The organism is Nocardioides sp. Z21_20 (genome assembly GCF_059766585.1).
Genome location: NZ_JCBAJX010000008.1, coordinates 1 through 56,109, shown reverse-complemented (window position 1 = coordinate 56,109; position 56,109 = coordinate 1). Strand labels below are relative to the sequence as shown.

Sequence of the window (56,109 nt, the reverse complement as noted above, 5' to 3'; positions counted from 1 at the left end):
TGATCGACCGGGTCGGGGCCGTGGTGGAGTCGCCGAAGTTCTCCCCCGGCCTCACCGGACGCCAGAACCTCGCCCTGCTCGCCGGCTCGATCGGCGTGCCGCGCACCCGCGTCGACGCCTCGCTGGAGACGGTCGGGCTGACCGCCCGGGACCGGGACCGCTACCGCGGCTACTCGCTGGGCATGAAGCAGCGCCTGGCGATCGCGGCGACGCTGCTCAAGCAGCCGGATCTGCTGATCCTCGACGAGCCCACCAACGGGCTCGACCCGGCGGGCATCCGCGAGATCCGCGAGACGATCCGCGGGCTCGGCAACGCCGGCGTCACCGTGCTGCTGAGCTCCCACATCCTGGCCGAGGTGCAGCAGGTGTGCACCTCGGCGACCATCATCGGACGCGGCCGGCTGCTGGCCTCGGGCACGGTCGACGAGCTGATGGGCGCCGGCGTCGGCCGGCTCCGGGTCCGGGTCGCGGACCCGCAGGCGTCCACCCGGCTGCTGCGTGCGGCCGGCTTCGCGGTCAAGCCCGACCCCGACCCGCGCTCCGCCGCGGACGAGCCCGGCGCCACGCTGCGCGTGGACACCGACCGACCGCCCCACGAGGTCACCCGGGTGCTCGCCGACGGCGGCGTCTGGCTCTCGGAGCTGACCCCGGTACGCGCCGACCTGGAGAGCGTCTTCCTCGACCTCACCGCCGGGGACAGCCTCGGCGCCCCGACCGGCGAGGGGGCGCTGCGATGATCCGGCTGATCCGCGTCGAGCTCACCCGGTTGCGGTGGCGACGCGCCGTCCTCATGCTGCTCGCCGCCGCGGTCGTCGTTCCCGTGTGCATCGGGGTGGGGCTGGCTTACCAGACCCGTCCGTTCACCGAAGCCGATCACGACCGCGCCGAGCAGGAGGCGGCCACCTTCGCCGCGGAGCCCTGGGTCGAGGACGAGGTACGCCGCTGCGTGCAGCGCCGCACCGCAAAGGCCGCGGACGCAGGAGACCCGGCCGCGGTGGACCCAGCCGCGGTGGAGACGGCCTGCCGCGAGCGCAGTGTGCCCAGCGCGGAGGACTTCCTCTACCGGCCCACGCTCTCGCTGATCCAGCAGAGGTACGAGACCGGCACCGCGGTGGTGCTGGTGCTGGCGGTGCTGGCCATGCTGATCGGCACGACGTTCGCCGGTGCCGACTGGAACAACGGCTCGATGAGCAACCAGCTGCTCTTCGAGGTCCGCCGTACCCGGGTCTGGGCGGCGAAGGCCGCGGTGGTGGTGCTGGCCACCCTGGCCACCTGCACCGTGGTCCTGGGCGCCTACTGGACCGCGCTGTGGGCGCTCGCACGCTCGCGTGACCAGGAGATCCACGACGACATCGTCCGGATCCTGACCGGGTTCAGCGGTCGCGGTGTCGTGCTGGCCGTCGCGGCTGCCCTGGGCGCCTACGCCCTCACCATGCTCTTCCGCAGCACGGTGGCCACGCTGGGGGTGCTGTTCGCCGCGGTCGTGGTGGGCGCGTTCCTGGTCGGCGCGCTGCCGTTGCCGGACCCCCAGCGCTGGATGCTGCACAGCAACGTTCTCGCGGTGCTCTACGACGGCGTCGAGTACTGGGACGACAGCCTGTGCGACGGGGCGCGGGGGGCCGAGGACTGCGGCGAGCAGGTCCTCACCACCACCGAGGCGACCCGCTACCTCGGCACCCTGCTGGGCGCCTCCGCCCTCCTCTCGCTGCTGGCATTTCGGCGCCGTGACGTGCCCTGACGGCAGCGGCGGACCGCTTCCGGGACGGGCGTACAGTGGGGCAACGTGACCCAAGCTCCCGCCCCTGAAGGCCGCAAGCTCCTCCGTCTGGAGGTGCGCAACGCGGAGACCCCGATCGAGCGCAAGCCCGAGTGGATCAAGACGCGCGCCAAGATGGGCCCGGAGTACAAACACCTGCAGAGCCTGGTGAAGTCCGAGGGGCTGCACACGGTCTGCCAGGAAGCCGCCTGCCCCAACATCTATGAGTGCTGGGAGGACCGGGAGGCGACGTTCCTCATCGGTGGCGACCAGTGCACGCGGCGCTGCGACTTCTGCCAGATCGACACCGGCAAGCCGCAGCCGCTGGACCGCGACGAGCCGCGCCGGGTCGCGGAGTCCGTGCAGACGATGGGGCTGCGCTACGCCACCATCACCGGCGTCGCCCGCGACGACCTGCCCGACGGTGGCGCCTGGCTGTACGCCGAGACGGTCCGCGCCATCCACGAGTTGAACCCGGGCACCGGCGTGGAGAACCTGATCCCCGACTTCAACGGCAAGCCCGACCTGCTGCGCGAGGTCTTCGAGTCCCGCCCCGAGGTCCTGGCCCACAACGTCGAGACGGTGCCGCGGATCTTCAAGCGGATCCGGCCGGCGTTCCGCTACGAGCGCTCCCTCGACGTGATCACCCAGGCCCGCGACTTCGGCCTGGTCACCAAGTCGAACCTGATCCTGGGCATGGGCGAGACCCGCGAGGAGATCTCCCAGGCGCTGCGTGACCTGCACGGCGCGGGCTGCGAGCTGGTCACGATCACCCAGTACCTGCGCCCCTCGGTGCGCCACCACCCCGTGGAGCGCTGGGTCAAGCCCGAGGAGTTCGTCGAGCTCAAGGACGAGGCCGACGCGATCGGCTTCTCCGGAGTGCTGTCCGGGCCCCTGGTTCGTTCGTCGTACCGGGCCGGGCGGCTGTACCGTCAGGCCATGGACGCGCGATCGGGCTCGGTCGCGACGTCCCTCTGACAGCGCCCCCGGGCGCTGTCACCTCCCTCTCGACCACCCGCACGAAGCAAAGGCACTCGCATGTCGACCCCCGTCGCTCCGGCCAACATGAACCGGCGCCAGCAGTTCGCCCAGACCTACCGGATGGCGAAGAAGTCCGATCCGCGCCTCGGCCTGTGGATCCTGGGCTCCTTCCTCCTCGGTGCCGTGGTCGGCTTCGTGCTGTTCCGGATCCTTCCCGGCAGCGGCATCCTCGAGTGGGTCATGAGCATCGTCGGCGCCCTGATGCTCGGCATCCTGGCGGCGCTGATCGTCTTCGGCCGGCGCGCCCAGCACGCGGCGTACACCCAGATGGAGGGTCAGCTCGGGGCGGCCGCCGCGGCGCTGCAGATGCTCAAGCGCGGCTGGAAGACCGACCCGGTGGTCGCGTTCACCAAGCAGCAGGACGTGGTGCACCGCGTGGTCGGCCCGCCCGGCATCGTGCTCGTCGGTGAGGGCAACCCCAACCGGGTGCGCTCGCTGATGATCAACGAGCGCCGCAAGCACGAGCGGGTCGTCGCCGACACCCCCATCCACGAGGTGATGGTGGGCAACGCCGAGGGCCAGGTGCCGCTGCCCAAGCTGGTCCGCCACATCACCAAGCTCAAGCGTGCGGTCAAGCCCGCCGAGCTCACCGACGTGCTGAACCGGCTCAAGGCCCTCGACGCCAACCGCTCCAACATCCCGCTGCCCAAGGGTCCGATGCCGAACAACATGAAGGGCATGCGCCAGAACATGCGCGGTCGCTGAGCCTGCGCGGTCGCTAGCGAGAACGCGAGAGGGCGCCGGGCCATGGCCCGGCGCCCTCTGCTGTGCGGTGCTGTGCGGTGCTGTGCGGTGCTGTGCGGTGCTCAGGGTGCGGTCGTGCTGCCCGGCATCTCGACGATCTCGCTCTCGTCGGGGGCCTCGATGCTCACCGGCTCGCCCCAGCCGTCCATCTCGGTGACGAACGAGCCGGTCTCCTTGCCCAGGTCCATCTCGGTGCGGCTGGTCCGGTTCTCCTCGTCGAGCCACACGTCGTAGGTGAGCTTCTCGGGCAGGTCGCCCTTGGCGTCGCCGGTGCCGCCACCCATCTGGCCGGCCAGGTCCTTGATGGCGTCGGTGTCCAGCGTCATCTCGTAGTGGCGCAGGCTCTCGCCGTCGACGTCCTCCTCGCCCACGAAGACGACCTTGTCGATGTGCTCGCCGAAGCCCTCGAAGGTCTTGCGGGGGTCGAACTGCTCGGTGAACAGCTCGCCCATCGGGTTGTTGGGGTCGTCGCTGTCGAGGGCGAGGAACTTGCCGTTGGTCATCCCGGGCACGGAGGCGTAGATCGTGCCGTCCACCAAGCGCACGTCCATGGCCTCCTCCCCCATTGTCGAGCTCTCCATCTTGATCGCCACCGACGGCGGCTCGGTCTGGTAGTCGACGTCGCCCTCGGCGGTCACCTCCATGGACCCGCCCTCCATCGTCACCTCGACGTGGCCGGTGGTCAGGTCCTCGAGGCCGGCGGCGATGTCGTCGACGAAGGTCTGAGGGTCGACCTCCTCACCGGCGGCCACATCGGCGGCGGGCGCAGTGCCAGCCCCCTCGGAGTCACTCGAGTCGGACTCGCTGGAGGAGGCGGAGCTCTTCTCCGCGGTGTCGGCCTCGTCGGAGCCACACGCGGTGAGCCCGACCAGCAGCACGGGGGTCGCGGCGGCGAGGGCCGCCCGGCGTACGAGTGTGGTGCGTCGCATGGAGTGCCTTTCTTCGCAGGTGCCGAGCCTGCGCCCGGCCGGGGCTCCTCCAGCGTACGACCCTGCCTACAGCCCGGTCGGACGCTCGCCGCGCACGGCGGACAGCGGCACGGTCACCGTGCCCGCCACGATGTCGTGCAGACCGCGACCGTCGGGGCGGAAGACCAGCGGCGGGATCACCAGCGCGATCATCACCTGGCGCACCAGGATCAGCAGCGGCGAGAGGGGGCGAGCGCCGGCGTCCACGCGCACGACGCGCAGGCGGGTGACGAGCTTGCCGAAGGAGCCGCCCGCCAGCAAGGTCAGGACGGTCGACTCGACCACGTAGAGCAGGAGCGTCAGGATGCCCGGGACCGGGTCGCCGGGCTCGCCGAAGTAGGCGTCGGCACCGAGGATGAACAGGGCCACGGCCATGCAGGCGAACCAGTCGATCACCAGGGCCAGCATCCGGTGGAACCAGGACGCGGTCTCCAGGGCGGGGTCAGTCACGGGAGTCAGGCTATCGAGTCGCTGTGAGCGGGTAGACCGGCACCACCTGTTACCTGGGTGAAACAATGTGGATATGGTCCAGAAACTGCCCCTGAGTAGTTTTCGAGGCAACGTTCGGTGCACCGCCGCACCGGAATCTCCCATCGCACTGCATGCCGGCCGCGAGGCGATCCAGATCGTGGCCAAGGAGGACGAATGTTCGCAAACAGCGACGAGCTGCTGAAGTACATCAAGGACGAGCGCGTCGAGATGGTCGACGTCCGGTTCTGCGACCTGCCGGGCGTGATGCAGCACTTCACGGTCCCCGTCTCGTCGTTCGACGAGTCGGTCTTCGAGGACGGCCTCGGGTTCGACGGCTCCTCGATCCGTGGCTTCCAGGCCATCCACGAATCGGACATGCAGCTCTTCCCCGACCCCAGCACCGCCTACATCGACCCGTTCCGGGTCGCCAAGACGCTGGTGGTCAACTTCTTCATCCACGACCCGATCACCGGCGAGGCCTACTCCCGCGACCCGCGCAACATCGCCCGCAAGGCGATGGCCTACATGGCCAGCACGGGCATCGGCGACACCGCGTACTTCGCCCCCGAGGCCGAGTTCTACGTCTTCGACAACGTGCGGTTCGAGACCAAGGCCAACGCCGGGTACTACCACATCGACTCCGAGGCCGGCGCCTGGAACAGCGGCTCCGAGGACAACAACCGCGGCTACAAGGTCAAGTACAAGGGCGGCTACTTCCCCGTCGCGCCGTACGACCACTTCGGTGAGCTGCGCGACGAGATGGTCATCGAGATGGAGCGTGCTGGCCTGCACGTCGAGCGCGCCCACCACGAGGTCGGTACCGCCGGCCAGGCGGAGATCAACTACAAGTTCGACGAGCTGCTCAAGGCCGCCGACGACGTGATGAAGTTCAAGTACATCGTCAAGAACGTCGCCTGGCGCAACGGCAAGACCGCGACCTTCATGCCGAAGCCGATCTTCGGCGACAACGGCTCGGGCATGCACGTGCACCAGTCGATCTGGAACAACGGCGAGCCGCTGTTCTACGACGAGACCGGGTACGCCGGGCTGTCCGACATGGCGCGCTACTACATCGGCGGCATCCTCAAGCACGCGCCGTCGCTGCTGGCCTTCACCAACCCGACGGTGAACTCCTACCACCGCCTGGTCCCCGGCTTCGAGGCCCCGATCAGCCTGGTCTACAGCCAGCGCAACCGCTCGGCCTGCGTGCGGATCCCGATCACGGGCTCCAACCCCAAGGCCAAGCGCATCGAGTTCCGCTGCCCCGACCCGTCGGCGAACCCCTACCTGGCGTTCTCCGGCCTGCTGCTCGCCGGCATCGACGGCATCAAGAACAAGATCGAGCCGCCGGCACCGGTAGACAAGGACATCTACGAGCTTCCGCCGGACGAGATGGCCGAGATCAACCAGGTCCCGACCCGTCTCGACGACGTGCTCACCAACCTGGAGAACGACCACGAGTTCCTGACGGCCGGCAACGTCTTCACGCCGGACCTGATCGAGACGTGGATCGACTACAAGCGGACCCAGGAGATCCTGCCCGTGCAGCTGCGCCCGCACCCGCACGAGTTCGAGCTGTACTACGATATCTGACGGACGTCGTAACCCCGAAAGGGCCTCTGAACTGCATGTTTGCAGGCTCAGAGGCCCTTTCGCTTGCCCTCTGGCGGCCCAAATACCGCAGGAGATCCGCGGGAGCGGTCTTCGGCGGCTCGTGACGACTGCCGTGCCCACTGATCAGGTGAGTGGATCGCACCAGTCCTCGTAGGAGAGTTCCAGGTCGGATCACACCCACTACGGCGAAGCCATCAACACCTGGGCCGAGCGCCACTCAAGCGTCTGGTCGTCCCGCGTGCGCGCGCAAACCGGGCCCCGGCTTGGGTCTGTGACGCTTGGACAGTATCTCTTTGAGCCATACAATCCAAGCATGAAGTCGACGGACGCCCTTCGCGTGGTCGCCGAGGTCACCGCCCACCAGTGGGGCATGATCACCTCAGCCCAAGCCCGCAGGCACGGCGTCTCCCGTCTGGATCTGTCGAGACTCGCCGCGGACGACTTCCTGGAGCGCCTGGCCCACGGCGTCTACAAGATCGCCGGGGCCCCGGGAGACCATGTCGACGACATGCGCGCCGCTTGGCTGAGCACCGATCCCTCACGTCTCGGCTTCGAGCGTGGCAAGGACCTCGCAGGCGGGGTCGTCTTCGCTGGCGCTTCCGCGGCCCGCCTGCACGGGATCGGGGACCTGTGGGATCGGCAGCACGACTTCATCGCACCCACCCGTCGGCAGAGCCAGCGCGCCGAGCTCCGCTACCGCCAGCGCGCTCTCGACTCGCGCGACATCACCGTGGTCGAGGGACTCCCGGTTTTGACGCTGGAGGCGACCATCGCAGACCTCTTCAACGCCGAGGCCGACCTGAGCCATATCGCCGACGCCCTCCGCGACGCCGCGGGCCAGCGCGGTCTCGACCTGGCCCGCCTCGAATCACTGCTGGCGCCCCACGCCAGCCGCCATGGACTGCGCAAGGACGATGGCGCCGGACTCCTCCAGCGCCTCCTTGAGATCGCCGGTCTCGACGTGGACTCACTGGCTCGATTCCTGGCCCGATCACCGACGTACGCCTCGCTCGCATATGTCACCAAAATCGTCGGGAATCTGGGGGCAGCCCCCCGATACGATGAAGCCATGACCGAGATCGCCACGCCCACCCGGCGGCCGCTCAGCGGCCCCACGGGCCGTCGCGTCGCCGCACACCGCGGCGAGGCACGCGAGGTGTTGCGCCGACACGGCGTCACCGACCCCGAGATCTTCGGAAGCGTCGCACGGGGTGACGATCGCGAAGACAGCGATCTGGACCTGCTCGTCGACTTTGCCCCTGGGACCGACATCATCGACATCATCGGCATCCAGCGCGAGCTGCAAGAGGTGCTCGGTGTGCCCGTCGATCTGGTGCCCCGCACCGGCCTCAAGGAGCGCGTACGCGAGCGGGCGGCCAAGGACCTGTTGCCGCTGTGAGCCGCTCAGACTCCGACCTGCTCGACGACATCGCCGAGGCCATCACCTCGATCCACTCGCACCTTCACTATGGCCCCATCTCCGTCGAGATCGTCATGGACGCCGTCGCGATGCGACTCCTGGAGATCGGCGAAGCGGTCAAAGGCATCAGCCATGAACTGACTGCTACGGAGCCGGAGATCCCGTGGAGCAACATCGCGGGTATGCGCGACTTCCTCGCCCATCACTACTTCGCCACGAATCCCGAGATCATCCAGGTCACCATCGACAAGCGCCTCCCGCCTCTCGCTGAGGCGGTCGACCGGCTGAGGGCCCGCCTGACATCCGAGGGCTGAGAGCCCTACATCGCCAGCCCGCGGCGCTCACCGTTCGACACCGAGGGCCCCGGCTTATGCCGGGGCCCTCGTTGCATCTCAAGTCGCGCCGCGGTCAGTTCGTTCGCCTGCATCTGGCGCGTCAGTGCCGTGGCTGGATCGTCGCGTTGGGGAGGACTGGTGCAGACAGGGGGTCGCCGTCGTACCCCCTGACCACGCCGAATCGCCCTGCTGGGTCGGCCCCTCCGATGACCTCGGACTGCCACTCCTGACGGAAGGTGACGATCTCGTCGTGGCTCCGGCCGACGAAGTTCCACCACATGACGATCTCCTCGCCCAGTGGCTCCCCGCCGATGAGCACCCCGCGTACGGCTGCGTCACCCGCGCGGATGACGAGCTCTTCGGATCCTGGAGGGACGTAGCACAGCTGGTGGACGCCGACCTCGACCCCGTTCAGCGCCGGCTCCCCGGCGTCGATGAGCAGACCGTGCTCGAAGGCAGGGTTCGCCGAGAGGCGGACCTCGCCGCCGGCAGGCAGGTCGATCTGTGCCGCTACGAGTGGACTGAACGTCGTCAGAGGGACCGACTGCCCGAGCAGCTCACCGAGGAAGACGCGCACTGTGGCGTCCCCGTGCGTGACCGGATGCGCCACGTGATGCTCGAACAGCGGTTCGGTCCATCGGTGGGCATCCGGCAGAGCGACCCACAGCTGCACGCCGTGCAGGCCTCGGGCGTCCTCGGTCGAGACCTCCGAGTGCTGGATGCCCCGCCCCGCGGTCATCAGGTTCACCTGGCCGGGAACGACGTAGGCCAGGCTGCCCAGGGAGTCGCGATGCTCGACCTGGCCTGCGTACAGCCAGCTGACGGTCTGCAGCCCGGTGTGCGGATGCGGACGGGTGTCCATGGTCCGCGCCGCGGATGCCGGTGTGGGACCGAAGGAGTCCGCGAAGCACCATGCGCCGATGAGGCTGCGCGCGCGTTGCGGCAGTGTGCGCCGGACCATCAACGCACGCTGACCTCCCAAGGGGACCTCACGCGGCTCGAGTACCTCAGGTCGATCAGCAAGGTGCGTCACGCTCACCTCTTCATCCGGGTGCTGCTCGAGGTTGCTCACGCGGCACCCCTGCCGAGTGCTTGCTGAAGGTCTTCGACGACGGTGACTCGGCCCCCATCTCCGGGCTCGGGATCTGGAACGAGCGCTTCAGGGTCGATGAGAAGGACATCGTGACCATCCAACGTGAGCCGTCGCGCAACCTCCAGCAACATGCGTCGTGCCACGTCATCGATCGAAAAGACCATGGTGAGATCCAGAGCCACTCCGACTTCGGGGGGTGCCGTGTCCAGGATCTCTCGCAGGATCCTCTCGGCTCCGGCAAAGCGAATCCCACCCTGCAGCTGGATGACCCGGATAGCGAGCGGGCCGCCGCCAGCCACGTGGTTGGAACGTACGACCGCGGGCGCAGACGCCGGTACCTCCATCACGTGCAGACCCATGTCGGAGGAGAAACGCTCGAACAACGACACCCCGCGAACGCTGTTCCCGTGCGCGTCCAGTCGGGGTGAGAACGTGGCGATCCCGAGCTGGCCAGGCAGCGCGCCGATCAGTCCGCCGGCCACCCCGCTCTTGGCCGGGATGCCGACCTGGGTCGCCCAGTCACCGGCCGAGTCGTACATCCCGCAGGTGGCCATGACGCTGAGCACCTGACGCACCACCCGTTCGCCGACCACCCGCTCGCCCGAGACGGGGTTCACGCCCCGGTTGGCCAACGTCGCGGCCATCATCGCCAGATCCCGCACGGTGACGAGCACGGAGCATTGACGGGTGTAGCCGTCGACGACGCCCCGCGGGTCCTCGGTGAGGATGTTGTAGCTGCGGAGCATGTGCGCGATGGCAAGGTTCCGATGGGCGTGCTCCATCTCGGAGGCGCATACTGCCTCGTCGATGCTCAGCCGGCGCCCCGCGAACGCGGACAGGCCGTCGACCACACGCTCCACGCGTCCTGTCGAATCGAGCCCCCGCGAGCCCGCCAGCGAGTGCGCGGTGATGGCGCCAGCGTTGATCATCGGGTTGAGGGGGCGTCCGCTCTCACGCTCGAGGGAGATCTGGTTGAACGCCTCTCCCGAGGGTTCCACCCCGACTTTGGCGAGCACGGGGCCGAAGCCGCGATCTGCCAGCGCCAGCGCGTAGGTGAACGGTTTGGAGATCGACTGGATCGTGAACTCGGTATCCATGTCGCCGGCGCCGTAGATCTTCCCGTCGAGGGTGGCAAAGACCGCACCGAGACGACCCGGATCGGCTGCCGCGAGCTCGGGGATGTAGCCCGCCGGCTCTCCGGAGACATCCAACTCGACATCTGCGAGTGCCTCGGTCAGATAGTCAGGAATGACTGATTGCATTGATCCGCCTCCTTCATGCTCGGCCTCGTGCCGCCCGTGTGACGAGTGCGATGTCCGCAGGGGTCGGCCGGCGGAACACGCCGCCTTGCGCGGTGAACTCACTTCCGTGCCGCTTCAGGTGTCGGGCGAACACCGGACATACCGGCACGACGGTGACCTTGCGGCGGAGGCTGTCCTCAAGCGCCTCGCGGACCAGGAGCCCCGCCAGGCCTCGCCCCGCGAACTCCTCGTCCACCTCGGTGTGGAAGAAGATCCGCTCCTGGCCTGTCCCAGGAGAATCGACGAAGTCGGCATGGCCAACGGTTGATCCATCGTCGAGGCTCACTGTGTACGAACTGATAGGGCTGCCGATCTCGAGCCTGACCTGCACGGTTGCACCGGACTTGTCCGTCAGCGTCTTGGTCATGTGGCGTCCTTCCCTTGTGGCAGGTTCACGCCGTACACCATCGGCACGTACTCACGATGCCGTCCGATCCAGCCCTTGATGAAGGGGCACAGCGGCATGACCTTGCGTCCGCCTGCCGCACGGACTTCGTCCAGCGCGAATCGGGCGATGGCCGAGCCGACACCCGTGCCCTCGAACCGTGGGTCGACGTCGGTGTGGGTGAAGACGATCAGCTCGTCGGTGAGGATGTACTCGGCGAAGCCGGCGGCTTCGCCACCGATGCTTGCTCGGTAGCGCAGGCGGGAGGGGTCATGGACAACCTGGATGTCTGTCATGTGTCGGTCCTTTCGGAGCCTCAATCGGTCGGCGATCAGCCGAGGAAGGAATGCAGCGCGGCGTTGACCTCGTCGGCGTGGGTCCAAAGCAAGCCGTGCGGCGCGCCTTCGATCTCGACGTACTCGGCGTCCGGGAGGAGCTTGCGAAAGCGGCGCGCTGTGGCGTCGATCGGCAGGATGTTGTCGGCCGTCCCGTGCAGGATCAGAGCGGGCTTGCCGCTGGCGCGGACCGCCGCGACGTCGTCGCGGAAGTCCTCGATCCAGCTCGGGACGACCTCGTACGCCGCAACGGGGGCGCTGGTGGCGGCGGTGTTCCAGTTCGCCCGGACGACGTCCTCGCTGATCCGCGACCCGAGGGTCTCGTCGAGGTTGTAGAAGTCCCGGTAGAACTGGGTGAACCAGGCGTAGCGGTCGGTCCTTGCCGCGGCCTCGATGCCGTCGAAGACGTCCTGCGGCAGGCCTTCGGGGTTGTCGTCGCGCTGTACCAGGAACGGCTCGAGCGAGGCGAGGAACGCCAGCTTCGCGACCCGCTCGTGGCCGTACCGCGAGACGTAGCGGGCGAGTTCGCCCGTGCCCATCGAGAAGCCGACGAGGACGACCTCGCGCAGGTCGAGGGTCTCCAGCACGGTGGACAGGTCGGCGGCGAAGGTGTCGTAGTCGTAGCCGGACCCGACCTTCGAGGACTGGCCGAAGCCACGACGGTCGTAGGTGATCACGCGGTACCCGGTGGCGAGCAGCGCGCGCGTCTGGCGCTCCCAGCTGTGCCCGTCCAAGGGATACCCGTGGATCAGGACCACGGGCTGTCCTGAGCCCTGATCCTCGTAGTAGAGCTCGATGGGGGCGCTGTTCTCGTTCCCGACGGTGATGAATGCCATGACGTGGTTCCTCTCCTCGTTGTCCTGTCTCGTGGGTGCCGGTCAGCAGCCCAGCTCGGCCAAGCCGGCGGGGTCGCCCAGCGCGAGTGCGACGCGCGCGTCGTCGTCGAAGGCGCTCGCCAGGGCGCCGTGAGGGATGTGGACGGTGTCCTTCGCCGCAGCCAGGAGCGCCTTCCTGAACGAGCGCGCGTCCCGGAACCGGTCCTCCGGCTCCTTGGCGAGAGCCTTCGCGAGGACGGCGTCCAGCGCCGCAACGGCGGTGCCGAGCCGTGCGGGCTGCTCGTGGACGTGCTGGTAGGCGACGGAGATGGGGTCGTCCGCGACGAACGGCGGTCGGCCAGTCAGGAGCTCGTAGAGCACGCAGCCTGCGGAGTAGAGGTCGCTGCGGGCGTCCAGGGTCTGACCGCGCGCCTGCTCGGGAGAAACGTAGGCCGGAGTTCCGAGGAACGCCTGCGCCTGGGTCAGGGTCGCGGCGGGGTCTCCACCGGCACGCGAGATCCCGAAGTCCACGACCTGGAGCGTCTCGTTCAGCGTGGGCCGGCGCATCCTGAGGAGGTCCCGCAGCGACCGCCCCGCGACGTACTCCATCACGATGACCGGGACCTCGACCTTGCCTGCCGAGCCTGCGTCGACCTCCTCGTGCCCGGTGTCGTAGACGGCGACGATGGCGGGATGGCGCAGACCCGCCACGGTCATCGCCTCACGCTGGAAGCGGGACCGGAACATGGGGTCTCGCGCCAGGTCCTGGCGGAGCACCTTGATGGCGACCGGACGGCCCGAGTGGAGGTCGCGACCGCGATGGACGTCGGCCGTGGCGCCCCACCCGATGACCTCACCCACCTCGTACCGACCGTCGACGACCCGGTCCGTGCTCATCGGCGCGGCTCCCAGCGGAAGAGTCGACCAGCCAGGGCGACGGCGACGACGACCCAGCCCAGGGTGGGGACCAGGAGGGGCAGCGAGTCTGCGACGGGTACGCCGCCGTCCCAGGCGTTGACGACCAGCTCGGTGGCCGAGCCGCCGGGAAGAAGCCGCTTGAGGTAGGCGAGGTCCTCGGTGCCGGTGATCCCCACCCAGCTGGCCACGGCGATCACCGCCAAGCTCACCGGCAGGGTGGTCACCTGGGCGTGCTCGGGTGAGGTCGTGACCCCCGCGGTGGCCAGCGCCAGAGCCCCCATCATGGCCGTCGTGGCCAGGATCGCCACGGCCAGCAGTGGGACATCGGCGGGGCCGGTGACCACCACACCGAGAACGGCCAGGATCGCGACCACCTGGACGAGCGCGACGACGGTGATCGGGAGGACCAGCCCGGTGAGGATGCTGGGGTCGCTGGCAGCGGTGGAGCGCAACCGCTTGAGGAAGAGGTCCTGCCGGCGTGCGGCCAACGTGGTCACCGCGGTGGTGTAGAGGCCGAAGGCCATCACGGTGACCATCACGATCGCAGCGACGAAGCCGAGGCTGCCGAGGTCGGAGTACACCTCGTGCTGGTAGACGAAGTAGCCGCCGACGGCCACCGGGATGACCAGGCCGGTGACCAGGACCAACCGGTTCCGGAACATCTGAACCAGCTCACTGCGAGCGATCTCGAACATGGCGGTACTTCCCTTCATGGTGGTGCGCGTGGTCCCGGACAGGTCGTGGGCTCAGTCGGCGTCGAGGGTGCGGAAGACGTCGTCTAGGCGGGTGGGGCCGGCCGCCAGGTCCACCAGCTCCACCCCGGTGTCGTGCGCCCAGCCCAACAACCGGTACAGGTCCTGCTGCAGGCTGAACGTCTCGACGTGGAAGGCGCCGTTGAGCGCACCGACGATCGGTGGCTCGGGGGCGCCGGGTGACAGCGCGAAGCTGATCACCGACGGCAGGGTCTGCGTCAGCTCCGCGACCGTGCCCTCCTGCCGCAGCGTGCCCTCGTGCATGAGCCCGATGCGGTCGGCCCGCTGCTGGGCCTCCTCCAGGTAGTGGGTGGTGAGGACGACCGTGGAACCCTCGTCGCGCAACCGGTCCACGGCGGCCCAGAGGGCGTCGCGGGACTGGATGTCCAGCCCGGTGGTCGGCTCGTCGAGGACGACCAGCTCGGGCCCGCCGTAGACGGCCGTGGCGAAGTCCAGGCGCCGCTTCTCGCCGCCGGACAGCTGGGAGACCCGGGTGCTCGCCTTGCGGGTCAGGCCCGAGACGCCGAGCACCCGGTCGACGTCGTCCTGCCTCCCACTCAAGGCGCCGATCAGGCCCACCGACTCCCGCACCGTCAGGTCCGGGGAGAAGCCGCTCTCCTGCAGCATGATGCCCACCCGCGGCCGCACGGAGCGCCGGTCCTGCGGACTCTCACCGAAGATCCGCACCGTGCCGGACGCGGCCCGGCGATGACCTTCGACCACCTCCAACGTGGACGTCTTGCCGGCTCCGTTCGTGCCCAGCAACGCGTAGAGCTCGCCGCGCTGGACGTGGAAGGACAGGTCACGGACGGCCGCGAAGGCACCGTAGGTGACGTTCAGACGTTCGACGTCGATGACGGAAGAGGCGGACATGGTGGTTCCTCTCATGCTCCACGAGCCGGATCCGGCTGATCCGGTCCGTGCGGGCTGGTGCTGCCCCACCAGACTCGCGCTACGCGGGGTGCCTTCGCGTCGGTGGAATCCCCGATGTCTCGCCGCTCATCGCGTCGCCGCGGCGGGCCGGATCTGGCAGGCTGGGCTTCGCAACGGTGAAATCCACCTATCCGTGCCGCCCAGAGGAGAGCGAAGTTGACACACCTCCTGGGCCGTCGCGCGGAGCGCGAGATCGTCGAACAGCTGCTCACGCAGGCACAGGCCGGGCGCAGCGGTGCGCTGGTGGTGCGCGGGGAAGCGGGCATCGGCAAGACCGCACTGGTGGAGCAGGCCCGCGACGCCGCCGCAACGTCGGGGTTCCTGGTGGAGTCCTCGGTGGGGGTGGAGGCGGAGATGCAGTTCCCGTTCGCGGGTCTGCACCAGCTGTGCGATCCCCTGCTGGACCGGCTCGGAGCGCTGCCCGACCCCCAGCAGGATGCCTTGGGGGTGGCGTTCGGACTGCGCGCCGGTCCCGCGCCGGACCGCTTCCTGGTGGGATTGGCGACCCTCCACCTCCTGGCCGAGGTCGCCGAGGAGGCACCGCTGCTGTGTCTCTTCGACGATGCGCAGTGGCTGGACGAGGCGTCCGCACAGGTCCTGGCATTCGTGGCGCGGCGGGTATCGGCCGAGCGGGTGGCGCTGCTGTTCGCGCTGCGCGACTCCGGCGCAGGCGAGGACCACCCGTTCGCCGGGTTGCCCGAGCTACGTCTGGAGGGGCTCGGTGCGACCGACGCGCGCGCACTGCTGGTCGCCGCCGTCCGCACACCACTCGACGCCGCCGTGCGCGACCGGATCGTCGCGGAGGCGCGGGGCAACCCTCTGGCCCTGCTGGAGCTGCCCCACAGCACGCGGGCCGCACACCTGGCCGGCGGCTTCGAGCTGCCCGGTGTGCTGAGCGTGCCCCGCCGCATCGAGGACGGCTTCCGACGCCGTTCGGCCAGCCTCCCGGCAGAGACCCGGCTGCTGCTGCTGGTCGCCGCCGCCGACCCGACCGGCGATGCGGCCCTGCTGTGGCGCGCGGCCACCCACCTGGGCATCTCCCGCGAGGCGGCCGCACTCGCGGAGGCCAGCAGGCTGCTGGAGATCGACACCCGGGTGCGGTTCCGTCATCCGCTGGTCCGTTCGGCGGTCTACCAGGCGGCCACACCGCCGGACCAGCGTCGCGCCCATGATGCGCTGGCGGTGGCGACCGACGCCCAGGCCGACCCCGACCGGCGTGCCTGGCATCGGGGGCAGGCGGTGCTGGGCACCGACGAGGAGGCCGCCGCCGAACTGGAAGGCTCGGCAGGCCGGGCCCGCGCTCGCGGCGGGGTAGCAGCCTCCGCCGCGTTCCTGCAACGAGCGGCCGAGCTGACGCCGAAGCCAGAAGTCCGTGCACGACGAGCCCTGGACGCCGCTCAGACCCTGCACGAGGCGGGAGCGTCCGAGGCCGCCCTGGAGTTGCTGAGCGTCACGGCGGCTCAGCCGCTGGACGACCTGCGATGCGCCCGGCTGCAGCTGCTCCGGGCCAAGATCGCCTTCCACCTCACGCGCGGGAGCGAGGTGCCCGATCTGATGCTGGAGGCTGCCGCAACGCTCGCCCCGCTGGACGCGTCGCTGTCCCGTGACACCTACCTGGACGCCATCGACGCGGCGCTCATCATCGATGGACGCGACACGGCCCGTGTTGCGGCAGCTGCCCTGACGGCTCCCGAAGCCACCAAGCCACCACGGCCTTCGGACCGGCTCATGGACGGTCTCGTGACGACGTTCACCGCGGGGTACACGGCGGGGACGCCAGCACTCAGACTCGCATTGCAGGCGTTCTGCGACGAGGCGCACACTGCCCGGGCACTCGAGGCCCGCAGCGACCGCTGGCTGTGGCTGGCCGGTCGCTGCGCCGTCGGGATCCTTGATGACGAGCTTGCCCACGCTCTGGCGAGCCGTCACGTGAAACTGGCTCGCGAGACCGGCGCCTTGGCCACCCTGCCCGCTGCCCTCAGCTCGTTGGCGAACGTCTTGGTCTTGGCCGGCGAGCTCACTCGCGCCGGCGAGCTGGCCGCCGAGTCCACGGCGATCGCGGAGGCCACCGGCGGAGTGCCGCTGCGGCACACCCTCGTCGCGCTCACCGCGTGGCGCGGCGATCATGCAGCCGCTTCCCACCTGAACGAGGCAATCATCCGGAGTGCCGCCGACCCCGATAGCGACACTGAGGTCGCCGTGGCCCAGTACGCGATGGCCGTGCTGCACAACGGTGTGGGCAACTACGCTCGAGCGCACACGGCGGCGAGGCGGGCATGTGAGTCCGGTGAGCTGGGGCTCATCAACATCGGCCAGCCGGAGCTCATCGAGGCGAGCATGCGTGCCGGTCACCCCGACATCGCGGCGAGTGCCCTGGAGCAATTCAACTCACGCGCGCTCGCCTGCAACACGTCCTGGGCGCTCGGCCTCGCGGCCCGATCCCGCGCGCTGACCAGCGCGGGGCCCATCGCCGAGGACAACTATCGTGAGGCGATCGAACGGCTGAGCCGGTCCCGGATGACCGGCCAGACTGCCCGCGCACACCTCGTGTACGGCGAGTGGCTGCGCCGTGAGGGCCGTCGCCAGGACGCCCGGGAACAGCTGCGCACCGCCCACCAGCAGCTGTCGGACATGGGGATGGAGGCGTTCGCCGAGCGCGCCGCCCGCGAGCTGCGCGCCACCGGTGAGCATCCCCGCAAGCGGACCGCCCAGCCGGCCGATGCCCTCACCGACCAGGAGCTGCACATCGCGCGGCTGGTGGCCACCGGCGCGACCTCCCGGGAGGTCGCTGCGCAGCTCTTCCTCAGCCCCCGCACGATCGAGGCCCACCTCCGCAGCATCTTCCGCAAGCTGGGCATCACCTCCCGCCGGCAGCTCAGGGAGCTGGCGCTTCCCTGACCCGACAGTGCGGGACTCTCAGTCGCCCCAGCGCAGGTGATAGGCCACGAGCGGCTGCATCGCCGTCAACAGATCACCACCGCGTGGGGTGAGCCGGTAGCGCACCGAGACCGGCGTCGTCGCGATCACCTCGCGCTCGACGAGGCCATGTGCCTCCAGCTCGCGCAGTCGGGCGGTGAGCAGGCGTGCGGAGAGTCCGTCGACGGCCGCTTCGATCTCCCCGAACCGTGACGCGCCGCGGCCGAGCGCGAGCATGATCGCGCCGGTCCAGCGGCGGCCGATGAACTCCAGACCCACCGTGGCCTCCCGGCAGGTGGCGTCGTCGATCCGGTGCTGGCGGTCGGGCGTCGAGCTCCTCCTAGTCACTTACCCATAGTAACCTACTTACCACCAGTTGAGCCGCGTCGTCGCGCGGCGCATGCTGGTGGCATGCCCGACTATGGTCACCCCCTTCGCTTCGGATCCTTCATCACTCCGACAGCCGCCTCGCCTCAACGACCGGTGGACCTCGCGCTCCTCAGCGAGGAGCTCGGCTACGACCTTGCGACGTTCCAGGACCACCCCTACCAGCCGTCGTTCCTCGACACCTGGACGCTGATGTCGTACGCCGCCGCACGCACCGAGCGGATCCACCTCGCCGGCAACGTGCACAACCTGCCGTTGCGCCCGCCCGCCGTGCTGGCAAAGTCGGTGGCCAGTCTCGACCTCCTCTCCGGCGGCCGCGTCGCGCTGGGGCTGGGCGCCGGTGGCTTCTGGGACGCGATCGAGGCGTACGGCGGAACCCGCCTGACGCCCGGCGAGGCGGTGGACGCGTTGGCCGAGGCGATCACGATCATCCGCGGCATCTGGGACACCGCCGACCGGTCGGTCCTCGCCGTCGAGGGCGCCCACCACCGGGTCCGCGGCGCCAAGCGTGGTCCGGCGCCCGCGCACGACGTGCCGATCTGGCTCGGTGCCCTCAAGCCGCGGATGCTGCGCCTGATCGGCCGCGCGGCGGACGGCTGGCTGCCCTCGATGCCGTACCTCCAGCCCGGGGATCTCGAGCGCGGCATGCGCGTGATCGACGAGGCTGCCCGTGAGGCCGGCCGGGACCCCGCCGAGGTCGTGCGGCTGCTCAACATCGCTCCCGAGACCGACGCCGACGAGCTGGTGCGCCTCGCTGTCGAGGACGGCGTCAGCACTTTCATCGTGATGGGCGACGACGAGGGCGGGCTGCGTCGCTTCGCCGCACTGACCGACGAGGTGCGCGACCGGGTCGCCGAGGCCCGCGCCGGCTCCGGGGTGCGCGAGCGCGCCCGGGTCCGCGGCTCCTCTGCCCTGGCGAGGCGCCTCCCCGGCATCGGCTACGACGACCTGCCGTCCGGGCTGGCCGAGCGCGCGGTCGAGCCCGGCGACCCGGCTTACGCGCGCTACACCTCGAGCTACCTGCGTGGCGGCGCCCCCGGTCTCGTGCTCCGGCCGCGGACCGTCGCCGAGGTACAGGCCGCGGTCGCGGTCGCCCGTGAGCACCGCGAGCTCCCGCTCGGCGTCCTCAGCGCCGGGCACGGCATCTCCGGCCGCTCCCTCAACCACGGCGGGCTCGTCATCGACGTCAGCGCCCTCGACAGCGTCGAGGTGCTCGACCCCGACACGGGCCACGTCCGGCTCGGCCCCGGCGCCCGGTGGGCCGACGTGGCCCGCACGCTCGCGGCGTACGGGCTCGCGATCAGCAGCGGCGACTACGGAGGCGTGGGCGTCGGTGGGCTCGCGACCGCCGGTGGGATCGGCTGGTTCGCGCGCAGCCACGGCCTGACCATCGACCACCTGAGGGCGGTCGAGCTGGTCCTGGCCGACGGCCGGGTCGTGCGCACCGACGCCGATCAGGAGCCCGACCTCTTCTGGGGCGTGCGCGGCGCCGGGGCCAACTTCGGCATCGCCACCTCCTTCGAGCTCACCGCAGCCCGGGTCGGCACGATCGCCTTCGCCCAGCTCGCCTTCGACGCCAGCGACACCGCGGCCTTCCTGGAGCGGTGGGGGCGCGAGGTCGAGTCCGCGGACCGCAGCGTCACCGGCCAGGTCATCCTCGGTGCTCGCCGGGGCGGGCGGCGGATCGCCCAGGCGATGCTGGTCGTCGACTCCGACGACCCCGACACCGTCATCGAGCGCCTGCAGCCGATCGCCGAGATCGCGCCCCTGGTGCAGCAGCAGGTCGCGCTCACGACCTACGACCAGGTGATGGGCCTGTTCGGCAGCGACGCGCCGCAGCAGGGCCGCGGCGAGCCGCACACCCACTCCGGCCTGGCCGACCACCTCTCCCCCGGACTCGCGGCCGAGATCGCGGACCTACTCGACGCCGGCACGTCGTACTTCTTCTCGATCCGCGCGGTCGGCGGCGCGGTCGCCGACGTACCGAGCGGCGCCACGGCGTACGCCGGGCGCAGCGCCGCGTTCTCGCTCTCCGGGTTCGGCGCCAGCCCCGCGTTCGACGCCGCCTGGGAGCGGCTGGTCCCGCACCTGTCGGGGAGCTACCTCAGCTTCGAGACCGGCACCGGAGCGCAGTGGCTGGAGCGCGCCTTCCCGCCCGCCCACCTCGCCCGGCTGCGCGAGCTGAAGCGCCGCTACGACCCCACCGGCCTGTTCCGCGACAACTTCTTCATCGACCCGACGGCCGCCGCAGTGGAGGGCCCGGCCGCCTGAGCAGCCGACCTCCTCGTCAGGCTCGGTCCAGGACCGAGGCCGGGAGGTCGATGCCTGGGATCAGTTCGACCAGCAGGTCGCGGACCCGTGCGTCGAGGTCGGCGATGATGACCCGCACGGTGTCCTCGTCCTGACCACCCGGGTCGGCGATCGGCCAGTCGACGTACCTCACGCCGGGGACGTAGGGACACTCCTCGCCGCAGCCGAGGGTGATCGCCATGGTGCTGGTCGCGATGGTGTCGCGGGTCAGGAGCTTCGGTTCTTCGGCGGAGGTGTCCAGGCCGAGCTTCTCGAGCACCTCGGCGACCTCGGCGTGGATGTGCTCGCCGGGCTGGGTGCCGGCGGAGAGGGCACGGACGCGGCCGCCGGCGTAGTGCTCGGCGAGGACTCGGCCGATGACTGAGCGGCCGCCGTTGCGCACGCAGGCGAACACGACCTGCGGGACATCGGCGGAAGGGTCGGTGCCGGTCATCGTGGCGCTCCTGGGGAGTCGGTCGCAGAGGCGGGAGTCGGTGCCGGTGCGCGCTCGGGGAAGAACTTGCGTGCCCACAGGCTGACGTAGACGAGACCGACGAGGACGGGGACCTCGATGAGTGGGCCGACGACGCCGGCCAGTGCTTGACCGGACGCGACACCGAAGACACCGATGGCCACGGCGATGGCGAGCTCGAAGTTGTTGCCGGCGGCGGTGAAGGAGACCGCGGTCGCGCGCTGGTAGTCGAACCCGAGGACCTTGGTGAGCAGCATGGAGCCGCCCCACATGAGGGCGAAGTAGACCAGCAGCGGCACGGCGATGCGGACGACGTCGAGGGGCTGGTGGGTGATGGTGTCGCCCTGGAGCGCGAAGAGCAGGACGATGGTGAACAGCAGCCCGTAGAGCGCCAGGGGCCCGATGCGGGGCAGCAGGGTGGTCTCGTACCAGTCGCGGCCCTTGGCGCGTTCGCCGAGGGTGCGGGTGAGGAAGCCGGCGGCCAGCGGGATGCCGAGGAAGACCAGTACCGACTTGGCGATGCTCCACATGGAGACGTCGAGGTCGGTCTCGTCCAGGCCGAGCCAGCCGGGGAGGACCTGGAGGTAGAAGTAGCCGAGGACGGCGAAGGCCAGGATCTGGAAGACCGCGTTGAGCGCGACCAGGATCGCGGCGGCTTCGCGGTCTCCGCAGGCGAGGTCGTTCCAGATGAGCACCATCGCGATACAGCGGGCGAGCCCGACGATGATCAGGCCGGTGCGGTACTCGGGCAGGTCCGGCAGCAGCAGCCACGCGAGCGCGAACATCAGCGCCGGCCCGAGGACCCAGTTCAGGACGATCGAGGTCGCCAGGAGCCGGCGGTCGCCGGTGACGTGGCCGAGCTCGTCGTAGCGGACCTTGGCGAGGACCGGGTACATCATCACCAGCAGGCCGATGGCGATGGGCAGGGAGACCGAGCCGATCTCCACCTTCGCGAGGGCGTCGTCGAGCCCGTCGACGAGCCGGCCCAGCAGGAGCCCGGCGACCATGGCCACCCCGATCCAGGCCGGGAGGAACCGGTCCAGGGTCGACAGGCGCTGGAGTACGGCGTTCTCGGCGCCGGCCGAAGGCGTTTCGCGGACGGTGTCGCTCATGCCGACGCTCCGGCGGGCTCGGCGCGGGTCGCGGTGGCGCCCGTGGTGTTTCCCGTGGCGAACAGGGCGCCGAGCGCGCTCATCGCCTCAGGGCGGGCGATGTAGTAGACCCAGGTGCCGCGCTTCTCGCGGTTCAGGAGCCCTGCCTCGTGGAGGACCTTGAGGTGATGGCTGATCGTGGGCTGGGACAGCTCGAAGTGCGGCAGCAGGTCGCACACGCAGGCCTCGCCACCCTCGTGGGAGAGCACCAGCGACAGCAGCCGCAGTCGGGCGGGGTCGGCGATGGCCTTGAGCATCGAGACGACGCCGGCCGCCTGCTCGGCATTGATGGGCTCGCGGGCCAGGGGGACGCAACACGCCAGACCGTCGGCCGTGAGCGGTCCGCACTCGTTCTGCGAAGACATCGACATGCGTCAATGTTGACATACGTCGATACCGGGACGCCACATTGGCCGCCATCGATAGCGATAGCGCCGGCGCGGCTGCCACGAAGGTCGGTTACCCGCAGGAGTTGCCGGAGCCGCTGCCGAGGGTGATCAGCTGCGGCTCGGCGGCAGCCGGGGCGCAGCACCCGCTCGCAGGGGCAGAGGCGTCCGCGAGGTCTTCGGGGTCGCCAAACGCGCCGGCGCCGTTGCACACGCCCGTCTCGGGCAGGACCAGGTCCACTCGGTCGGCGGACTCGAGGTCTCCATCGAGGGCTGCGACCACGGAGCGGACCTGCTCGTAGCCGGTCATGGCCAGGAACGACGGAGCGCGACCGTAGGACTTCATCCCGACCAGGAAGAGGCCCTGTTCAGGCTGGGCGAGCTCGCGGTGGCCGTGCGGAGCGACGTCGCCACAGCTGTGGTGGTCGGGGTGGATCTGGTCGGCGAGCACGCGTGCGGCCCCCAGGGCAGGGTCGAGGTCGAGGCGGACCTCGGAGAGGAACCCGAAGTCGGGGCGGAACCCGGTGACGACGATGACCTCGTCGACGTCGGACACCGTCTGGCCGTTGAGGGAGGAGATGCTCAGGCGCCCGTCGGACTGGACCGCCACCGACTCGGTGCGGAACTGCGTGACAGTCGTGACCAGTCCCCCGGTCGCGGCGGCCTTGGCGTCCTGGCCGAGCCTGCCGCGCTGCTCGAGCTGGTCGTTGTCGCCACCGCCGAACGCGTCACCCACGGACGGGCGGCGCAGCAGCCAGGACACCCGGGTGTCTGCCCCACCCTCGGACGTCGCCAGCTTGGCCAGGCCCACGAGGACGCCCTGAGCGGAGGCGCCCTTGCCGGCGACGGCGACGTGCTTGCCGGCGTAGCGGGCAGCCACGGCCGGGTCGGAGAGGTCGGGGATGCCGTAGCTGATGCGGTCGGCGTGCTCGCTCTCGCCGAGGGCGGGGTAGCCGTCGGCGCCGAGCGGGTTCGGTCGGCTCCAGGTGCCGGAGGCGTCCACGACCGCACCGGCCAGCAGCCGCTGGTGACCCTGAGGGGTCTCCACGTGGACGGCGAACGGGTCGTCCCCGCGGCCGGAGTCGACCATCAGGTCCCGGCCGGCGCGGGCGACGCCGACGACGCGGGACCCGTAGCGGATCCGCCCCTCGCCCGTGGCGGCCAACAGGTCGGCGAGCGGCTGCAGGTAGGCGCTGCGCCACTCGCCTCCCGTGGGGTAGGCGGAGTCGTCGGGGGCCGTCCAGGTGCCGGCCGCCTCGAGCAGGCGTCGCGCGGCCGGGTCGACCAGCTCGGACCAGGAGGAGAACAGCCGCACGTGCGCCCACTCGCCCACGGCCGCCCCCGCATGCGGTCCAGCCTCCAGGACCACGAAGTCCATTCCCCGCTCGGCGGCGTTGGCGGCGGCCGCCAACCCGATGGGGCCGGCGCCGACGATGACCACGGGGTGCTGCAAGACCTTCTCCTCTGACTCTTCGGAAGTATCGAGACGTGTCGATGCGAGAAATGTATCGACCGGCGACGATGAAAGCAAGGTAGTCTGAGGACATGCCGTCCTCACCGGCCGTCGCGCCCACGCCCCAAGCCCCCCAGTCCGCTCCGAGCCTGGGTCAGCAGGAGGCCGAGGGCTACGCCGAGTGGTTCGCCGTGCTGGCCGACCCCACGCGGGTCCGCCTGCTCCACACGGTGTCCACGTCATCGACCGGGGCCATGCGTATCGGCGACCTCGCGGCGGCTCTCGGAGTCAGCCAGTCCACGTGCTCGCACCACGTCGAGCTGTTGAAGAGGGTCGGCTTCGTCGCGGTCGACAAGGTCGGCCGGGCGAGCATGGTCTCGGTCAACACCGCCTGCTGCACGGGCCTGCCGCACGCGGCCGACGTGATCATGGGGACCCTGTCCTCCCCGCCCTGCTGTCCCGAGGACCTGCCCGCCGACGTCACCACCCGTCTGGTGACCGACGACGACATGGCGGCGGTCCTCGCCATCTACGACGAGGGCCTGGCCACGCGCGACGCCACCTTCGAGACGACACTGCCCACCGCCCAGCAGTTGCGCGACCGTTGGCTTCCCGGCCTGGCGTGGGTCGCCGAGCTCGACGGGCAGGTGGTCGGCTGGAGCGCCATCACCCCCGTGTCGGGCCGGTCGTGCTACGCGGGCGTCGGCGAGAGCTCGGTGTACGTCGCTGCCGCGGCCCGCGGTCGCGGCGTCGGCAAGTCGCTGCTGTACACCCAGGTCATGGAGGCCGATCGGGCCGGTCTGTGGACGCTGCAGACCTCCGTCTTCCCCGAGAACCGCGCCAGCCTCGCGCTGCACCACTCCGCCGGCTACCGCACCCTGGCCGTACGCACCCGCATCGCCCAGCTCGACGGTGTCTGGCGCGACACCGTCCTGCTCGAACGTCGAAGCGACGTCAACTGAGCACCTTGCGCCCTCGGCGACGACCTCACCCGGGCTGGCGGCTCGGGTTCACCTGGCTGCGGGCACCGGGTCCAGCGTCGCGGTTCCGGGCCGGCACCGACGCAGGCGCTTGACGGTGAGGATCGCGCCACGCAGGGCGCCGTGGGTGTGGAGAGCGTCCAGGGAGTAGCGCGAGCAGGTGGGCGTCATCGGGCAGCAGGGAGGACGGTTCGCCGAGACGTAGAGCTGGTAGGCGCGCACCCGGCGCCACAGCAGGGAGGCGAACCAGCCCTGAGGCCCGCCGGCGACTGCGGGCATCGGACGCAGCATCATGAGCGCCACGGAGAACAGGCCGATCATGCAGGGGCCTCCCAGGTCGACGCTGCAACAGTCGCTCAGGTCGCAGTTGTCGCGCTTGCGCTTGGCGTTCCGGTTGTGGCGGCGGTGGGGGTGGTTCACGTCGGCGTTCTCCTTGGTCGGGCCGGGTGCTCTCGAGCGCGGCCAGCATGCCAGGTGTCTGCCGCTGCCGTGACGACTTCGGCGAAGGACGCACACAGAAGCCGCCGCGCGACCTTCGGGTCGCGCGGCGGCGCTTGTCATGTGTCTGCTGGGGCGTCCCAGCCCTAGAGGATCAGCGAGCCGAACAGGAAGCCCAGACCGACCGCGATGGAGATGTTGATGGCTCCCGGCAGCAGGAACGGGTGGTCGAAGACGTACTTGCCGATCTGCGTGGTGCCGGTGTCGTCCATCTCGACCGCCGCGAGCAGCGTGGGATAGGTGGGGAGGACGAACAGGGCCGAGACTGCCGGGAAGGCAGCGACCGCCGCGAAGGGCGCGACCCCGATGAGCAGGGCCGTGGGCATCAGAGCCTGCGTCGTCGCGGCCTGCGAGTAGAGCAGGGCGGAGGCGAAGAACAGGACCACGGCCAGCATCCACGGCTGGTTGCTGAGCAGGTCACCGGAGAACTCGGTGATCTCCTCGACGTGGGCGCTGACGAAGGTCGTGCCCAGCCAGGCCACTCCCAGCACACACATGCTCGCGCTCATACCGGACTTGAACGTCGAGGCGGAGAGGATGTCGGGGGTGGGTACGTCGCAGAGGATGACGATCGCCGCCGCGATGGACAGCATGAACGTGATGATCGCGGCGTCGCGCGGCATCACCGGGTCGGTGATCAGACCGACGTTCTCACTGATGGCCGTGGCGTAGGCCATCACGCTCACCAGGCCGATCAGGAAGATCACGACCGAGAGCCGGGCCCGGGGCCGGATCACGCGTGCGGTCGACGGGGCCGCCGTCACGGTGCCGCCCGCCATCCGGTGCTCGTCCCCGGACTGCGAGCCCAGCTCCGTGGTGCCGCGCGCCTTGTCGACGGCCACCATCTCGGCGGCCGCCATCCGGCGCTGGTACTCGGGGTGCGAGGCCAGGTCCGTGGTGCCGCGCGCCTTGTCGATGGCCATCATGATGGCCGCGGTCGCGATGCAGGCCAGGAAGGTCGAGGGGATCGCCACCGCGAGCAGCTCCAGGTAGTCCACTCCCCCCGGCTCGAGCAGGTCGGCGAAGATCACCACGGCGGCCGAGACCGGTGACGCGGTGATGGCGATCTGGGAGGCGACCACGGCGACCGACAGCGGCCGCGACGGCCGGATGTTGTTCTCCTTGGCCAGCTCGACGATCACCGGCATGGTCGAGAAGGCCGTGTGCCCGGTGCCGGCCATGAAGGTCATCAGGTAGGTGATCACCGGGGCCAGGAAGTTGAGGTGCTTCGGGTTCTTGCGCAGGATGCGGTCGGCCAGGTCCACGAGGTAGTCCATGCCCCCGGCCACCTGCATCGTGGCCACGGCGGCGATGACGCTCATGATGATGGACACGACGCCCAGCGGCAGCTCCCCCGGTGTGACGCCGAGGATCGCCAGCACGAGTACGCCGAGTCCCCCGGCGAAGCCGATCGCAATACCACCGAGGCGGGCTCCCAGGAAGATCGCGCCCAGGACCACCAACAGTTCGACGATGATCACGTCATCACACCCTTAGCGGAAGATCGTTCATTCCGGCCGCGGCGAAGATTTTCCCGCGGTACTGCGGTCGCATCAAGTTCTCCGGGGCGAGGTGGACGTCCAACTCAGCCTCGGTGAGCAGCCCCATCTCGAGGACCACCTCGCGCACGCTCTTGCCGGTGCGCGCGCACTCCCGGCCCACGCGGTCACCGTTGTCGTGGCCGATCACGGGATTGAGGAACGTGACGATGCCGATGGAGCTCATCACGTGCTCGCGGCAGACCTCCGGGTTCGCCGTGATCCCGTCGACGCACCGGACGCGGAGGTTCTGGCAGGCGTTGGTCAGCAGGCTGACCGACTCGAAGAGTGCCTGGGCGATGACCGGCTCCATCACGTTGAGCTGGAGCTGGCCCGCACCGGCGGCCATCGCGACCGTCACGTCGTTGCCGATCACCTTGAAGCAGACCTGGTTCACAACCTCGGGGATCACCGGGTTCACCTTGGCCGGCATGATCGACGAGCCGGCCTGGAGCTCGGGGAGGTTGATCTCGTTGAAGCCCGCGCGCGGACCCGAGGAGAGCAGTCGCAGGTCGTTGCACAACGTGCCGAGCTTGACCGCCAGGTGCTTGATGGCCGCGTGCATGGACACGTAGGGGCCGGTGTCGGACGTCGCCTCGATCAGGTCCTCGGCCGACACCAGCGGCAGCCCGGTGACCTGCGCGAGCTTGTCCGCGGCACAGCGCGCATAGCCCTCCGGGGTGTTCAGCCCCGTCCCGATGGCGGTGCCGCCCAGGTTGATCTCCATGAGCAGCTCGCCGGCGCGGGAGAGGCGCTTGATCTCGTGGCGCATCAAGGCACCCAGCGCGGTGAACTCCTGGCCCAGGGTCATCGGCACGGCGTCCTGGAGCTGGGTGCGGCCCATCTTCAGGACGTTCCTGAACTCCTCGGCCTTCGCGTCGAACGCGTCGGCCAGGGCGGCCACCTCGTCCATCAGACCGTCCACGACGCTGAGCACGGCCAGGTGCAGGCCGGTGGGGTAGGCGTCGTTGGTGGACTGGCACTGGTTCACGTGCTCGTTGGGGTGGATGACGTCGTAGCGCCCCTTCGGCAGGCCGAGGTGCTCGAGCGCCAGGTTGGCCACCACCTCGTTGGTGTTCATGTTGATCGAGGTCCCCGCGCCGCCCTGGAACACGTCAACCGGGAACTGGTCCATGCAGCGGCCCTCGACGAGGATCGCGTCGCAACCGGCGATGATGGCGTCCGCCACGTCCGCCGGGATCGTGGCGAGGTCCTTGTTCGCCAGGGCCGAGGCCTTCTTCACCTTGACCATCCCCCGGATCATCTCGGGGAAGTCGTTGATGGTGGCCGAACTGATCTGGAAGTTCTCGACGGCACGGACGGTATGGATGCCGTAGTAGGTCTCGGCAGGTACCTCCCGTTCTCCCAGCAGATCAAGTTCGATGCGGGTAGATGCCACGTTGCGGCGCTCTTTTCTTGGGGTTGCAATGTCGGTTGTCCACGGCCTCGCTGCGTGCTAGCGGGGTCCCCCGACTCCGTCGATTCACTTGACCACGCCCCACCCCTGCGCAGAGGGGCCGGAAGTCCCTGCCGACCGGGCACCCCGTCATCGGTACGGCTCCTGCGAGTGAAATCGGTCGCCGGGGCGTAGCCTCAGCAGGTGATCCAAGAGAGCCTTATCGAGGCGACCCGCCGCCTCTCCACGGTCCTGAGCCCGGGCGACCTTGACGAGACCCTGCATCGCGTCACCGCGGCCGCAGTCGAGGTCCTGCCCGACGTCGCCTACAGCAGCATCACTATCAAGCATGCCGACGGGCGGCTCGAGACGGTGGCGCCCAGCCACGACCTCCTGTGCGAGCTGGACGCCGCGCAGTACGAGCTGCAAGAGGGCCCCTGCTACGAGGCAGCCGTGGAGAGCGTCCACGTGGCCGCGCCGGACCTGGGTGCCGATGAGCGCTTCCCACGCTACGGCCGGATCGCGCAGGCCCATGGCATCCGGGCACAGATGGGACTGCGGCTGTTCGAGAGCTCACGTTCCCAGGGGGCCCTCAATCTCTACTCCCCGCGGGTGGGCGCCTTCGCCGATCTCAACACCCTGCGCGAGCTGTTCGCGCACCACTCGGCCACTGCGATCTCCTACGCCCAGGAGGTCGACGACCTCCGCTCCGCCCTGCGCTCGCGCGAGACCATCGGGCAGGCGGTCGGCATCGTCATGGAGCGCTACCAACTCAACGAGCAGCGGGCCTTCGCCTTCCTGTCACGACTCTCCCAGGCCCGCAACGTCAAGCTGCGGGCGATCGCCCAGGAGGTTGTGGACGCCACCATCGAGGGCTGAGCCCCCGAACGTGACGCAGGGCTGCCGTCCGCCTCACGAGGCTCGCCACCGACTCTGGCCAACAGCCGGTCGGCGGTGTTTCAGTGGAGGCATGTGCAGGTGGATGGCGTACTCGGGCGAGCCGATCCTGGCCGAGCACCTGCTGTTCCGGCCCGTCCACTCCCTGATCGACCAGAGCCTGCACTCCCGGATGGGAGCGACCACCACGAACGGCGACGGCTTCGGGATCGGTTGGTACGGCGAGGGGCCCAACCCGGCGGTGTTCAAGAGCGTCGAGCCGGCCTGGAACGACCAGAACCTGCGTGAGGTCACCGGACAGATCCGGACGCCGGTGCTGTTCGCCCATGTCCGCGCCGCCACCGGCACTCCCGTGCAGCGCAGCAACTGTCACCCGTTCCGCCACGGTCGGTGGCTGTGGATGCACAACGGCTCCCTGCGCGGCTTCCACGAGATCAAGCGGGACCTGGTCCTGGCCGTGGATCCGGCTCTCTACGCCGACATCGAGGGCTCCACCGACTCCGAGACCCTGTTCTTCCTGGCCCTCACGTTCGGGCTCAGCGACGACCCGTTCACCGCCGTCGAGCGCGCCATCGGCCTGGTGGAGGACGTGGGCCACCGGCACGGTATCGAGCACCCGGTGCAGATGACGGTGGCGACCACCGACGGGGAGTCGGTATGGGTGTTCCGCTACTCCAGCGAGCGCGCGAGCCGGACCCTGTTCTTCTCCACCGCCGTCAGCGCGTTGCGCAGGCTACATCCGGAGATCGAGGTCCTCAAGCAGCTCGGCGACGAGACCCGCCTCATCGTCTCTGAGCCGCTGCGCGACCTCCCGGGTGCCTGGAACGAGATGCCTGAGTCCTCAGCCGGCGTGGTCCACCCCGCCAAGGCCGAGGTGCGTCCGTTCCGTCCCCTCGCGAGCTAGGGGTGCCCGGCGCCACATCGGATCGTCAGCGGTCGATCATCCGTGCCATGGCCTCGGGGTAGCGCTCGCCCTGCAGCTGCACACCGGCGGACGCTTGGTCCAGCTCGGCGAGGTCCTCGGCGGTGAGCTCGAGGGACGCCGATGCGAGGTTCTCGTCGAGCCGCTCGAGTCGCCGGGTGCCGGGGATCGGCACGATCCACGGCTGCTGGGCGAGCAGCCAGGCCAGGGCCAGCTGCCCGGGCGTGCATCCCTTCCGTTCGGCGGTGCGGGTGATCAGCTCCACCAGGGCGAGGTTCGCCTCGATGGCCTCGCGCTGGAAGCGGGGCAGAGTGGCGCGGATGTCACCCTCGCCGAACTCGGTCGCGGCGGTGACCTGACCGGTCAGGAAACCGCGCCCGAGCGGGCTGAAGGGCACGAAGCCGATCGCCAGCTCCTCGAGGGCGGGCAGGATCTCGTCCTCGGGCTCACGCCAGAACAGGCTGTACTCGCTCTGCAGGGCCGTCACCGGCTGGACCGCGTGAGCGCGCCGGATGGTGGAGACACCGGCCTCGGACAACCCGAAGTGTCGGACCTTGCCCGCCGCGATGAGTTCCTTCACGGTGCCGGCGACATCCTCGATGGGCACGTCGGGGTCGACGCGGTGCTGGTACAGCAGGTCGATGGTGTCGGTGCGCAGGCGACGCAGCGAGCCCTCGACTGCGGCCCGGATGTGGTCCGGTCTGCTGGTGACCCCGATCTGCCTGCCGTTCTGGTCGAACTCGAACCCGAACTTGGTGGCGATGACGACGTCCTCACGGACCGGTTGCAGCGCCTCCCCCACGAGCTCCTCGTTGTGGAAGGGGCCGTAGACCTCCGCGGTGTCGAACAGGGTCACGCCCCGGTCCACCGCGGCGCGCAGGAAGGTGATCATCTCCTCGCGCGGTGGGCGAGGCCCGAACGACTGGCTCATGCCCATGCAGCCCAGGCCCATCGCGGAGACGTGGAGGCCGTCCCGGCCCAGGGTGCGTGCCTGCATGGCGGTCTCCTCGGACGAGCGGGTCGCGGTCACAGCGCCACGAGCAGCGCCTGAGGGGCATCATGGCATCGCCGGCCGGGCCGAGCCAGCCGTTCCGGGGATCGGTGAGGGTCAGCTGTCGGCCGGTGCCGCCCCTGCCCGCACGTAACAGGTGGGACACAAGGTTGCCGTGGTGTTGCGGCTGGTGCGCAAAAGGGCTCGAGCGCTGGATCTTCTGCGCCGCCTCCGGATCTCCCAGGATCAAGGGGCCGGCCGCTGGTAGCAGAACAGCGGGGGCCGACCCCGAGGAGACCGCCATGCCTGCCCCCGCCGACCCGGCCGGCCGCCGAACCTACGAGCTGGACCGGCGTCACGTGTTCCACTCCTGGAGCGCCCAGAAGGAGCTCGATCCCCTCGTCGTCTCCAGGGCGGAGGGCTCGTACCTGTGGGACGCGGACGGCCGCCGCTACCTCGACTTCTCCTCGCAGCTGGTCTTCACCAACCTCGGCCACCAGCACCCGAAGGTCGTCGCCGCCGTCCAGGCCCAGGCCGCTCAGCTGTGCACGATCGCGCCCGCCCACGCCAACGCGGCACGCTCCGAGGCCGCCCGCCTGATCACCGAGGCGGCACCTGAGGGCATGGACATGGTGTTCTTCACCAACGGTGGCGCCGAGGCCGTCGAGAACGCCGTACGGATGGCGCGACTGCACACCGGGCGGCACAAGGTCCTGGCTGCCTACCGGGGCTACCACGGGGCGACCGAGACCGCGATCAACCTCACCGGCGACCCGCGGCGCTGGCCCAGCGACCGCGGCACCTCGGGGACCGTCCGCTTCTTCGGGCCCTTCCTGTACCGCACGGAGTTCCACGCCACCAGCCAGGCCGAGGAGTCCGCCCGGGCCCTGGAGCACCTCGAGCAGCTGATCCGCTTCGAGGGCCCCGACTCGTTCGCCGCTCTGATCCTCGAGACCGTCCCGGGCACCTCGGGCGTGATGCCACCCCCTCCCGGCTACCTGGCGGGGGTGCGGGAGATCTGCGACCGCTACGGCATCGTGATGATCTGTGACGAGGTGATGGTCGGCTTCGGCCGCACCGGTCGCTGGTTCGCCGTCGAGCACTATGACGTGACCCCGGACCTGATCACGTTCGCCAAGGGAGTGAACTCCGGCTACGTGCCGCTCGGCGGGGTCCTGATCGGCGACTCCATCGCCCGCACGTTCGACCACCGTCCGTTCCCCGGCGGCCTGACCTACTCCGGGCACCCGCTGGCCTGCGCCGCTGCGGTGGCCACGATCCAGGCGATGACCGACGAGCACGTCGTGGAGAACGCCGCCCGCCTGGGCGCCGAGGTCTTCGCCCCGGCGCTCGCCGAGATCGGCGCCCGGCATCCCAGCGTGGGCGAGGTGCGCGGGCTGGGCGCGTTCTGGGCCCTGGAGCTGGTCCGGGACCGGGCGACCAAGGAGCCGCTGGCGCCGTACGGCGGGTCGAGCCCGGCCGTGGCGCGCACCTTGAGCGCGGCACGCGAGGCCGGCCTGCTGGTGTTCAACAACATGCACCGCATCCACCTCGCGCCACCGCTCAACCTCAGCGACATCGAGGCGAAGGAGGGGCTGGCCATCCTCGACGAGGCGCTCAGTGTCGCCGACGAGTTCACCGCCGGCGCCCCCGCATGAGCACGCTCGTGGTCCCCGCGTCCACCGAGACCACCTCCCCCGGCTCGGCGCCTCCGCGGCGCCCGGCGCGCTGGGTCCCCCGACTGCGCCGAGCGGGTGTCCATCTCGCCGGGTTCTGCAGCCTGCTGCTGATCTGGTGGGGTGTCACGGCTGCCGACCTGGTCGACGCCCTCATCCTGCCCGGCCCGGGCGCGGTCTGGTCGGCCTTCGTGGAGGCCAACACGTGCAACCCGGTGAGCGCGGGCTCTGACCGCGTGGCGTGCGGAGCGCAGAACCACTTCATGTGGGAGCACCTGCTGGCCAGCCTGCAGCGCATCGGCGTCGGGGTGAGCGCCGCCGTCGTGTTCGGGATCGCGCTCGGCTTCGCGATGAGCACCGTCCACCGCCTGGGCAGGGTGCTCGACCCCTACCTCAACTTCCTGCGCTCGCTGCCCCCGCTCGGCTACATCGGCCTGCTGATCGTCTGGTTCGGCATCGGCGACGTCTCGAAGATCTGGCTGCTGTTCCTGGCGGCCTTCCCGCCGATCACGATGGCCACCATCGCCGGCGTGCGGGGCATCCACCCCTCACGCATCCACGCCGTCGAGTCGCTGGGCGCCTCGCGCTGGCAGGTGCTGGTGCACGTGGTCCTCCCCTCGGCGCTGCCGGACATCGTCGCCGGCGTGCGGATCGCGGTCGGCTTCGCCTGGACCACGGTGGTGGCCGCCGAGCTCAACAACGGGATCCCCGGCATCGGCGGCCTGGCCTACATCTCCGGGACCCAGCTGCAGACCCCGCTGGTGTTGGCCTGCATCGTCGTCATCGGGATCGCGGCCATCACCCTCGACACCGCCCTGCGGTTCCTCGGCGGCCTGCTCGTCCCCTGGCACGGCAAGGCCAAGAGCTGAGCCACTCCCCCGTACCGCCACTCCCCGTCGATGCTCGCCGCCCACCCGACAGAGGCCGCCATGTCCATGCCCGCCACCCTGCCCACCGCCGACGCACCACGCATCACCCTGACCGGTGTCACGAAGGACTTCACCAGCGACAACGGCGACACGGTCCGCGCCGTCTCCACGATGGACCTGGTCATCGAGCCGGGCGAGTTCGTCTGCATCGTGGGCCCCTCGGGCTGCGGCAAGTCGACCCTGATGGACCTGGTGGCGGGCTTCCTGGCCCCCACCACCGGGGAGCTCCAAGTCGGTGACCGCGCCGTCACCGGCCCCGGACCCGACCGCGGGGTCGTCTTCCAGCAGCCCAACCTGTTCCCCTGGCTCAGTGTCCGCCGCAACGTCGAGCTCGGACCGCGACTGCGCGGTGTCCCGGCCGCGGAGCGACGTGCCCTCGCCGAGCGCTTCCTGACCCTGGTCGGGCTCGAGCAGTTCCTCGAACGCAAGCCCTACGAGCTGTCCGGCGGCATGCAGCAGCGCTGCCAGATCGCCCGCGTCCTCGCGAACAATCCCGAGATCATCTTGATGGACGAGCCGTTCGGCGCCTTGGACGCACTCACCCGCGAGCGCCTGCAGACCGAGCTGCTGCAGATCTGGCGACAGAAGCAGAACACCGTCCTGTTCATCACCCACAGCGTCGAGGAGGCCATCTTCCTCGGCACCCGGGTGCTGGTGATGAGCGCCCGGCCCGGGCGGGTGATCCTCGATCAGAGGGTCGCGCTCGCCGGCCCGGAGGTCGGGGCCGAGCTCCGTTCGCTACCCGAGTTCGTGGCCTTGCGCGACAAGATCTCCAGCGCCATCTACGCGGCGCAGGACCTCCCCCAGTGACCCTACGAAAGGCGCACCGATGACCCTCTCCCGCTTCGCCGGCCTGTCCCTGGCGATCGCCGCCTGCACCCTCGGCGTCGGCTGCACCTCCAGTGAGCAGGCCACCGAAAAGGCCAACGCGGAGTCCGCGACCGAGTGTCCGTGGCAGGCCGACGAGACCGTGACCGGGAAGATCCGGGTGGCCTTCCAGATCCTGCCGGTCGGTGACCTCGTCGTGAAGGACCAGCAGATCCTGGAGGCCTGCCTGCCCAAGGCGCAGATCGAGTGGAACCAGTACGCCTCCGGCGGCGACGTCGTCCAGGCGTTCGCGGCGGGCTCCGTCGACATCGGCACCGTCGGCTCGAGCCCGGCGGTCAAGGCAGTCTCCGCGCCACTCGACCTCGACGTACGGGTCGTCTGGGTCCAGGACGTCATCGGCGAGGCCGAGGCGCTGGTCGCCAAGGACCCGTCGGTCACGTCCGTCGCGGACCTGAAGGGCGCCACCATCGGCGTGCCGTTCAGCTCGACCGCCCACTTCAGCCTCCTGGCCGCCCTCGACGACGCCGGGCTGGACCCGGCCCGCGACGTGAAGATCATCAACCTCGCACCCGAGGCGATCGTCGGGGCCTGGCAGGGCGACCAGATCGACGCCGCCTACATCTGGGACCCGACCCTGGGCGAGCTGCTCGCCGACGGGACGAAGCTGCTCTCCGGCAAGGAGGTCGCCGAGATGGGCGCTCCCACCTTCGACCTGAGCGTCGCCTCGGCGGCGTTCCTCGAGAAGACCCCCGCCTTCCTCGAGACCTGGACGCGCGCCCAGGACTGGGCGGTGAAGCTGATCCAGGAGGACCCGTCGCTGGCGGCGGAGTCGCTCGCGGTGGAGATGGGCGCGGACCTCTCCGTGGTCGAGACCCAGCTCGCCGGCACCACCTACCTCACCGCCCAGGAGCAGCTCGACACCTACTTCGGGGGGCAGCTGGGTCAGGTGATGGCCGACACCGCGGCCTTCCTGGCTCGTCAGGGCGAGATCGACGCCCCCGCTGACGTGGCCCACTACACCGACGCGGTGCACAGCGACGCATCCGCGAGCATCACCGAATAGGAGACCCATGAACACCAGCACCAAGCCCGTCGCCGTGATCACCGGGGCCAGCAGCGGCATCGGGGCGGCCACCGCCCGAGCCCTGGCCCGCGCCGGGTACGACGTGGCGCTCGGGGCACGGCGCCTCGAGCGCCTCACCGAGGTGGCTGCCGAGTGCGGCGGCCGAGCGCTGCCTCTCGACGTGACCGACCAGGACTCCGTGGACGCGTTCGCGGACGCGGTGGGACCCGTGGACGTGCTGGTCAACAACGCCGGCGGCGCCCTGGGGACCGAGTCGGTCGCCGAGGCCGACGTGGATGCCTGGCGGTGGATGTTCGAGACCAACGTGCTCGGCACCCTGCGGATGACCAAGGCCCTGCTGGCGCGCCTGGCAGCCTCCGGCGACGGCCAGGTGGTCAACATCGGGTCCATCGCGGCCCGGGAACCGTACCGGGGCGGGGCCGGGTACAACGCCGCCAAGCACTCCGTCGCGGCGCTCACCCGGGTGCTGCGCATCGAGCTGCTCGGGCAACCGGTGCGCGTGTGCGAGATCGACCCCGGCATGGTGCACACCGACTTCAGCCTGGTGCGATTCCGCGGCGACGCCGGCCAGGCCGCCGCGGTCTACGCGGGGGTCACCCCGCTCAGCGCCGACGACGTCGCCGAGGCCGTGCGGTGGGTGGTCACCCGCCCCTCCCACGTCAACATCGACCAGATCCTGATGCTGGCTCGGGACCAGACCTCGGCCCAGGTCGTCCACCGGGCGTGATCAGCCCGGCAGGCCCACCTCCCGAGCGGCCTGGGCGAGCAGACGGATCCCGGCGTCGATCCGGTCGGGGCTGATCGAGTTGAACCCCAGGCGGAAGGAGTTCCTCGGCGGGTCGGCACGCAGGTAGTAGCGCTCCCCGGGGATGACGAGGACGCCGAGCTCACGCGCCCGGCGTGCCATGGCGCCGGCGTCGAAGTCGGCGGGGCCGGTGACCCACAGGCTGAGCCCGCCCTCGGGGATGTCATCCACCGGCCACGGGAAGTGCGCCGCCAGTGCCTCGCGCACCAGCTGCCAGTTGCGCTTGAGGAAGCGGCGGTGCTTGGCGAGCACCCGGTCGTACTCCCCGGAGGCGATGAACAGGCCCAGCGCCCGCTGGTCGATGCCCGAGGGATGCTTGGTCGCCAGGTAGCGGCGCTCGCGCAGCTCGGCGATCAGCGGCTCCTGCGCCACCACGTATCCGAGCCGGAGAGCCGGCGCCAGGAACTTCGAGAACGTCCCCAGGTACACGACCCGGCCGGTCCGGTCGTTGGCGCGCATCGAGAGCGTCGGGGCGCCCCGGAAGCGCAGCTCGGAGTCGAAGTCGTCCTCGATCACGATGAAGTCGCGCAGCTGCGCCTGTCGCAGCAGCTCGGCGCGACGCCTGGCCGACAGCGTCGCGTTCGTCGGATGCTGATGTCCCGGGGTGACGAAGACGGCGTCGACCTCCGCGCGGTCGTCGAGCAGCACCCCGGAGGCGTCGACGGGGCAGAGCTCGATCCGCGCGCCGGTCCTGGAGAAGATCCGCGCGGCGTCCACGTACCCCGGGTCCTCCACCGCCACCGTGCGACCGCGATCCAGCAGGGCCCCGGCCAGGAGCGAGAGGGCCTGCTGGACTCCCGAGGTGATCAGCACCTGGTCCGGCGTGGCCTCGATGCCCTTGCGTCGCAGCACGTGCGCGATCAGGGTCTCGACCAGCAGCGGGTCGTCGGCGTCGGCGGAGTCGCGCAGTCCGTGCAGGATGTTCGCCCGGTCGAAGACCTGCGAGGTCGCGCGCAGCCAGGCCCGCGCCGGGAAGCTCCCCGGCAGGAGCTGTCCGGGCAGGAACGGGTAGGGGTACTCGGCGTAGTCGGGGTCGCTGACGGACTTCGCCTGCCACGGGTCCCGCTGGGTCAGCAGGTGATCCGCCCACTGGACCGGCGAGGGTGCGGGGCCCAGGTCCGGGCTCGGTGGGAGGGCTCCCCCCGCGTCCGGCCCGCCCTGGCCTGTGGACAGGACCGGGTACAACCCCGAACGCGGTCGGCTGGTGAGCAGGCCGACCGCGACCAGCCGGTCGAGCGCGGTCAGCACCGTGCTCCGCGAGACCCCGAAGCTCTCGGCCAGCAGGCGGCTCGAGGGAATGGGTCGGTGGGACGGGAAGTCACCCCGACGAAGTGCGCTCTCCAGGGCAGCCTGCACCTGCAGGTGCAGCGGCTCGCGGCCCCCGGTCAGGACCCAGGCGCCGTCGTCGTGAGGCGTCCCGGTCGCCGGCACCTCGGTCGAGCTCTCCACGGCGGTTCGCTCCCCTCCCCTGACGGCGGTCGTCGACCTCATGATGGCGCGGGGTCGGCGTCAGCGCTCGATCGGTCCCACCGCGGCCTGGACGAGGTAGATCAGCGCCAGCCCGACCGCCAGCAGGCCGAGCAGGTCGCGCAGGCGCCGCTCGGGCAGATGGGGCTGCAACCGGGCACCGAGGTACCCGCCGGCGAGCCCACCGAGGCCACAGGCGACGCCCAGGCTCCAGTCGGGGCCGACGCTGCCGGGCGCACCCGTGGCAAGGACGGCGAACGTCGCGACGCCCATCACGGAGGTGAGGAAGGTGCTCACCAGAGCGGCCGGCGCGACGACCGCCAGGGACATCCCCGATCCGACGAGGATCGGCCCGAGGAGGGAGCCACCGCCGAGGCCGTACAGGCCCCCGACCACGCCGACGACGAAGGCCAGCGACGTCACGGCTCGGGGGTGCAGCGGCGGCCTCGCCCGGGAGGGTGCCCGCCTGCGGCGCAGGATGACCAGGCCGGTCGGCAGCAGCACCGCTGCCGCGAGCAGCCGAAAGACCAGCGGGTCACTGACGACGTACACACGCAGTACGGCGCCGAGGATGACGCCGGGCAGCGACCCCATCGTCAGGCGGCCGATCAGGATCCACTCGAGCTGGCGTTGCCGCGCGTAGCGGATCAACGCCCCGGGGCCGGAGACCACGTTGTAGACCAGGTTCGTCGCCGTGAGCTGGGGGTGGGCGACCTGCAGGACGCTCAGCTGCACCGGGAGCAGGAAGACCGCGCCGGAGACGCCGACCGGCGAGGTCACCACCGCCAGCAGGAATCCGGCAAGCAACCCCACCGCGTCTCGCTGCCACTCCACCCGGCGACCCTTTCACGCCGCCTCACGCCACGGTGGGCTCAGCGAAGGAGATCACGCAGCATCGTGTCGGAGGCGAGCAGCGCGTCACGGTCGTACGTCGAGGCGCTCGACATCAGCTCGTCGGCGTGGGTGCGCTCGATCAGGGGGCCCAGGCGCCCCCGCACGGTCGCTGGTCCGCCGGCCACGGCACGCTCCAGGGAGGCCTCGACTCGCCGCGCGAGCTGAGCCGACCAGGTGCTGGCCCGGATGGTGGCCGCAGGCTCGAGCGGCCCGAACTCCCCGTCGCGACGCGAGATCGCCATCGCCCAGGCCTCCGGAAGCGCCACCTCGCGGGCGGTGGCGTCGTCCTCGGCGAGCAGGACGTCCAGCGAGATCGTCACCCGCGGCGTGCTGTCGAGGTGTGGACGGAACTGCCGCCGGTAGCGACCCAGCACTTCGGGCAGCTCGTCGGAGCCGAGGATCGGACCGCCCACCACCACCGGGAGCCCCAGACGTGCCGCCACGTCGACCCCGCGCCCGGTGGCGAGCAGGTGCATCGGGACCCGCCCCCGCGTGGCCGGACGCGCCGTCACCTCGGCGCTGCCCTCGAGGTAGCCACGCAGCTCCTCCAGGTCGTGCTCGAAGGAGTCCGGCGCGTCGACGTCGCGTCGCAGCGCACGACGTACGGGTGCGGTGAAGCCGAGCGAGCGGCCCAGCCCCAGATCGACTCGGCCAGGGTGCAGCGCGTCCAGGACCAGGAACTGCTCGGCGACCACCAACGGCTGGTGCAGCGGCAGCATCACCCCACCCGACCCGATCCGGATCCGTGACGTGCGTGCGCCGACGGCGGCCAGCAGTACCGCCGGTGCACCGGACGCGATCCCAGGAACGCCGTGGTGCTCGGCCACCCAGTAGCGCTCGTAGCCGACCTCCTCGGCGTGCACGGCGCGCGCCACCGTCTCCGTCAGCGCCTCCGCCTCGGGCAGGCCGGCGCGGGTCCTGGACCGGTCGAGCAACGAGAGCCTCACGCCCGTGTCAACGCGACGTGGAGTCCCCCTCTTCCCCGGCGGAGCCGACGAGTCACCTCAGATCAGCAGGTTCGCCCGGATCGCCCTGATCGTCCTGGTGTCCAGGCCGAGGCCCCGGGTCAGGAAGCGGTCGAGGTTGCCGTACGCCTCGTCGATGGCGCGGAACAGGCTGGCCAGGTTGTCGCCGTCCTGCTCCAGCAGCGGCTCGAGCATCCGGCGGTCCACCCCGATGGCCTCCAGACGCGTGTAGGTCGCCTCGTTGGCGGACCTGCGGTAGACGTTGGACAGCTCGTAGTCGGTGATGGCGTCGCGCTCGGAGACGCCCAGCAGCCGCTGCACGATGGCAGCGAAGGCACCCGTGCGGTCCTTGCCGGCGGTGCAGTTGAAGATCAGGGGAACCCCCTTGTCCTTGGCCAGCACGCGCAGCATCTGGGCGAAACCGTCACGACCGGCCTGGCTGAGCACCAGGTCGACCACACCGTCTCGGGCGATCCTCTCGGCCTTGCCGTCACCGAGGAGGTCCCGGACGACCTGCGGGTCGCCGCTGCGAAGGGCACCTTGGATGGCGAGGGACAGCGCATCGGTGGCGGCGTCGAGCAAACCCACCGAATGCTCGGTGACCGAGGCGGGATATCGGTTCGCGCCGTTCTTGGCCACCTCGGAGGCGGAGCGGAAGTCGACGGAGCGCTGCAGCCTCGACTTCGCCAGGATCGCCTGGTCGCGGACGGTCGGAGCCGTCACCGCCTCGCTGCGAAACAGCACTCCCCAACGGATCGAGCGTCCGTCCACCGTCTCGAGCCCGCCGAGGTCGCGTGCGTTACTGACGCTGTCGAGTCCCAGGCCGCGCGTCGCCGCGACGACTCCCCTGACGTCCCTGATCGTCCTGACCACCTTGGTCTTGCCGTTCCGGCGGACCCTTTTGGTCACCCGAGCGGCCTTCACCGCTGCCGGTGAGGCGATCTCGAAGTACCAGCGCGCCCCATCGCTCAGGCCCTTGACGCTGAGCGAGCCCCACTTGCTCGTGCCGACGAGCTGTCCGCTCCTGGACGGGTTCGCGGCCTTGGTGCTGGCGTAGACACGGTGCCTCCCTGCGCCGTTCCAGGTCACCGAGTAGCTGCCGCCGGCAGTGCGGACGACCTCGATCTCCTTCGGGACTGCCGTGCTGGACTCGGTCGGGCTGCTGGCTTGGCGTGTCGGCGAAGCCGGCGCAGCCGCCGTCGCCGGCAGGCCGAGCGCGAGTGTGGACAGGGCAGCGAGCGCGCAGGTGACGATGTGGCCGGGCTTGTGCATCGAGTTCCTTTTCCAGGCGGACCTCTGTGAGGCGGGTCACGCCAACCTAGGAGACGCACGGTGCCGCGAGGACGACTTCCTGCTCAGCGGGACGCCGGCTCATCCAGCGGCGGCGCTCACGAACGGACGATCCAGTGGGCAAACTGGCGCCGGACCCGCGCCGACAGCTTGTACGGCGGGCGTTCGCTCGTCTGCAGGTAGCGGCGAAGCTCCTCGTCGCTGGGCCGGTGGCCGGCGAACCGGATGAAGTGGTGGACCAGCGCCTGATCGATCTCGTTGCCGGAAGGCGTGGACTCTGCCATCGCTACGCTCCTCGACCATGCGTGGGCTACGCGACGCCGAGGGCTTGACGTCTTGTAGCCACTCTAGGCCGGGGATCAAGGCGCACACTGGGGTTCCGGTCGCCTCTGGATGCGGCCGGAGCGGCGTAGGGTGGGGGCGAGTCCACAGCACGGGCCCATCGTCGCCAGCCGTCACGTGTCTCGTCGAGCGCTTCGTCTGGGACACTCCGGAGACGTCTATGACCGAACAGCCCGCCACCCAGATCGCCGACGCACTGGCCACAGCGGCCAAGGCCATCAACAGTCCACGCACCCTCGAGGACACTCTCGACACGATCGTCCACACCGCCCTGCTGTCGCTCCCGGGTTTCGACCACGTCGGCATCTCGATCAGTCACCGCGACGGCAGGATCGAGACGATGTCGGGCACCGACCAGCTGGTGTGGGAGCTCGATGAGCTGCAGTACCGCCTCGGCGAGGGGCCCTGCGTCGACTCCGTGTACAGCGCCCCTGTGGTCCTCGTCGAGCATGCCCGCCACGACACGCGCTGGCCGCGCTACATGCCCGAGGCGGTCAGGCTGGGGCTGCGCTCGCAGCTCGCGCTGCGCCTCTACACCGAGGGGGAGACCATGGGCGGTCTCCACCTCTGCTCCACCGAGTCCGACACCATCCACCCCGACGCCGTCCACCTCGCCGAGCTCTTCGCGACCCACGCCTCCATCGCGCTGGGCCGCTCTCGCCAGGAGAACCAGCTGAACCAGGCCCTGGGCTCCCGCAAGATCATCGGGCAGGCCACCGGCATCATCATGGAGCGCTACCAGATCGATCAGGAGCGCGCCTTCCAGTTCCTCGCCCGCGCGTCGCAGACCAGCAACATCAAGCTCCGCGACATCGCCCAGGAAGTCGTCGACATCACCAACGACAAGGCGAGGGCGCTGGGCGAGCCGCCTCAGTTCCCCGACTGGAGCGGCTCGCCGGATCAGTCCTGAGGCTTCGTCATCCGGGCCATGAGCGGGGCGGCGAGCGCGTCGGGCAAGTGGGTGCCGAGCTCGGCCTGCAGCCGGTTGCGGAACGAACCCGGGACCACGCTCGAACGGCCGGCCATCATCGCCTCGAAGCCCTCTTTGGCGACCGCGCGCGGGTCGTCCTTACTGTCCATCCGGCCCATCCTGGTGTCCTCCATGCCTGCCCGGGAGAAGAACTCGGTGTCGGTCGGCCCCGGCATCAACGAGGTGACGCTCACCCCGGTCCCCTTGAGCTCCTCACGGATGCCCTCGGCGAACGAGTGCACGAACGCCTTCGACGCGGCGTACGTCGCCTGGTAGGGACCCGGCGCGACGGCCGCGATGGACGACGTGACCAGCAGCCGGCCCGAGCCGCGCGCGACCATCGGCCGCACCAGCAGCTTGGCCAGGTGGACCGTCGACCTGACGTTGAGATCGACCAGGTTCAGGTCGTCCTCGAGTGAGGTCTGGTCGAATCGGCCGTTCACGCCCACGCCGGCGTTGAGCGCCGCGGCCGCGGGCACCCGGCCTAGGGTGAGGATCGCCTCCTCCAGCGTCTGCACGCCCTCGGCGCGAGCGAGGTCGACCTGCACCGGCACCACCTGACGGCCCGAGCGCTCCAGCTCGCCCGCCGCTTCATGGATGGCGGGCTCCTGGGCGGCAATCACGACGTCGAAGCCGTGGTCGACGAACTCCCGGGCCAACGCCCGGCCGATGCCGGTGGAGGCACCGGTGATGACCGCAAGAGGACTGGTGTCTGTCGGACTCGTCATCTGGCTGCGGTAACCGACCGATCGCCGTTCATGCGCAGATCCTTCGCGAGGCCGGAGAGAGCACCGTCGTTACGTCGATGTCCTTCCAGGTGGCCCCAGAGGGGCGCTACACCCGAGATCCGTAGTAGTAGCCCAGGAGCGCCAGCCCCACACCGGCCACCAGGACCCCGATCCCGTAGGCGAGCGCCAGCCCGAGGCGCTTCTTCCGCACGAGCTGGACGGTCTCGTAGCTGGCGGTGCTGAAGGTCGTGTACCCCCCGAGAAGACCGGTGCCGACGACTGCGCTGACATCGGTGTCGGCGATTCGGTCGACCACCAGCCCGGTGAGGAAGCCGAGCGCGAGCGAGCCGGTCAGGTTGATCAGCGCCGTCGACCAGGGGAAGGCCGATTTCGTCGTGCGCTCCTTGATCAGGCCGTCCAGCACGTAGCGCAACGAGGCGCCGATGCCGCCGGCGAGGATCAGCAGCAGATACAGACCGAGGCTCATGCGCCCACCCCTTCCGTGCCGGTCGGTCGTGGCCGCAGCCGCGCCCCGGCCGCGATGCCGAGGATCGTGGCGCCGGCGCCGATCACCACCGTCCCCAGGGCGTAGGCCAGCGCGACACCGATCCGGCCATCGTCGAGAAGCACCGCGCTATCGGTCGCCAGCGAGCTGTAGGTGGTCAGCCCGCCGCAGAAGCCGGTCCCGAGCAGAGCCTTGAGCTGGGCGGTCCGCGTGCGCCCAGGATCCCTGCGGGTGAGGCCCTCGTAGAGCAGCCCGAGCAGAAAGGCGCCGATCAGGTTCACCACGGGGACCACCACCGGAACTCCGTCGAAGTTGGGTATCTCGCGCGAGAGGACCTCGCGGCATCCCGCCCCGATGCCGCCTCCCAGCAGCACCAGCCCGATCGAGGGGGCCTGCAGGTACGCCGGTCGTGGGGACCGCTTTCGTCGTGCCTGGCTCCCCGAGGAGCTCGCCGCATCTGACATCACACGCCCGTCCCTTCCGCTTGTCTGAGATCGGCGACGCTCACGGCGCCGGGTGAGGCCGCTTCCAACAGTGCCAGCAGGGTCTGGTTGACCCGCGCCAACTCGCGCACCACGTCATCGACGGCTCGAGCCGCCGGAGTGGACCGATCGACCTCGAACTGGGCCACCTCGGGCACCACACCACCCGGCAGCTCTCCCTCCAGGCCCGAGACCAAGGCCGCGACGTTCTGGCTCGTGGCCCGGCTGAGGCCGTCCCAGTCCTGGGCGTCGGGCCCGACTCCGGCCGCCACCGCACGCTCGGCCGCGCGGACCAGGCGCCGCGTGTGGTTGGTCAGCGACCACAAAGCGGTCAGCCGCCCCTCGATCCCGCCAGGACCGAGCGCGCCGGGTGCTCGCCGCATCGGCTCGGCCGTGGCGGTGATCGTGCGCACGTGCTGGCTGGTCGTGAGCAGCCGTTGCCGCAAGGCCGGCAGCGCGCTGCTGGACCCCCCGGAGAGTCGAGTCATGCTTGCGGCGACGATCGCGTCCACGTCGCGAACCAGGACGGCGACGTCCTTGTCCAGCACGGTCCTGGTGTGCGCCGGCAGTACCCAGGCAGCGACACCGAGGGCGACGAGCGCTCCGAGGATGGTCTCGAGCACCCTCTGCTCCAGCGCCAGCGTGGTGAGACCGCCGAGGTAGTCGTAGAGCAACGCGAAGATCATCGTGGTCCAGAAGGTCGACATCGCCGGGGCGACCTGCCGGTAGTAGGTCGAAGCGAAGACGGCCACGGCCAGCAGCGGCAGGAGGACTGCGGTGATCCCCGCGCCGGACAGAGCGATCCCGAAGCCGACGATCGCCCCGAAGACCGTGCCCACCACGCGCCTAGCGCCCCTCAAGAAGGTTTCGCCGTCGGTGTCGCCGAGCACCTGGTACGCCGACAGCGTCGCCCAGTACTGGTGGCTCGAGGAGACCAGCCAACCGACGCCCAGCGACACCGCGGTGGTCACCCCCGCCTGGACGGCTCGATGGGTCTCCGGCGCGGCAAGCTGGCGGCCCGACGACGCCGTACCGGCCGATGCCTCGCTCAACACCGGCATCCCCGTGGTGTCCGCCACCGCCTCGTGCTCGTCCTCTTGCTCTTCAGCGCTCAGCGGGACGTCGTAGGAGATCGCGGGGTCAAGAGCGGCGATTGCGGCAGCCCGCAGCGTCCGTGCCACCTCGTGCATCTCGTCGATGGACTGGTGGAGAATCCGGGCGGCGCGTGGCCAGGCTGGCGGCGGGTCCTCGTGGGTCCACCGCGCCGGCTCTGCCGGGGCCGCGTCGGAGTGCCCGGCACCGGATGCGGGTGGTGCGGCGAGCTCGGCCAGGTCGGCCTGCAACAGCTCGATGCGACCGGCCAACCGGGCTCGCGCCTCCAGGGAGACGCTGACGCCGGCGAGCTCCCGGGCTGCCGAGACGAGGCTCATCAAGGCGAGCTCGGTGTCGAAGAGTCGCAACCGCAGCGCGGCGGCCCGCTCGGCGGGAACGCCGATCACCTTCTCGTCGGCGCTCAGCTGTCCCCCGACGAAAGCCGCGTGGTGGCGGACCTCCTGCACCTCGAACTCGACGTGCTTGCGGATGTCGTGGTCCCAACGAGCCCATGACACGGCGTCGAGCAGCACGTCCATCGACGACACGAGGCGCCCGGAGAACCCCTGGAGGCCGCTGCGCAGGACCGCCTTCGGGCGTTCCGGGACGAGGACGTGGTTGACCAGGAATCCCAGACCCACCCCCACCGCGGCCGCGAGGACGTAGTCGAGGACGTCGGAGAGCTCCAGGCGCAGGATCAGCGCGAAGTAGTAGACCATGAACGCCGCCTGCCCCAGGGCCATCCCCCGCGGGCCGTAGCGCCTGGCCCAGACGGCGAGGGCGGCGACCAGCACCAGGAGGGCGTCGGTGAGCCACACGGCCTCAGTCGCGAGCGCGCCCAGGAGCACGACCGCCACGATCGGCACCACCACCACGATGCTGGTGATCCGACGCTCCCGCGGCGTCCGTCCGACGGCGGAGCTCGAGCTCAGCATCGCGACGAAGCCCCCGAACACCGCCGGCTCGACCGCGGTCCGCTCCACCACCTCGAAGACGACGAACAGCAGCGCGACCGCTGCGACGGCCGCGATGATTGCCCGCCCGGCCATCCGCAGCCGCGCATAGCCGGGGTCGGTCTGCGCCAGGTGCCGGCGCAGGAATGCAGGCAGTCGCCACATCCGGGTGCGGTCTTCGCGCACCACGAGCTGGGCCGGCGCCAGGCCGTCCTCGACGGTGCGGCGTATCAGTGCGTCGTCCGGGCGCAGCAGCGACACCGGCCGGGTGGAGACGATGACCGGCTGGTAGTCGAGGTCGTCGCTGACCGCGAGCGTGATCTGCTCGGCGCGGAAGGCGAACGGGAGCCACCCGCTGTAGCGCCGGTAGGCGTCGTCGGGGTCGGCGAGCGGCTCGATCCCGGCCAGCCGGGCCATGGCGGCGTCGAGCTGCAGGAACCGGGCGACCCACACGTCCTCGGTGTGACGCCCGGTGGCGCGGGCGATCCGAGTGAACTCCTCGAGGGCCACCACCTCGGGCACCGCGAGGTTCTTCCACGGCACGGTCCGCTCGAGGTACTCCCCGAACTCGAGGAACTGGAAAGTCAGCGGGACCAGGCCCGGCTCCGTCGAGGCCGGGTGCCCGGTGGGCAGGCCCCAGCGCAACGCGCCGATGGTCCCCCCGAGCATCCGCACGGCATAGGGCAACGCGAACTGGTCCCGCCCGCTCTGGAAGTAGTAGGCGGCGTGGTGCAGCCGGATCCCGTCCACGTAGGACGAGAAGGAGTCGGCGATGCCGTCGAGATGGCCGTCGAGGCCGCTCGGCTCGCCGGCACGGAAGAACGGCACCAGGCTCGCCGGCACCGAACCCGCCCCGCGCTCGGCGGTGAAGAAGTGGCGGCACAGGGCGTTGAGGTCGTCGATGACCGAGTAGACGCCGAGGAGGAAGGTGAGGATGAGCGAGACGAGGATGACGCCGCTGAACGTCTCCGCGACGCTGAGGAACCGCAGCAGGTCGGTCTCGGCGGTGAGCGAGGAGCCGCCGACGGTCGCCATCTGGGCCGCGCTGAAGTAGAGCGCGTCGAAGAGCGTGAGACCTGCGTCCGTGCCTGACACCGAGAACGCCGCGCGCGACATCAGTCCCCGGTAGATCATCCCGAAGCCGAGGATCACGCCGAACAGCCAGGCAGTGATGATCACGACGATCTGCAGCCCGGTCACCTGGCGCAACGCGACCGGGCGCCAGCGCCGTGGCATGCGCCGGGTGAACCGGCGCAGCACACGCCACTGGATCCGGCTCAGCGGGCCCGCGATGAACCCCGCCTCGTCGAAGTTGAGGGCCGTCAGGAAGACGTCGAGCAGCGTCGCCGCGAGGACGACGATCCCGAGAGCCAACCAGAGATTCTCCATCGAGACGGGCTAACCGCCCGTATAGCGGAGCAGTCCGGTGCGCGGCAGTGACATACAAGCCATTAGCACACAAACGATCGGGATCTGGCCAGACTTGTCGAAGTTGCGATCGCGGGTACCGTGATCTAGGACACACCCACTACCGGGAGTGCCGGCCAGCCTCTACGCGGAAGGTCGTCGAAAACCATGAACCTGACTCCTCGAGAGCTCGACAAGCTGTACATCTATCAGGTCGCCGACCTCGCCCGTCGCCGCCGAGATCGTGGCACCAAGCTCAACCTCAGCGAGGCGCAGGCACTGATCTGCGAGGCGATCCTGGAGGCCGCGCGCGACGGCAAGTCGGTCGCCGAGTGCATGGAGCTCGGCAAGCACGTGGTCTCCGAGGCCGACTGCATGGACGGCGTGCGGGAGCGACTCTCCCTGCTCCAGGTCGAGGCGACCTTCGTCGACGGCAGCAAGCTCGTCTCGTGCCACGACCCCGTGGCCGCGTGACCCATGCGCCTCTCGGGCGGGCAGGACCCGGTCACCACCGTTCTCGTCGGCGGACACGAGAGCGGCCAGGCCGCTGATCTCGCGCCGCTGCTGGAACTGCTGCCCGAGGCCGTCGTCACCCCGTCCGGGCGCGCCCTGCAGGATGCCCTGATCACGATCCTGGCCACCGAGGCGAAGGCGGTTGTGCTGCCGATGACCTGGGGCCGGGACCCGCGCATGGTCGCCGACACCGCCAAGACGCTCAGCTGGCTCGCGACCGGCGCCGGAGCCGGTCGGCTGGCCCTGTGCGCCGACTTCGGCACCCCCGACCACCTGGTCTCGTGGCTGCGCCGCGCCGCCAACCGGACGGCCCAGCAGCACCCCGGCGCGGCGGTGTTGATCGCTGCGCCAGCGGCCGACCCGTTCGACGACGCCGACCTGCACCGGGTGGCGCACCTGGTACGCACCCACGGGGCCGGCGTCGAGGTCGGGGTGGCCTGCTTGGCCGACCACGCCGACCTGGCGCACGCCGTACGACGCGTTCGGCAGCTGGGTGCCCCCGAGGTGGTCGTGGTGCCGGCCGGGTTCGCCCGGACCGCCCCGCGAGACCTGCCCGCCGACACGTACTTCTTCGGCCCATTGCTCTCCGAGCAGGCCATGCTCGACGTGGTGCGCCGACGCGTCGCCGACGCCGAGCACGAGCTGAGCCACGGCCGCGACGGCATCGCCGCCGGTCTCCTGGCCGACCATGGCCACGGCTACGCCCACTCGCACGCCTTCGAGGGTGGCGACGGAGCCCAGCACCACCATCACCACGCTGATCATCACGCACATCACGAGACGCCGCCGACGAGCGGTCCGTCCCCCGACGAGGCCTTGGCCTCGCCCCACTGAACGCCCGCGGGAGCGCGGTCTTCAGCGCGCCCGAAGACGGAGGGATTCCCCATGCTGGGCAGCCCCAAGTACAACCACCGAGACGACGACATCGAGATCAACGCCGGTCGCCCGAGCGTCACGATCGCCGTCAGCAACACCGGCGACCGCGCCGTACAGATCGGGTCCCACTTCCACTTCTTCGAGGTCAACAGCGCGCTGCTCTTCGATCGCGAGCAGGCCTACGGGATGCACCTGGACGTCCCCGCCGGAACCGGCGTGCGGATCGAGCCCGGCGACACCCGGGAGGTCGCCCTCACCGCCTACGCCGGATCCCGGCGGGTCTGGGGCTTCAACAGCCTGGTCAACGGCGGCCTCGACCTCCCGGCGACCAAGACCGCGGCGCTGAAGCTGATGCGCGAGCGCGGATTCCAGGACGGCGAGCCGAAGAGCTCGACCTCCGCCAAGGGTTCGACCAAGAAGGGCAAGAACTGATGGCCATCATCGCGCGCAAGCAGTACACCGACCTGTTCGGACCCACCGTCGGCGACCGCGTCCAGCTCGCCGACACCAACCTGGTGATCGAGATCGAGAAGGACTTCAACGAGGGTCACTACGGCGACGAGATCGTCTACGGCGGCGGCAAGACCGCGCGTGACGGCATGGGTGCCGACCCGCAGACCACGAGCGCCGAGGGCGCCCTGGACCTGGTGATCACCAACGCGGTGATCCTCGACCCGATCCTGGGAGTCCTGAAGGGCGACATCGGCATCAAGGACGGCAAGATCGCGGGGATCGGCAAGTCCGGAAACCCGCATCTGCAGAGCGGGGTCGACCCGGCCCTCATCGTCGGCGCCGGCACCGAGCTCCTCGCCGGCGAGCACCTGATCGTCACCGCCGGCGCGATGGACCCGCACGTGCACTACATCTCCCCGCAGCAGGCCGAGGCGGCACTCTCCAACGGCATCACCACGCTCTTCGGCGGCGGCACCGGCCCGACCGACGGGACCAACGGCGTGACCACCACCCCTGGCCCCTGGAACCTGCACAAGATGATCGGGGCCGCCGAGGACGTCCACGTCAACATGGGCTTCCACGGCAAGGGCAACTGCTCCCAGCCGGGGCCGCTCATCGAGCAGCTGCTCGCCGGGGCGTCGAGCCTGAAGGTGCACGAGGACTACGGCACCACTCCCGCGGCGCTGAGCACCGCCCTGTCGGTGGCCGACGAGTACGACGTGCAGATCTCGGTGCACACCGACAGCCTCAACGAGTCCGGGTTCGTGGAGAACACCGCCGAGGCGATCGCCGGGCGGACCATCCACACCTACCACACCGAGGGCGCCGGCGGCGGTCACGCACCCGACATCCTCAAGCTCGCCGGTCACGCCAATGTGCTGCCGTCCTCGACCAACCCGACGCTGCCCTACACCGTCAACTCGGTCGACGAGCTGCTCGACATGGTGATGGTCTGCCACCACCTCTCGCACGACATCCCCGAGGACGTCGCGTTCGCGGACTCCCGCGTCCGCGCGGAGACGATCTCGGCGGAGACCGTGCTGCAGGACGAGGGCGTCATCTCGATGTTCTCCTCGGACTCCCAGGCGATGGGCCGCATCGGGGAGTCGGTCACGCGTGCCTTCCAGACCGCCCACCACAGCAAGGACAAGCGCGGCAAGCTGGCCGAGGACGCGGAAGGCAACGACAACTTCCGGGTGCTGCGCTACCTGGCCAAGGTGACCATCAACCCCGCGATCGCCCAAGGGATCGGCCAGCACATCGGCTCCCTGGAGACCGGCAAGGTGGCCGACCTCGTGCTGTGGCCGATCTCCGACTTCGCCGCGAAGCCGAAGATGGTGATCAAGGGCGGCATCGTCAGCTGGGCGCAGATGGGCGACCCCAACGCGTCCCTGCCGACCCCGCAGCCGGTCCTGTACCGGCCGATGTTCGGGGCCTACGGCAAGTCGCAGCGGACCACCCGGATCACGTTCATGTCCCAGGCCGCGATCGCTGCCGGCGTGCCCGAGCAGCTGGGGCTGGAGAGTCAGGTCCTGCCGGTGAAGGGGTGCCGCAACATCGGCAAGGCGCACATGATCCGCAACAACGCGCTGCCGCAGATCGAGGTCGACCCGGAGACCTACAAGGTCACCTTCGACGGCCAGCCCGCCCACATCGAGCCGGCTCAGTCGCTGCCGCTGAACCAGCTCTTCTTCCTGGCCTGAGGACACCTCAATGACGGCGAACCACGTCCGCGACCTGTTGGTCAGCCTGCAGCTGTCGGACTCCGCCTTCCCCAGCGGCTTCTACACGATGTCGCACGGGCTGGAGGGCTACAGCCAGGCGGGCGCGGTCACCGGCGAGCAGGTCGAGGCTCTGCTGAGCGGTATCTTGCTGCACTCCGTAGGCCCGGGCGACGCCACCGCGCTCGCCCGGGCCCACGAGGCGGTCACCGCGGCGGACTGGGCTCGGGTGCAACTGGTGGACCAGATGTTGTTCGCCGCCAAGCTCAACGCCGAGATGCGCCGCGCCTCGGTGCGCAGCGGACACCAGCTCACCGACCTCGCCGTCGAGACCTTCGGCGGCCCCGACCTCGAACGCTGGCAGCGCACGGTGCGGGCCAAGCAGACGCCGGGGTGCCAGCCGGTGGCCACCGCGGTGGCCTACGCCGCCACCGGGGTCGGCCTGCACCAGGCAGTCGCCTCCGACATGTCCGCGTTCGCGGTCAGCTTCCTCGGGGCGGCGCTGCGGCTGCGGCTGCTCGATCACCGCAAGGTCCAGGTAGTGCTCCACGCCGTCGGACCGGTGATCGAGGAAGCGACCGCCGACGCGGTGCACCGCGACCTGGATGACATGGGCGGGTGCGTGCCGATGGCCGACGCGATGTCCGCCCAGCACGAACGCGCGGACGCCCGCCTCTTCGCGAGCTGAAGCGCCTCCCACGACAACCGATCGACGACAACGACTAGGTGGACCCATGAGCGAGAACGTGCTGCGGATCGGAATCGGCGGACCGGTGGGCTCGGGCAAGACGGCCCTCACCGAGGCGCTGGTGCCTCGGCTCCTGGCCGTCGGCCGGCGTCCCGCCGTGATCACCAACGACATCTACACCCAGGAGGACGCCCAGCACGTACGCCGTGAGCTCGCAGGCATCCTCGACCCCGATCGGGTGGTCGGCGTGGAGACCGGCGCCTGCCCGCACACCGCCGTACGCGACGACCCCACGATGAACCTGGCCGCGGGCGCGGAGATGCTCGAGCGCCACCCCGAGGTGGACACGCTGCTCTACGAGTCGGGCGGGGACAACCTCACGCTCACCTTCTCCCCCGCGCTGGCCGACGTGTTCGTCTTCGTCCTGGACACCTCCGAGGGCGAGAAGATGCCCCGCAAGCGCGGGCCCGGGATCACCGACTCCGACATCCTGGTGATCAACAAGATCGACATCGCCCAGTACGTCCGCACCGACCTGGACGTGATGGAGTCCGACGCCATCCGGGTGCGCGACGGCCGGCCGGTGATCCTCACCAACTCGCTGACCGGCGAGGGCGTCGACGCCCTGCAGGATCAGGTCCTGGCCATGTGGAACGCGCGGCCCACGGCGCTGACGCGATGACCTCCGTGACCGCTGCCGCCGCGGTGCCGGTGACCGCGGTGACCCCGGTGACGCCGGTGACGCCGGTGACGCCCCGGTACGGCGGGCCCCGCCTCGACCCGGCCCACTACCTGCCGTCCCGGGTGCCGCCGGAGGTGGCGCGCTTCGACGGCGTACCCGACACCCTGCCCTCGGGCAGCCCGGGCAAGGTCGGGCTGCTAGAGCTCGAGTTCGCGCGCACCGAGCGCGCCACCGAGCTCGTCGGGCACTACCAGAAGTCCCCGCTGCAGATCATGCACCCGCTCTACTACGACCCCGCGCGCCCGGACATGGCCTACACCTACCTGATGTCCACCGGTCCGGGGATCGTCCAGGGCGACCGGCTGCGCACCGACCTGGTCTTCGGCCCGGGGACGTCCGCGCACGTGACCACAGCGGCGTACACCAAGGTGCTGAAGATGGAGCACGACTACGCCGTTGCCCAGACGAACATCACCGTCGGCGCGGACGCGTTCGTGGAGTACCTGCCCGACCCGGTGATCGCGTTCGCCGATGCCCGCCTCTACCAGCGCACCCAGGTGACGCTGGATCCCACAGGCACCCTCGTCCTCGGCGAGACGCTGGTGTCGGGACGGCTCGCGCGCGACGAGCGCCACCAGTACTCCGTGCTCGCCACCGACCTGGAGGTGCGCCGCCCCGACGCCACGATGGTGGCACTGGACCGAGTGCGGCTGACCCCGAGGGACGGCGTCACCGGTGGCCTCGCCGTGCTCGACGACCACGACGTGCTGTCGATGCTCTATGTGCTGACCGCACGAGCCCCGGTCAACGAGGTCGCCGACCTGCTGCACCGCACGCTGGAGCCCGCCGCCACCGCCGGGATCGTCTTCGGTGTCAGTGCGCTTCCCGGGGACGCCGGCGTCTGGGTGCGACTGCTGGGCGACGACCTCCACGGCATCAAGCGCGCCCTCACCGAGGCCTGGGCCGCGGTGCGCCTCCTCCTCACCGGCAGCCACGCGCCGGTCATCCGGAAGAACTGAGGCCTGACCATGAGCACCTCGCAATCGCAGCAGCCCACCACGAGCTGGGTCGAGGCGGTGTCCCTGGTACCGCGCGGCGTCTCGCAGATCTTCTTCCAGAACAACGTCTGGACGGGGCTCCTCATCCTCGCCGCGTTCCTGGTGGCCGACTGGCAGATGTTCGTGCTGGTGGTGATCGGGGCGGTCGCCTCGACGCTCGCCGGTTGGCTGCTGCGGGTCGACCGCGATCACTTCTCCATCGGCTTCCAGGGCTTCAACGGCGCACTCATCGGCGCCGCGGCGTTCACCGCGCTGGGCGACCAGGGCTGGGCCTACGTGGTGACCGTCCTCGGCGGCGTGGCCTGCGCCCCGGTGACCTGGTTCTTCGGATGGCTGTTCGCCACCCCGGCGCTCGCCCGCTTCGCGCTCCCCTCGACGACCGCGCCGTTCTGCACGGTCGCGGGGATCATCTACGCCTGCACCACGAGCCTGCACGTGCGCTCGACCCCGCACCATGTCAGCGACGGCACGGGCGAGTCGATGTTGCGCTCGCTGCTGACCAACGTCTCCGAGGTGGTGCTGGTCAACAGCGTCTGGTCGGGCGCGCTGATCCTGATCGGGTTGTTCATCGCGTCGTGGAAGGTCGGTCTGGCAGCGGCGATGGGCAGCGCGATCGGGACGGTGAGCGCCTGGGCGCTCGGCGAGACCTCCGAGACCATCAACGAGGGGCTCTCCGGCTATTCCGGTGTGCTGACCGCGATCGCGCTGGCCGCCGTGTTCCTCGTCGGCACGGCAGCCGCCTGGGTCTACGCCGCGGTGGGAGCCGCGATCACCGCGGTGACGACCCTGGCGATGACTGACCTCTACGGCGACCCGCACTACACCTGGCCCTACATCCTCACGACCTGGGTCCTGCTGGTGATCGCGACCTACATCCCCGCCCTGCGGAGACCATGATCAGGCCGGGAGGTGGATGGTCAAGGGTCATCCGATGACCGGGACGGACCTGGAGCCGCTGGAGGCAAGGTTGCCGGCGAGCCATGCAAAGGAATCCCTGCCGAGAGCCGGGCAACGACGCCTGCCACCTTTCGACCTGGAAACCGAGTGGTGAGCGGGAGCGAGTGCGTGCCAGGGTTCAGGGTGCTTTCTGACCTCTGGCCGACGCTGAAACTCCGCCTCGGAACCCCACGCCTGACCCTCCGCATCCCCGACAGTGACGAACTGTCCGCGCTTGCTGAGTTGGCCGCGCGCGGAGTGCACCGTGACGGCGAACGTCCGTTCCTCACGCCTTGGACTGAGGGCACACCCCAAGACCGGGCGGAGTACGTGCTTCGGAACTACTGGGGATGCCTGGCCGAGTGGGACAGCGCCAACTGGTACCTGAGCCTCGGCGTATTTCCGACCAAAGGCGGGGGGCCGATTGGCTCGGTCACCTTGCGGGCTCGCGACTTCGCCGTCGCGCGTGAGGTCGGGACTTCCTCGTGGCTCGGCCTAGAACACCAGGGTCAGGGCTATGGCACCGAGGCCCGGACGGCGCTGCTGAGCCTGGCGTTTGACCATCTCGGGGCAACCGACGCCGTTACTGAGGTGTTTCAGGACAACCACGCGTCGCAGGGCGTCTCACGTCGACTTGGCTACCAGCACGATGGCGTTTCCCGCGACCCGCGCGACGGAGAGGTGCTCGTCTCCGACCGACTACGACTGACGGCCGAGCGGTGGGCAGGCATTGAGCGAGTGAGCGTGTCAGTCGAGGGCCTGGACGCGGCCCGCGCCATGTTTGGCTGCTAGCCCTAGGTCAAGACTGCGCTCCGCCCGACCACGCCGCCCAGCCCGCTATCCGCGCGGCCCTTGCTGTGGGCGTTGGCATCCTCATATCCGTCGTCCAAGCCGTCGTCGTCACTGTCGGCTTTTACCGGGGTCGCTGCTGTACTCCGCTCCAGACTGCGTGAGCACCAGCCACCCCAAGAGCTACGACGAGCACCAGCCAGAGGAGCCAGGGCGACTTATCAGCTCTGCCCGCCGACTCGCTTGGCGATGACCACCTGGTACTTGGTGTAGTGGAAGCGCCCGTTGCCGTACACCACCCGCCCGGTGCAGCTGACCAGCACCAGCCGATGCGCGCCGGTCGTGGCGAAGAACCGCTGCGGCAGACGCCGCGTCCGGTCGAACCGCACGGTGCTGCTCACCTTGTACCGGTAGGTCTTGCCGCCCTTGGCCACGGTCACGACCTGCCCCTTCTTGGCGCGGCTCAGGCCCCACATCGCACCCGGCCGGTCGCCGCGGTCCGAGACGTGACCGGCCACCACCGCGGCGCCGATCCGGTCCCCGAACCCGGCCGAACGGCGCAGCCAGCTGGTGACCGCCACGTTCGTAGGCAGGCGCATCTGTCCACGCCTGATCGTGGTGGGCACGACCGTCGCGTCAAGCCCCATCCCCGGGCCCCGGACGGTCGTGGGCGCCACCCGCGCGGACCCGGAGCCCGAGCGCGGCAGAGTGCCGGAGAACCCGCCGTTGATCACCGGAGCGCCGTAGGGCGCCTTGGCCACCGTCGTGGTCTCCGCGGCGAGCCCGCACCGCGTCGTCGCGGCACCGTTCGCCGTGGTC

The 56,109-nt window shown here is 70.1% G+C and carries 56 protein-coding genes (1 of these 56 only partly in view); 27 read left to right on the top strand and 29 right to left on the bottom strand.

Annotation, left to right across the window (positions count from 1 at the left end; translation table 11 throughout):
- The 4 genes in view from AC6EH9_RS13585 to AC6EH9_RS13570 are tightly spaced (at most 60 nt apart) and all read left to right on the top strand, a layout consistent with a single transcriptional unit that may run on beyond the window.
- Nucleotides 1–737 carry the 3' portion of an ABC transporter ATP-binding protein gene (locus AC6EH9_RS13585; protein ID WP_498423877.1) on the top strand. The gene continues 268 nt to the left of window position 1, outside the view, so the window shows 737 of its 1,005 coding nt (coding positions 269–1,005); the start codon falls outside the window, past its left edge; it ends in the stop codon at nt 735–737.
- Nucleotides 734–1,738: a hypothetical protein gene (locus AC6EH9_RS13580; RefSeq protein WP_498423875.1), complete on the top strand. Its 1,005-nt coding sequence runs from the start codon at nt 734–736 to the stop codon at nt 1,736–1,738. Before AC6EH9_RS13585 ends, AC6EH9_RS13580 begins: the two co-directional genes overlap by 4 nt.
- A 45-nt stretch (nt 1,739–1,783) precedes the next feature.
- A complete protein-coding gene (gene lipA / locus AC6EH9_RS13575; protein ID WP_498423873.1) occupies nt 1,784–2,734 on the top strand; it encodes a lipoyl synthase in 951 nt (316 codons plus the stop codon).
- Nucleotides 2,735–2,794: 60 nt separating this feature from the next.
- Nucleotides 2,795–3,502, top strand: a complete 708-nt coding sequence (locus AC6EH9_RS13570; RefSeq protein ID WP_498423871.1) for a DUF4191 domain-containing protein — start codon at nt 2,795–2,797, stop codon at nt 3,500–3,502.
- Between the two features lie 101 nt (nt 3,503–3,603).
- Here AC6EH9_RS13570 and AC6EH9_RS13565 read toward each other — a convergent pair whose 3' ends face one another.
- Both AC6EH9_RS13565 and AC6EH9_RS13560 read right to left on the bottom strand, forming a co-directional pair.
- Nucleotides 3,604–4,470, bottom strand: coding sequence for an SCO4651 family lipoprotein (locus tag AC6EH9_RS13565; RefSeq protein ID WP_498423869.1), 867 nt, complete (start codon nt 4,468–4,470; stop codon nt 3,604–3,606).
- Between the two features lie 66 nt (nt 4,471–4,536).
- Nucleotides 4,537–4,959 carry an RDD family protein gene (locus AC6EH9_RS13560; protein WP_498423867.1) on the bottom strand — a complete coding sequence of 141 codons (423 nt, stop codon included), beginning with the start codon at nt 4,957–4,959 and terminating at the stop codon, nt 4,537–4,539.
- Nucleotides 4,960–5,154: 195 nt separating this feature from the next.
- On the opposite strand from AC6EH9_RS13560, the gene glnA reads away from it, so the two are divergent.
- From glnA to AC6EH9_RS13545, 3 genes are all read left to right on the top strand, one after another.
- The gene (gene glnA, locus AC6EH9_RS13555; protein WP_498423865.1) at nt 5,155–6,573 is read left to right on the top strand and encodes a type I glutamate--ammonia ligase; all 1,419 of its coding nucleotides are present in this window, start codon (nt 5,155–5,157) and stop codon (nt 6,571–6,573) included.
- 334 nt (nt 6,574–6,907) lie between these two features.
- Nucleotides 6,908–7,993, top strand: a complete 1,086-nt coding sequence (locus AC6EH9_RS13550; RefSeq protein ID WP_498423864.1) for a nucleotidyltransferase domain-containing protein — start codon at nt 6,908–6,910, stop codon at nt 7,991–7,993.
- Nucleotides 7,990–8,328 (top strand): HepT-like ribonuclease domain-containing protein, encoded by a 339-nt coding sequence (locus AC6EH9_RS13545; protein ID WP_498423863.1) that lies wholly within the window; start codon nt 7,990–7,992, stop codon nt 8,326–8,328. Before AC6EH9_RS13550 ends, AC6EH9_RS13545 begins: the two co-directional genes overlap by 4 nt.
- A 121-nt stretch (nt 8,329–8,449) precedes the next feature.
- Here the strand turns inward: AC6EH9_RS13545 and AC6EH9_RS13540 are convergent, their stop codons facing one another.
- The 8 genes from AC6EH9_RS13540 to AC6EH9_RS13505 are packed head-to-tail and all read right to left on the bottom strand — an operon-like array spanning nt 8,450 to nt 14,821.
- Complete coding sequence (locus AC6EH9_RS13540; protein WP_498423862.1) at nt 8,450–9,421, bottom strand: pirin family protein; 972 nt, start codon at nt 9,419–9,421, stop codon at nt 8,450–8,452.
- Nucleotides 9,418–10,704, bottom strand: a complete 1,287-nt coding sequence (locus tag AC6EH9_RS13535) for a glutaminase (protein WP_498423861.1) — start codon at nt 10,702–10,704, stop codon at nt 9,418–9,420. Before AC6EH9_RS13535 ends, AC6EH9_RS13540 begins: the two co-directional genes overlap by 4 nt.
- A gap of 13 nt (nt 10,705–10,717) precedes the next feature.
- Nucleotides 10,718–11,110, bottom strand: coding sequence for a GNAT family N-acetyltransferase (locus tag AC6EH9_RS13530; RefSeq protein ID WP_498423859.1), 393 nt, complete (start codon nt 11,108–11,110; stop codon nt 10,718–10,720).
- Nucleotides 11,107–11,424, bottom strand: a complete 318-nt coding sequence (locus AC6EH9_RS13525; RefSeq protein ID WP_498423857.1) for a GNAT family N-acetyltransferase — start codon at nt 11,422–11,424, stop codon at nt 11,107–11,109. The genes AC6EH9_RS13530 and AC6EH9_RS13525 overlap by 4 nt, the downstream gene beginning before the upstream one ends.
- A 35-nt stretch (nt 11,425–11,459) precedes the next feature.
- Nucleotides 11,460–12,299: an alpha/beta fold hydrolase gene (locus AC6EH9_RS13520; protein WP_498423854.1), complete on the bottom strand. Its 840-nt coding sequence runs from the start codon at nt 12,297–12,299 to the stop codon at nt 11,460–11,462.
- Nucleotides 12,300–12,341: 42 nt separating this feature from the next.
- A complete protein-coding gene (locus tag AC6EH9_RS13515) occupies nt 12,342–13,175 on the bottom strand; it encodes a protein kinase domain-containing protein (protein ID WP_498423852.1) in 834 nt (277 codons plus the stop codon).
- Nucleotides 13,172–13,891: an ABC transporter permease gene (locus AC6EH9_RS13510; RefSeq protein WP_498423850.1), complete on the bottom strand. Its 720-nt coding sequence runs from the start codon at nt 13,889–13,891 to the stop codon at nt 13,172–13,174. The genes AC6EH9_RS13515 and AC6EH9_RS13510 overlap by 4 nt, the downstream gene beginning before the upstream one ends.
- A 51-nt stretch (nt 13,892–13,942) precedes the next feature.
- Nucleotides 13,943–14,821 (bottom strand): ABC transporter ATP-binding protein, encoded by an 879-nt coding sequence (locus AC6EH9_RS13505; protein WP_498423848.1) that lies wholly within the window; start codon nt 14,819–14,821, stop codon nt 13,943–13,945.
- Nucleotides 14,822–15,037: 216 nt separating this feature from the next.
- On the opposite strand from AC6EH9_RS13505, the gene AC6EH9_RS13500 reads away from it, so the two are divergent.
- Nucleotides 15,038–17,779: an ATP-binding protein gene (locus AC6EH9_RS13500; protein WP_498423847.1), complete on the top strand. Its 2,742-nt coding sequence runs from the start codon at nt 15,038–15,040 to the stop codon at nt 17,777–17,779.
- Nucleotides 17,780–17,797: 18 nt separating this feature from the next.
- Here the strand turns inward: AC6EH9_RS13500 and AC6EH9_RS13495 are convergent, their stop codons facing one another.
- On the bottom strand, nt 17,798–18,145 hold the full coding sequence (locus AC6EH9_RS13495; RefSeq protein WP_498423845.1) for a winged helix-turn-helix transcriptional regulator: 348 nt from the start codon (nt 18,143–18,145) through the stop codon (nt 17,798–17,800).
- A gap of 63 nt (nt 18,146–18,208) precedes the next feature.
- Here AC6EH9_RS13495 and AC6EH9_RS13490 point away from each other — a divergent pair, with 63 nt between their 5' ends.
- Entirely contained in the window at nt 18,209–20,455 is a 2,247-nt protein-coding gene (locus tag AC6EH9_RS13490) for an LLM class flavin-dependent oxidoreductase (protein ID WP_498423843.1), read from the top strand.
- Between the two features lie 16 nt (nt 20,456–20,471).
- On the opposite strand, the gene AC6EH9_RS13485 is transcribed toward AC6EH9_RS13490, so the two are convergent.
- The 4 genes from AC6EH9_RS13485 to AC6EH9_RS13470 all read right to left on the bottom strand — a co-directional run bounded on the left by AC6EH9_RS13485 (nt 20,472) and on the right by AC6EH9_RS13470 (nt 23,935).
- Entirely contained in the window at nt 20,472–20,927 is a 456-nt protein-coding gene (locus AC6EH9_RS13485) for an arsenate-mycothiol transferase ArsC (RefSeq protein ID WP_498423841.1), read from the bottom strand.
- Nucleotides 20,924–22,057, bottom strand: a complete 1,134-nt coding sequence (gene arsB / locus AC6EH9_RS13480; protein ID WP_498423839.1) for an ACR3 family arsenite efflux transporter — start codon at nt 22,055–22,057, stop codon at nt 20,924–20,926. Before arsB ends, AC6EH9_RS13485 begins: the two co-directional genes overlap by 4 nt.
- Nucleotides 22,054–22,467, bottom strand: a complete 414-nt coding sequence (locus AC6EH9_RS13475) for a metalloregulator ArsR/SmtB family transcription factor (protein ID WP_498423838.1) — start codon at nt 22,465–22,467, stop codon at nt 22,054–22,056. Before AC6EH9_RS13475 ends, arsB begins: the two co-directional genes overlap by 4 nt.
- An 88-nt stretch (nt 22,468–22,555) precedes the next feature.
- Entirely contained in the window at nt 22,556–23,935 is a 1,380-nt protein-coding gene (locus AC6EH9_RS13470) for an NAD(P)-binding domain-containing protein (RefSeq protein WP_498423837.1), read from the bottom strand.
- 92 nt (nt 23,936–24,027) lie between these two features.
- Here AC6EH9_RS13470 and AC6EH9_RS13465 point away from each other — a divergent pair, with 92 nt between their 5' ends.
- Complete coding sequence (locus AC6EH9_RS13465; RefSeq protein ID WP_498423836.1) at nt 24,028–24,897, top strand: helix-turn-helix domain-containing GNAT family N-acetyltransferase; 870 nt, start codon at nt 24,028–24,030, stop codon at nt 24,895–24,897.
- Nucleotides 24,898–24,945: 48 nt separating this feature from the next.
- Here the strand turns inward: AC6EH9_RS13465 and yidD are convergent, their stop codons facing one another.
- From yidD to aspA, 3 genes are all read right to left on the bottom strand, one after another.
- Nucleotides 24,946–25,335, bottom strand: a complete 390-nt coding sequence (gene yidD, locus AC6EH9_RS13460) for a membrane protein insertion efficiency factor YidD (protein ID WP_498423835.1) — start codon at nt 25,333–25,335, stop codon at nt 24,946–24,948.
- Nucleotides 25,336–25,499: 164 nt separating this feature from the next.
- A complete protein-coding gene (locus AC6EH9_RS13455) occupies nt 25,500–26,894 on the bottom strand; it encodes an anaerobic C4-dicarboxylate transporter (RefSeq protein ID WP_498423834.1) in 1,395 nt (464 codons plus the stop codon).
- A 4-nt stretch (nt 26,895–26,898) separates the two neighbouring features.
- A complete protein-coding gene (gene aspA, locus AC6EH9_RS13450; RefSeq protein ID WP_498423832.1) occupies nt 26,899–28,350 on the bottom strand; it encodes an aspartate ammonia-lyase in 1,452 nt (483 codons plus the stop codon).
- A 201-nt stretch (nt 28,351–28,551) separates the two neighbouring features.
- Here aspA and AC6EH9_RS13445 point away from each other — a divergent pair, with 201 nt between their 5' ends.
- Nucleotides 28,552–29,226, top strand: coding sequence for a GAF and ANTAR domain-containing protein (locus AC6EH9_RS13445; protein ID WP_498423831.1), 675 nt, complete (start codon nt 28,552–28,554; stop codon nt 29,224–29,226).
- Between the two features lie 91 nt (nt 29,227–29,317).
- Nucleotides 29,318–30,148 (top strand): class II glutamine amidotransferase, encoded by an 831-nt coding sequence (locus AC6EH9_RS13440; RefSeq protein WP_498423830.1) that lies wholly within the window; start codon nt 29,318–29,320, stop codon nt 30,146–30,148.
- Nucleotides 30,149–30,173: 25 nt separating this feature from the next.
- Here the strand turns inward: AC6EH9_RS13440 and AC6EH9_RS13435 are convergent, their stop codons facing one another.
- On the bottom strand, nt 30,174–31,163 hold the full coding sequence (locus AC6EH9_RS13435) for an aldo/keto reductase (RefSeq protein WP_498423828.1): 990 nt from the start codon (nt 31,161–31,163) through the stop codon (nt 30,174–30,176).
- Between the two features lie 296 nt (nt 31,164–31,459).
- Here AC6EH9_RS13435 and AC6EH9_RS13430 point away from each other — a divergent pair, with 296 nt between their 5' ends.
- From AC6EH9_RS13430 to AC6EH9_RS13410, 5 genes are read left to right on the top strand one after another with little or no spacing between them, the layout of a single operon-like run.
- The gene (locus tag AC6EH9_RS13430; protein ID WP_498423827.1) at nt 31,460–32,815 is read left to right on the top strand and encodes an aspartate aminotransferase family protein; all 1,356 of its coding nucleotides are present in this window, start codon (nt 31,460–31,462) and stop codon (nt 32,813–32,815) included.
- A complete protein-coding gene (locus AC6EH9_RS13425) occupies nt 32,812–33,702 on the top strand; it encodes an ABC transporter permease (RefSeq protein ID WP_498423826.1) in 891 nt (296 codons plus the stop codon). The genes AC6EH9_RS13430 and AC6EH9_RS13425 overlap by 4 nt, the downstream gene beginning before the upstream one ends.
- 60 nt (nt 33,703–33,762) lie before the next feature.
- The gene (locus AC6EH9_RS13420; protein WP_498423825.1) at nt 33,763–34,572 is read left to right on the top strand and encodes an ABC transporter ATP-binding protein; all 810 of its coding nucleotides are present in this window, start codon (nt 33,763–33,765) and stop codon (nt 34,570–34,572) included.
- A 19-nt stretch (nt 34,573–34,591) separates the two neighbouring features.
- Complete coding sequence (locus tag AC6EH9_RS13415) at nt 34,592–35,653, top strand: taurine ABC transporter substrate-binding protein (RefSeq protein ID WP_498423823.1); 1,062 nt, start codon at nt 34,592–34,594, stop codon at nt 35,651–35,653.
- 7 nt (nt 35,654–35,660) lie between these two features.
- A complete protein-coding gene (locus AC6EH9_RS13410; RefSeq protein ID WP_498423822.1) occupies nt 35,661–36,401 on the top strand; it encodes an SDR family NAD(P)-dependent oxidoreductase in 741 nt (246 codons plus the stop codon).
- Here the strand turns inward: AC6EH9_RS13410 and AC6EH9_RS13405 are convergent, their stop codons facing one another.
- The 5 genes from AC6EH9_RS13405 to AC6EH9_RS13385 all read right to left on the bottom strand — a co-directional run bounded on the left by AC6EH9_RS13405 (nt 36,402) and on the right by AC6EH9_RS13385 (nt 41,379).
- The gene (locus AC6EH9_RS13405; RefSeq protein ID WP_498423821.1) at nt 36,402–37,928 is read right to left on the bottom strand and encodes an aminotransferase-like domain-containing protein; all 1,527 of its coding nucleotides are present in this window, start codon (nt 37,926–37,928) and stop codon (nt 36,402–36,404) included. It abuts the gene before it with no gap.
- Nucleotides 37,929–37,988: 60 nt separating this feature from the next.
- Nucleotides 37,989–38,780, bottom strand: a complete 792-nt coding sequence (locus AC6EH9_RS13400; RefSeq protein ID WP_498423819.1) for a sulfite exporter TauE/SafE family protein — start codon at nt 38,778–38,780, stop codon at nt 37,989–37,991.
- A 38-nt stretch (nt 38,781–38,818) separates the two neighbouring features.
- Nucleotides 38,819–39,787, bottom strand: coding sequence for an MsnO8 family LLM class oxidoreductase (locus AC6EH9_RS13395; RefSeq protein ID WP_498423817.1), 969 nt, complete (start codon nt 39,785–39,787; stop codon nt 38,819–38,821).
- A gap of 57 nt (nt 39,788–39,844) precedes the next feature.
- Entirely contained in the window at nt 39,845–41,077 is a 1,233-nt protein-coding gene (locus AC6EH9_RS13390) for a tyrosine-protein phosphatase (RefSeq protein WP_498423816.1), read from the bottom strand.
- Nucleotides 41,078–41,193: 116 nt separating this feature from the next.
- On the bottom strand, nt 41,194–41,379 hold the full coding sequence (locus AC6EH9_RS13385) for a hypothetical protein (protein ID WP_498423815.1): 186 nt from the start codon (nt 41,377–41,379) through the stop codon (nt 41,194–41,196).
- Between the two features lie 218 nt (nt 41,380–41,597).
- On the opposite strand from AC6EH9_RS13385, the gene AC6EH9_RS13380 reads away from it, so the two are divergent.
- Nucleotides 41,598–42,347 carry a GAF and ANTAR domain-containing protein gene (locus tag AC6EH9_RS13380; RefSeq protein WP_498423813.1) on the top strand — a complete coding sequence of 250 codons (750 nt, stop codon included), beginning with the start codon at nt 41,598–41,600 and terminating at the stop codon, nt 42,345–42,347.
- Here AC6EH9_RS13380 and AC6EH9_RS13375 read toward each other — a convergent pair.
- The 4 genes from AC6EH9_RS13375 to AC6EH9_RS13360 form a co-directional block, all read right to left on the bottom strand.
- Nucleotides 42,338–43,135 (bottom strand): SDR family NAD(P)-dependent oxidoreductase, encoded by a 798-nt coding sequence (locus AC6EH9_RS13375; protein ID WP_498423812.1) that lies wholly within the window; start codon nt 43,133–43,135, stop codon nt 42,338–42,340. The two genes, AC6EH9_RS13380 and AC6EH9_RS13375, sit on opposite strands and share 10 nt — an antisense overlap.
- 106 nt (nt 43,136–43,241) lie before the next feature.
- Complete coding sequence (gene crcB, locus AC6EH9_RS13370; protein WP_498423811.1) at nt 43,242–43,622, bottom strand: fluoride efflux transporter CrcB; 381 nt, start codon at nt 43,620–43,622, stop codon at nt 43,242–43,244.
- On the bottom strand, nt 43,619–44,104 hold the full coding sequence (locus AC6EH9_RS13365) for a fluoride efflux transporter FluC (RefSeq protein WP_498423810.1): 486 nt from the start codon (nt 44,102–44,104) through the stop codon (nt 43,619–43,621). Before AC6EH9_RS13365 ends, crcB begins: the two co-directional genes overlap by 4 nt.
- The gene (locus tag AC6EH9_RS13360) at nt 44,104–47,556 is read right to left on the bottom strand and encodes an FUSC family protein (RefSeq protein ID WP_498423809.1); all 3,453 of its coding nucleotides are present in this window, start codon (nt 47,554–47,556) and stop codon (nt 44,104–44,106) included. The genes AC6EH9_RS13365 and AC6EH9_RS13360 overlap by 1 nt, the downstream gene beginning before the upstream one ends.
- A 186-nt stretch (nt 47,557–47,742) precedes the next feature.
- Between AC6EH9_RS13360 and AC6EH9_RS13355 the strand changes: the two genes are divergently transcribed.
- The 9 genes from AC6EH9_RS13355 to AC6EH9_RS13315 all read left to right on the top strand — a co-directional run bounded on the left by AC6EH9_RS13355 (nt 47,743) and on the right by AC6EH9_RS13315 (nt 55,293).
- Nucleotides 47,743–48,048: an urease subunit gamma gene (locus AC6EH9_RS13355; RefSeq protein ID WP_498423808.1), complete on the top strand. Its 306-nt coding sequence runs from the start codon at nt 47,743–47,745 to the stop codon at nt 48,046–48,048.
- Between the two features lie 3 nt (nt 48,049–48,051).
- Nucleotides 48,052–48,921, top strand: a complete 870-nt coding sequence (locus AC6EH9_RS13350) for a sirohydrochlorin chelatase family protein (RefSeq protein ID WP_498423806.1) — start codon at nt 48,052–48,054, stop codon at nt 48,919–48,921.
- A gap of 51 nt (nt 48,922–48,972) precedes the next feature.
- Nucleotides 48,973–49,395 carry an urease subunit beta gene (locus AC6EH9_RS13345; protein ID WP_498423805.1) on the top strand — a complete coding sequence of 141 codons (423 nt, stop codon included), beginning with the start codon at nt 48,973–48,975 and terminating at the stop codon, nt 49,393–49,395.
- Nucleotides 49,395–51,119, top strand: coding sequence for an urease subunit alpha (gene ureC, locus AC6EH9_RS13340; protein WP_498423804.1), 1,725 nt, complete (start codon nt 49,395–49,397; stop codon nt 51,117–51,119). Before AC6EH9_RS13345 ends, ureC begins: the two co-directional genes overlap by 1 nt.
- Before the next feature lie 10 nt (nt 51,120–51,129).
- Nucleotides 51,130–51,825 (top strand): urease accessory protein UreF, encoded by a 696-nt coding sequence (locus tag AC6EH9_RS13335; RefSeq protein ID WP_498423802.1) that lies wholly within the window; start codon nt 51,130–51,132, stop codon nt 51,823–51,825.
- A 46-nt stretch (nt 51,826–51,871) separates the two neighbouring features.
- A complete protein-coding gene (gene ureG / locus AC6EH9_RS13330) occupies nt 51,872–52,507 on the top strand; it encodes an urease accessory protein UreG (RefSeq protein WP_498423801.1) in 636 nt (211 codons plus the stop codon).
- The gene (locus tag AC6EH9_RS13325) at nt 52,504–53,526 is read left to right on the top strand and encodes an urease accessory protein UreD (protein ID WP_498423800.1); all 1,023 of its coding nucleotides are present in this window, start codon (nt 52,504–52,506) and stop codon (nt 53,524–53,526) included. The genes ureG and AC6EH9_RS13325 overlap by 4 nt, the downstream gene beginning before the upstream one ends.
- Nucleotides 53,527–53,535: 9 nt before the next feature.
- On the top strand, nt 53,536–54,462 hold the full coding sequence (locus AC6EH9_RS13320) for an urea transporter (protein WP_498423799.1): 927 nt from the start codon (nt 53,536–53,538) through the stop codon (nt 54,460–54,462).
- Between the two features lie 183 nt (nt 54,463–54,645).
- On the top strand, nt 54,646–55,293 hold the full coding sequence (locus AC6EH9_RS13315) for a GNAT family N-acetyltransferase (protein WP_498423798.1): 648 nt from the start codon (nt 54,646–54,648) through the stop codon (nt 55,291–55,293).
- 218 nt (nt 55,294–55,511) lie between these two features.
- On the opposite strand, the gene AC6EH9_RS13310 is transcribed toward AC6EH9_RS13315, so the two are convergent.
- Nucleotides 55,512–56,109: class F sortase (locus AC6EH9_RS13310; protein ID WP_498423796.1), on the bottom strand; the 598-nt coding region annotated here is incomplete at its 5' end.

Coding starts and splice junctions, on each gene's coding strand:
- AC6EH9_RS13580 (WP_498423875.1), top strand. CDS start 734: ATGATCCGGCTGATCCGCGTCGAGCTCACCCGGTTGCGGTGGCGACGC.
- AC6EH9_RS13570 (WP_498423871.1), top strand. CDS start 2,795: ATGTCGACCCCCGTCGCTCCGGCCAACATGAACCGGCGCCAGCAGTTC.
- AC6EH9_RS13565 (WP_498423869.1), bottom strand. CDS start 4,470: ATGCGACGCACCACACTCGTACGCCGGGCGGCCCTCGCCGCCGCGACC.
- glnA (WP_498423865.1), top strand. CDS start 5,155: ATGTTCGCAAACAGCGACGAGCTGCTGAAGTACATCAAGGACGAGCGC.
- AC6EH9_RS13550 (WP_498423864.1), top strand. CDS start 6,908: ATGAAGTCGACGGACGCCCTTCGCGTGGTCGCCGAGGTCACCGCCCAC.
- AC6EH9_RS13535 (WP_498423861.1), bottom strand. CDS start 10,704: ATGCAATCAGTCATTCCTGACTATCTGACCGAGGCACTCGCAGATGTC.
- AC6EH9_RS13530 (WP_498423859.1), bottom strand. CDS start 11,110: ATGACCAAGACGCTGACGGACAAGTCCGGTGCAACCGTGCAGGTCAGG.
- AC6EH9_RS13525 (WP_498423857.1), bottom strand. CDS start 11,424: ATGACAGACATCCAGGTTGTCCATGACCCCTCCCGCCTGCGCTACCGA.
- AC6EH9_RS13520 (WP_498423854.1), bottom strand. CDS start 12,299: ATGGCATTCATCACCGTCGGGAACGAGAACAGCGCCCCCATCGAGCTC.
- AC6EH9_RS13515 (WP_498423852.1), bottom strand. CDS start 13,175: ATGAGCACGGACCGGGTCGTCGACGGTCGGTACGAGGTGGGTGAGGTC.
- AC6EH9_RS13510 (WP_498423850.1), bottom strand. CDS start 13,891: ATGTTCGAGATCGCTCGCAGTGAGCTGGTTCAGATGTTCCGGAACCGG.
- AC6EH9_RS13505 (WP_498423848.1), bottom strand. CDS start 14,821: ATGTCCGCCTCTTCCGTCATCGACGTCGAACGTCTGAACGTCACCTAC.
- AC6EH9_RS13490 (WP_498423843.1), top strand. CDS start 18,209: ATGCCCGACTATGGTCACCCCCTTCGCTTCGGATCCTTCATCACTCCG.
- AC6EH9_RS13485 (WP_498423841.1), bottom strand. CDS start 20,927: ATGACCGGCACCGACCCTTCCGCCGATGTCCCGCAGGTCGTGTTCGCC.
- arsB (WP_498423839.1), bottom strand. CDS start 22,057: ATGAGCGACACCGTCCGCGAAACGCCTTCGGCCGGCGCCGAGAACGCC.
- AC6EH9_RS13475 (WP_498423838.1), bottom strand. CDS start 22,467: ATGTCGATGTCTTCGCAGAACGAGTGCGGACCGCTCACGGCCGACGGT.
- AC6EH9_RS13465 (WP_498423836.1), top strand. CDS start 24,028: ATGCCGTCCTCACCGGCCGTCGCGCCCACGCCCCAAGCCCCCCAGTCC.
- AC6EH9_RS13440 (WP_498423830.1), top strand. CDS start 29,318: ATGTGCAGGTGGATGGCGTACTCGGGCGAGCCGATCCTGGCCGAGCAC.
- AC6EH9_RS13435 (WP_498423828.1), bottom strand. CDS start 31,163: ATGCAGGCACGCACCCTGGGCCGGGACGGCCTCCACGTCTCCGCGATG.
- AC6EH9_RS13430 (WP_498423827.1), top strand. CDS start 31,460: ATGCCTGCCCCCGCCGACCCGGCCGGCCGCCGAACCTACGAGCTGGAC.
- AC6EH9_RS13425 (WP_498423826.1), top strand. CDS start 32,812: ATGAGCACGCTCGTGGTCCCCGCGTCCACCGAGACCACCTCCCCCGGC.
- AC6EH9_RS13420 (WP_498423825.1), top strand. CDS start 33,763: ATGTCCATGCCCGCCACCCTGCCCACCGCCGACGCACCACGCATCACC.
- AC6EH9_RS13415 (WP_498423823.1), top strand. CDS start 34,592: ATGACCCTCTCCCGCTTCGCCGGCCTGTCCCTGGCGATCGCCGCCTGC.
- AC6EH9_RS13410 (WP_498423822.1), top strand. CDS start 35,661: ATGAACACCAGCACCAAGCCCGTCGCCGTGATCACCGGGGCCAGCAGC.
- AC6EH9_RS13390 (WP_498423816.1), bottom strand. CDS start 41,077: ATGCACAAGCCCGGCCACATCGTCACCTGCGCGCTCGCTGCCCTGTCC.
- AC6EH9_RS13385 (WP_498423815.1), bottom strand. CDS start 41,379: ATGGCAGAGTCCACGCCTTCCGGCAACGAGATCGATCAGGCGCTGGTC.
- AC6EH9_RS13380 (WP_498423813.1), top strand. CDS start 41,598: ATGACCGAACAGCCCGCCACCCAGATCGCCGACGCACTGGCCACAGCG.
- AC6EH9_RS13375 (WP_498423812.1), bottom strand. CDS start 43,135: ATGACGAGTCCGACAGACACCAGTCCTCTTGCGGTCATCACCGGTGCC.
- crcB (WP_498423811.1), bottom strand. CDS start 43,622: ATGAGCCTCGGTCTGTATCTGCTGCTGATCCTCGCCGGCGGCATCGGC.
- AC6EH9_RS13365 (WP_498423810.1), bottom strand. CDS start 44,104: ATGTCAGATGCGGCGAGCTCCTCGGGGAGCCAGGCACGACGAAAGCGG.
- AC6EH9_RS13360 (WP_498423809.1), bottom strand. CDS start 47,556: ATGGAGAATCTCTGGTTGGCTCTCGGGATCGTCGTCCTCGCGGCGACG.
- AC6EH9_RS13355 (WP_498423808.1), top strand. CDS start 47,743: ATGAACCTGACTCCTCGAGAGCTCGACAAGCTGTACATCTATCAGGTC.
- AC6EH9_RS13350 (WP_498423806.1), top strand. CDS start 48,052: ATGCGCCTCTCGGGCGGGCAGGACCCGGTCACCACCGTTCTCGTCGGC.
- AC6EH9_RS13345 (WP_498423805.1), top strand. CDS start 48,973: ATGCTGGGCAGCCCCAAGTACAACCACCGAGACGACGACATCGAGATC.
- ureC (WP_498423804.1), top strand. CDS start 49,395: ATGGCCATCATCGCGCGCAAGCAGTACACCGACCTGTTCGGACCCACC.
- AC6EH9_RS13335 (WP_498423802.1), top strand. CDS start 51,130: ATGACGGCGAACCACGTCCGCGACCTGTTGGTCAGCCTGCAGCTGTCG.
- ureG (WP_498423801.1), top strand. CDS start 51,872: ATGAGCGAGAACGTGCTGCGGATCGGAATCGGCGGACCGGTGGGCTCG.
- AC6EH9_RS13325 (WP_498423800.1), top strand. CDS start 52,504: ATGACCTCCGTGACCGCTGCCGCCGCGGTGCCGGTGACCGCGGTGACC.
- AC6EH9_RS13320 (WP_498423799.1), top strand. CDS start 53,536: ATGAGCACCTCGCAATCGCAGCAGCCCACCACGAGCTGGGTCGAGGCG.